Genomic DNA, 55604 nt, shown 5'->3' with positions numbered 1-55604 from the left:
TTGAGGAAGGACGAAGGAATGTCGTGGTTTTCATTCACGCATTTTTCGGGCAGTGATGCGGGGAGGCCCTCCGACGGCTCGTAGGGGTTGAAGCGGCGCAGGTGGCCCTGCTCGCTCACTTCGTAGGCATGCCAGACCTGCTGGTCGAGCAGCACGTACAGGTAGCCCATGCGCAAGGTGCGCACGCCTAGCTTCGCCGAGACATGCAGGCTGCCGGCCACGGTGCTGAGGCCCTGTGGGCGTGTGTCCGGCACCAGGGCGCGGCGCAGGGGCAGGATCGGCAGGCCTTGGCGTTCACAGGCCATGCACTGGTCGGAAGGGAGCCCGGCTTCGGCTGTCGCAATGGCGATACGTTGACTAAGGGTCATGAGCGCCTCCCGATTTTTCGAAGAGAATCGATCAGGCAGCCCCAGTTCGCCTCGAAATAGAGAGCAAGCAACGGAGAGGTATTGGTTGGGCCGGGCATGAAGTGGTCCTTGTCTTCCAGCAGGCTGAAGACACGAACACTATCGGGGAATCAATTCTTCAAGGAGTCTGGGGCTTCCTAAACAGCTGTAGGATCTGTCTCTTCGAAAAATTACCAGACATTTCCTGGGCAATTGATAAATACTGGCCTCGTGCAGTGGCCGTCAGCAAGTTACACCCCCTTTGGGAGCAACTGTCTTGCACAAAACCTGTAAGCTGGCGCGATCGCTGTGGGAGGGTCGTACCCGCTTCCCAAGCGATCGCGCCAGCTTCCTTCAGCCGACCAGACCGCGTATGCAGAAGTACAGGATCGAAGGCCCCATCAGGCACCCCAACCCCGTATGGAAGGTGGCCGTCAACGCCCCATACGGCACCAACCGCCGATCCGTCGCCGCCAGCCCCGCCGTCACCCCCGACACGGTCCCCGCCAAACCACCAAACACCATCGCCGAACGCGGGTTGTCCAGCGCCAACAGGCGCGCCGACACCGGTGTGAACACCATCACCAGGATCGCCTTGATCAGCCCGGTAGCGATCGAAAGCGCCATCACATCCGAGCTCGCACCGAGCGCCGCCCCGGTCACCGGCCCGACGATGTAAGTCACCGCGCCCGCACCGATGGTGGTCATGCTCACGGCATCGCGGTAGCCGAAGGCATAGGCCACCGCCGCGCCGACAATGAATGGCAGCACTGTGCCCAACAGCAGCGCGACTGCGCCAATCATGCCGGCTTTGCGCGCTTCGGTGGCCTGCACCTCGAAGGCCGTGGCAACGATGGCGAAGTCGCGCAGCATGGCCCCGCCCATCAGGCCGATACCGGAGAACAGCGCCATGTCGGCCAGGCCCTTCTGCCCTCCGGTGACAGTGCCACCTACCCAGGCCAGCACCAGGCCGATGACGATGGCGATGGCCGAGCCATGCACCCGGCCGAAGGTGAGGTATTTAGACAGCAACACCGACAACCACATGATGGCGCCCACCACGGCAAAAGCGGTGATCAGGCCGTTGTGTTCGAGGGCATTTTCAATGATCGGCCACATGTTCAACGACCTCCTGCAGGGGCAACCTGCGCCTGGGTTTCGGGGCTGGGCTCAAGCGCGGGCAGTGGCTCACCCCGGTGGCTGCGGCTGATCAGGGCGATGGTCAAGCCGCACACCAATACCGCACCTACCGCGGCCAGCAGCGCAACCGGCCCACCGTGCAGGGCGGTGACCACGTTCTGCTGGGCAGCCATGGCCACCACGACCGGGATGTACATCGCACCCCAGAAGCCCACCCCGAATTCACATTCCTTGCTCATGCCGCCGTTGCGGTGCATGTACAGCCGTGCGCAGATCAGCAGGATCATGGCAATGCCGACCCCGCCCACATTGGATTTGACGCCCAGCAGCACGCCCAGGAAGTCGCCGACGATAACGCCGGCCAGCGTGCAGACCGCCAGCAGTGCCACACCATAGATGATCATTGTTGTTGTCCTCAGGTAGTGTCGAAGTTGCTTGTTGTTGTTCTTCGCCATCCGCAAACCCGCCATCATCGGTCGCCGGCCACCTCCTGGCGCAACAGCGCATCCAGGGTGTCCCAACGGGTACCCTCCACCGCCACCACCCTGCCCTGTTCGAACACGGGCCGGGCCAGCCCCCCGAGCACGCTGCCGGGTGGCATTTCAAGGTGCAGGCGCACGCCGCGTTCATAGGCGTTGCGCAACGTAGCACGCCAGTCGACCACCCTTGCCATGTTGCCGGCCAGGTCGTCGCGCAGGTGCTGCGGGTCGAACACCGGTCGTGCGCTGCTGCCGCTGAGGTAGGTAATGCGTGGCCGCTGAAGCTCGACCGACGCGAATGCACTGGCCAATTGCGCAGCCGGGCCGTCGAGCAACCGGCAATGCGACGGCACGCTGACCGCCAAGCGCCTTGCCACACCTTGGCCCAGGCGACGAGCCTTGGCCGCCACCTCAGCCATCGCCGTATCGCTACCGGCAATCACAATCTGCTTATCACTGTTGAGGTTGGCGACGTATACCTCACCGCCCACCTCAATCAGCAGGCGCTCGACACTGGCCAGGTCCAGGCCACTGAGCGCGGTCATGCCGTAACCTTGCGGATAAGCACCTTGCATCAGCTCGCCACGCAAGGCGACCAGGCGCACGGCATCGGCAAAGCCCAAGGCGCCCGCCACGACCGCTGCCGGATAAGCACCAATCGACAAGCCCGCCACATAATCCGGTGCCGGGCTGCGTTGCATCAGCCAGCGCGCCCAGGCCACGCCGCTCAGCAGCAGGCACAGCTGCACGGCGCGGGTGTTTTGCAGGGCTTGCTGGCTGTCCATCTCACGCACCTGCTGGCCGAGGACATCGCTGGCCTCTTCCAGCAGTTGCCCGCAACCTTCAGGCAGGCGTTGCAGCATGCCCACCTGCTGGGCACCTTGGCCGGGGAAGGCGAACAGGCTGCTCATGCGGCACGCTCCATCACGGCCCAAGGGTCGCTGACCAGACGCGGGCCGTGGGGCGACTTGAGCAGCACGCGCAGGGCAAAGCTCGCCCACTCGCGCAGGGCAACCGCACCCGACGGGGTTTCCAGTTGCACATCGATACGGCACGGCGCGCAGTCGAGAATATCCAGCAGCTCCCGCGCCTGGGCGCGGGCCAGCGGTCGTGGCGTGCGCAGCAGCAGGTCCAGGTCACTGCCGGCGTGCACCACTTCCATGCCGGTCGCAAGCTGGTACCCCACCCCACCCGTCGGCCCCCAGGCCAAGCCACGGGCCTGCAATACCGGGGTGACCGAAGCCAGTGCCTGCAATGCAGGCCATGGGCTTTGCCCATGCACGCGCAGGGCTTCAGGGCCTTGCTGACGCTGGATATCGGTCAGGCGCATCAAGGCACCCAACCGCTGCGCCCGGCCGTGACCGCGAAGCCCCACCGCCACCCAGCCCGCTTCACAGGTGGCACGGCGCACCACCACCGGCTGACCGCTTGCCAACACCTCCAGCGCCCACTGAGGCGCGTCCGTGGGCAAACCCGACACGGGCATCCCCCACAGCAGGTCGTGCGGCCTTGGCGCGTTCATCTCAAGCGCCCTGCCACTGGCGGCGCAGCTGTTCACGTACCTGACGCGAGGCACTGCGGTTTTCACCCGCCAGCCGCGACGACAGGTCGGTCGAACTGCCAATGTCGCGCACGGCTTCGGTCAGGCAGGCACGTACTTGGGCAATGTCGGCGCTGCTCGGGGCTTCGGCGTTGTCCACGGTCAAGCGGCGCCACAGCAGGCCCAGCGAGGCATAATTATCCAGGTCGTAGGCCATGGGCGGCACTTCGGCGGCCAGGGCCTCCAGTTGCTCGACGCTGCGCAGGGTAATCCGCGCCGCCGCCGCCTTGCCCATGGCGTGCACCATCACCCCGGCATCGTCCAGAGCGATCAAACGCTGGGCCTGATAGCCATGAGCCAGGAAGGCACCGGACATGGCCTTGCCAACCAGCAAGCCGATCACCGGGTGCCCGGCCAGCCGCGCCTGGGCATAGGCCTGCACGGCACCGGCCAAGGCCTGGTGGATACCCAAGGCCTCCTCACGGCGGCCATAGGCCTGGCTGGGTACATCGATCACCGCGACAATGGCCCGCTTCTGTCCGTTGCGGTCAGCCGCCACCGCCTCGCTCACGGCCTTGGCCAGGCCCCAGCCTTCCAGCAGACCGACCTCGCCCGAGCGTGCGCGGGGGAACGGGTTTTCAGCATCAGGCACCACGGCGATGAAGCGCACCAGGCGGTTGTCCAGTTCGCCGTCGATCACCAGCAACGATGCGGGATAGCCCGGCAAGGCTTGCCCGCCGGCCAGGCCCGACAGCCAGTTCAAGGCACGGTTCATTGGGCTTCTCCTTGATAAAGGGCGCGTACGGCAGCGGCATCCAGTTGCGGGCAGTCATCCCCCAGCCGGGCCAGCCTGTCCAGGAACCAGGCATGCTGGCTGGCGCGATCTCTGGAAGGTGCGTCCAGCAATTGCAGCAAGCGTTCGCGCAGCGCGTCGATGTCGTCGGCCACATAGCCGTCCACCAATCCGCTGGCATGGCGCTGCTCACCACCGCTCAGGCTCCAGATGAAGGGGCGATCCTTGGCGTCGTACTCGCCAATGCCGGCTTCCTGCTCGATCACTTGCGGGCCGTTGAGGCCCAGGCGGGCTTCGCGGGTGACCAGCAAGTGGCTGCACAGGCCGGCGGCGATGGACATGCCGCCAAAGCAGCCGACCGAACCTGCGATCACGCCGATCACAGGTTGCCAAGCCCGCAGTTCGACAATAGCGGCCTGAATCTCGGCAATGGCTGCCAGGCCCAGGTTGGCCTCTTGCAGGCGCACCCCGCCCGTTTCCAGTAGCAACACGGCGCACGTGGGGATGCCGTTGCGGTTGTCTTCGATGGCCAGCTCCAGCGCACCGGCGATCTTTGCACCGCCCACCTCACCCATGCTGCCGCCCTGGAAGCCACCTTCGATGGCAGCAACCACAGCATTGCGCCCGTTCAGCCGACCTTTGGCGATCACCACGCCATCATCAGCCTGGGGCACGATGCCTTGGCGCGGCAGCCAGGGTGACATCAGCCGGTCGAACGGCCCCAGCAGTTCACGGAAGCTGCCCGGATCGAGCATGGCGCGCGCACGTTGGCGGGCGCCCAGTTCGACAAAGCTGCGGCTCTGCAGCAAGCGTTCGGTGTCAGTCATGGGCAATCTCCTCGAAGCCTTGCTCAAGGCGTAGGCGCACCACACCAGGGGTGGCGCCAAAGTCATGGATGTCGATGTTCACAGCCGGCCAGGCGCGACCCTCGAACAGGCGCTGGAACAGTTGCGCCCAGCGGGCAGCGCTGCCGTTGACCGAGGTGACCACCTGGATCTGCAGGCTGCCGGCAGTGCCAGGTTCGATCAGCACCTCCAGATCGCCGGAGCTGACGCAGCCCACCAGCGTGCGGCCACGGCCCGGTTCAGCGGCGGGGAATTGAAAATTCAGGGTCTCCATGTCACAGGCTCCCGGCTTTATCGAGGAACAGGCAGGCGGCCAGCAAATCGGCGGCGCCGCCCGGTGAGGCGTTCAGGTGCAGCAGGTGCTGGTCCAGCTCGCGCAGTTGCCGGCGCCCGGCCAAGGTGGCGCTGCCGCCTTCGGCCAGTACGGCCAGCGCGCCTTGCTGCACGGTGGCCAGACCGGATGGACCGCTGCGCCAGAGCACGCAGGTGTCGCTGAGTACGGCCATGATCGCCAGCAGCGCGTCGAGCCGGGCGTGCTGCTCACTGGCACCGGCGGCGCGGCTACGTTGCAGTTGTGGCAGGCCGTGGCCGATGACGGCGGGGAAGCCTTGTTGCGCCTGCTCGCGGGCGCCGCCGGTGCCGTAGCGGCGGCGGACCTGCTGGCCGTGGCTGTCTTGCGGGACCATGGCCGGGTCGTCCAGCAAGGCGAGGCGCCCGGCGCGGACGGCAAGGGTGTTGGCGTTCGCAAGGGGATCGAGGGCCGTGACCGCTACCAGCAGGCCGAGGGCCCAGATTGCGCCGCGATGGGTGTTTACCCCCCCGGTGGTGGCGAGCATGGCGGCCTCGCCTTCACGACCGAGCTGACCGAGCGAGGCACGCAGGGGTTGGCAGATTTCACCGAAGGATTGCGCGGCTTCGGCCATTTGGCGCAGGCAGGGCCACAGTGACAGCGCCGAAGCGTGCATCAGAGGCAGCGACATGTCGGGGTGGGCGCCGTTGCTGCGGCGGTCCACCAGGCCGGGTTTGGGGGACAGGTCGGCTTCGTCGATCAGGGCTTCTACGGCTAGGTCGGCCAGGTGGTCGGCCAGGGAGATTTTGGTTGGCTGGGCGGGCCTCATCGCGAGCAAGCTCGCTCCTACAGGGACCGCGCCAGCTTCGGGGCTCAGGTTGTGTGCGTTCATCACCAGCTCCTGAACCGTGCAGGCGGGTTGTAGAGGCCGCCGGACCACTCGACCAGGTCGGCGATGCTGCGCGCGGCCAGCAGTTCGCGGCTGGCGTCGGTGCGCCGGATGCCGAGGTCTTCGGGCAAGGCGATCAGGCCCTGTTGGCGCATGCGCAAGGTATCTTTCGGGTCATGCCGCAGGCCGATGGCGGTGACCCCGGCCACGGCGGCGATCATCTGCTGGCGTTCTTGCAGGCTGCGGGCCTTGTACAGGTAGGCAATGCCCTCCTCGGTCAGCAAGTGGGTGACGTCGTCGCCATAGATCATTACCGGTGCCAACGGCATCCCCGCCTTCTTGGCCACTTCCACGGCATCGAGGGTTTCCACGAAGGTAGGCTTGCCGCCTTCCTGATAGGTCTCGACCATTTGCACCACCAGCTTGCGGCCGCGTTCGAGCATGGTGTCTGGCACCGTCATGTCGAGCCAGGCCGGAGTAGCGTGGCGTCGGCCGCGCGGGTCGTGGCCCATGTTCGGTGCACCGCCAAAACCGGCCAGGCGGCCGCGGGTGACGGTGGAGGAATGGCCATCGCCATCCACCTGCAAGGTGGCGCCGATGAACAGGTCGACAGCGTACTGCCCCGCCAGCTGGCACATCATGCGGTTGGAGCGCATCGAGCCATCGCGGCCTGTGAAGAACACGTCCGGGCGTTGGGCGATGTAATCCTCCATGCCCAGCTCGGTGCCGAAGCAATGCACGCTTTGGACCCAGCCGGTCTCGATAGCCGGAATCAAGGTTGGGTGCGGGTTGAGCGTCCAGTTACGGCAAATCTTGCCCTTCAGGCCCAGCGACGCGCCGTAGGTGGGCAGGATCAGTTCGATGGCGGCGGTGTTGAAGCCAATGCCATGGTTCAGCGACTGCACCTGGTGTTTTTCGTAAATGCCACGAATGGCCATCATCGCCATCAGCACATGCACCGGCTTGATATGGCGCGGGTCGCGGGTGAACAGCGGTTCTATGTAGAAGGGCTGGTCGGCGACCACCACGAAATCGACCCAGGAGGCCGGGATGTCCACCCGTGGCAGGTCGTCCACGCGGTCCACCAACTGGTTGACCTGGGCAATGACGATGCCGTCGCTGAAGGCGGCCGGCTCTACCAGTGCCGGCGTGTCTTCGGTGCTGGGGCCGGTGTACAGGTTACCGTCACGGTCGGCCATGAAGCCGGCCATCAGGGTGACGTTGGGAATCAGGTCGACCAGCAGCCGCGAGTAAAGCTCGATGTAGGTGTGGATGGCGCCGACCTCGAGCAGGCCATCTTCCAGCAATTGGCCGATGCGCAGGCTCTGCGGGCCGGCAAAGGAAAAGTCGAGCTTGCGGGCGATACCGCGTTCGAACAGGTCCAGGTGCTCGGCGCGGCTAACGCTGGGCATGATCATGTGCAGGTCGTGCAGGCGCGCGGGGTCGACCTTGGCCAGCGAGCGTGAGAGGAAGTCTGCCTGCTTCTGATTGTTGCCTTCCAGCACCACCCGGTCACCGGGCGCCAGCAACAGTTCCAAGGCTTCGACCATACGTTCGGTGGGCAGCACCACGCCGTCGGCGAGGTGGCGTACCCGATCGAGGCGGCGCTGCTTTTCGGCACGCCGCCGCGACCATTGCGGCGGTGGATTCTGCGTTATTGTCATGGTGACTCCACGGGTTCGCTGTCGTGGGGTCACCATAGGGCTGTGCTGCCTGACGGATCAATCAAGCTACCGGCGGGTTTGTTACGCTCAGATTAATGATTTGCCTGGCTGGGGGACTGGCTAGCAGCAAAAATGCACGATGCCCCTGCATAATTGTCGATTGTGCAAGGCAAATTCGCATGACAGGATCCTGCGATCCTCCAGCGAACTCCAGACTTCACTTGGAAAATCAATAACAAAGCAGGGAGAACGCAATGACTGCGCACGCTCAAGCCTCGGTAACCGAGCATGTACTGGCCGAGGTCCGTAACCAGATCGGCCACCTGACTCTGAACCGCCCCGCCGGCCTCAATGCCCTAACCCTGGATATGGTCCGTAGCCTGCGCCAGCACCTGGACCAGTGGGCCGAAGACCCGCACGTGCGCGCGGTGGTGCTGCGCGGCGAAGGCCCAAAGGGCTTCTGTGCCGGTGGTGACATCCGCTCGCTGCACGACAGCTTCAAAGCTGGCGACACGCTGCATGAAACCTTCTTCGTCGAAGAATACGCCCTCGACCTGGTCATCCACCGCTACCGCAAGCCGGTGCTGGTGCTGATGGACGGGTTTACCCTGGGTGGCGGCATGGGCCTGGCCCAGGGCTGCGACCTGCGCGTGGTTACCGAGCGCAGCCGTCTGGGCATGCCCGAAGTCGGCATCGGTTATTTCCCGGATGTGGGTGGCAGCTACTTCCTGTCGCGTATCCCTGGCGAGCTGGGCACCTACCTGGGCGTCAGCGGCGCACAAATCCAGGCGGCCGACGCGTTGTACTGCGGCCTGGCCGACTGGTACCTGGCCAGCGACCAACTCGCCGCCCTTGACCAAGGCCTGGACCAGCTGAGCTTTGGCGACAACCCGCTCAAGGACCTGCAAAACCTGCTGGCCAGGCTGGGCACGCAGGTGCTGGACGATGCGCCACTGGAAAAACTGCGCCCGGCCATCGACCACTTCTTCGCCCAGCCTACCGTGCAGGCCATCGTCGAGCAGCTGCGTGCCGTCAGCATCGCCGACAGCCATGCCTGGGCCGTCGCCACTGCCGACCAGCTGGAAAGCCGCTCGCCGCTGGCCATGGCGGTTACGCTGGAGATGCTGCGCCGTGGCCGCCACCTGGGCCTGGACGACTGCTTCGCCATGGAACTGCACCTGGACCGTCAGTGGTTCCGGCACGGCGACATCATTGAAGGCGTGCGCGCGCTGATCATCGACAAAGACAAGCAGCCCCGCTGGAACCCGCCGACCCTGGCCGCGCTGCAGCAACAGCGGGTCGACCAATTCTTCGAAGGCCTGTGAGCCCGGGAGTACACAGATGCAAGACCTGGAACTGAGCGAAGAACAAATCATGATCCGCGACATGGCCCGGGACTTTGCCCGTGGCGAGATCGCCCCGCATGCCCAGGCCTGGGAAAAGGCCGGCTGGATCGATGATGGCGTGGTGCGCAAAATGGGCGAACTGGGCCTGCTGGGCATGGTGGTGCCAGAGGACTTCGGTGGCAGTTACACCGACTACGTGGCCTACGCCCTGGCCGTGGAAGAAATTGCCGCAGGCTGCGGCGCCACCGGGGCGATGATGAGCATTCATAACTCGGTAGGCTGCGGCCCGCTGCTGGCTTACGGTACTGCCGACCAGCAACAGCAATGGCTGCCCCGCCTGGCCAGTGGCGAAGTGATCGGCTGCTTCTGCCTGACCGAACCGCAAGCAGGTTCCGAGGCACACAACCTGCGCACTCGCGCCGAGCTGGTCGATGGCGAGTGGGTCATCAATGGCGCCAAGCAGTTCGTCAGCAATGCCCGCCGCGCCGGCCTGGCCATCGTCTTCGCAGTCACCGACCCGGAGCTGGGCAAGAAAGGTTTGTCGGCGTTCCTGGTGCCCACCGACAACCCGGGGTTCAAGGTTGACCGCAGCGAGCACAAGATGGGCATCCGTGCCTCGGATACCTGCGCAGTTACCTTCGACAACTGTCGCATTCCTGCCGCCAATATCCTGGGCGAGCGTGGCAAGGGCCTGGCCATCGCCCTGTCCAACCTGGAAGGCGGCCGTATCGGTATCGCAGCCCAGGCCTTGGGCATCGCCCGCGCCGCGTTCGAAGCGGCACTGGTGTACTCACGTGACCGCGTGCAGTTCGGCAAGCCGATCAACGAACACCAGAGCATCGCCAACCTGCTGGCCGACATGCAGGTGCAGGTGAACGCCGCACGCTTGCTGATCCTGCATGCCGCCCGCCTGCGCAGCGCCGGCAAGCCGTGCCTGTCGGAGGCATCACAGGCCAAGCTGTTCGCGTCCGAAATGGCCGAGCGGGTGTGCTCGATGGCGATCCAGGTGCATGGTGGGTATGGCTACCTGGAGGACTACCCGGTGGAGCGCTACTACCGGGATGCGCGGATTACGCAGATTTATGAAGGGTCGAGCGAGATTCAGCGCATGCTGATTACGCGGGAGTTGAAGCACTATCCCCTGTAATTCAACTGCAACAGGCCCTTTGTGGGAGCGGGCGTGCCCGCGAAGCAGGCGATGCGGTGGATGGCACCGGCTTCGCCGGTGTTCGCGGGCACGCCCGCTCCCACAGGATTGGCGAGTGGCTCAAGAAAGCGTCAGTCGCCTACCGCCAATACCGCGCATCATCCACCACCTTCGCATGCCCTTCGAACAGCGCCGGCAGTTGCTCCTTGAGGTAGTCGATCCAGGTCCGCACCTTGGCATCCAGGTAATGCCGTGACGGGTACATCGCATACAGCGCACTTTCGCGCAGGCGGTACGGCGCCAGCAGCCGGCACAAGCGCCCCTGCTCGATGGCCTGGCTGGCGGTATAGAACGGCAGCAGGCCGATCCCCATGCCCAGCTCACTGGCCACCAGCATGGCATCGGCCACATTGGTGGAAAAATTGTCACGCGGTGCGATCACGCACTGATCCACACCCTGGGGGAATACCCAGTCGCCTTCATACATGGGATAAGCCATGCGCAGGCAGCGATGCGCATGCAGGTCCTCGGGGCGTTCAGGCACGCCATGTCGCTCCAGATAGCTGGGTGCTGCGCAGGGGATACTGAAGATATCGCCAAGCGGTACAGCGATCAGCTGTGAGTCCGGCAGCGCACCGTCCACGGTGATCACCACGTCATGGCCTTCGGCCAACGGGTCAGGGTTGCGCTGGGACAGCGTCAGCTCGATCACCACTTCCGGGCACAACGCGTTGTAGCCGGCCACCAGCGGCATCAGCAACAGCCCAAGGCCGTGCGGGCAATGCAAACGCAGGTGGCCGCGAGGCGTGAGGTGCGCGCCACGCGCCTCACCCACCGCTTCTTCGGTCAGCAGCATGATCTGCCGCGCCCGCTCCAGAAACCGCTCGCCGGCCTCGCTCATGCGCAGGCGCCGGGTGGTGCGGTGCAGCAGGCGGGTCTGCAGCTGGTTTTCCAGCTCGGCAACAATGCGCGAAACCTGCGCCGCAGAGATGTCCAGGGCATTGGCGGCTGCAGCGAAGCTGCCGCATTCCACCACACGGGCGAAGGTACGCATGGCATGCAGCATGTCCATGACAGTGTGCTCCTTGTTCAGTCTTATTCTTGCGTTACAGGCAGGAATCTATCACGACTTAGCCCATTTATTGTGGATCACCAATGAATACATCATTAGCCATACATTGAACACAAGGAGCCTGTCATGAAACGTTCGATCGCTGTAATTGCCGTTGCCGCTGCCCTCAGCACGTTCGGTGCCTTCGCCGATAGCGCCAAAAACCAGCCTGTGAGCAGCAATTACGAGTACGGCATGCCGCTGGATGTGGCCAAAGTGATCTCCATCACCCCGGCCAGCAATGCCGCCGACTGCCAGGTTGGCACGGCGCACATGGTGTACGTCGACCATCAAGGCCAGAAACACGAAGTGGACTACCGCGAAATGGGCAACTGCTCGCAGCAGTGAGTCAGGCCAGCACCTGGGTGATCCAGCCCACCTGCCGATTGAAGTCGTCGATCTTTACCTGAGGCACCGCATCGCGGGCACGTTCGAAGTTGGCCAGGGTTTGCTGCTTCTGTTTCAGCATACGCCGCCACTTCACCCGAAATGCCTCGCTTTTCTCCTGCAACAGCACCGGGCCGAAGTACAGCTGTTCAGCGGTGTACGCAGCCTCGCCGGGCTCGGCAACGATGATTTCGTAGTCGAAGCGGTTTTCGCGCAGCAGTTCTTCGTTGACGATACGGTAACCGTTACCCGCCAGCCACTCGCGCAGCTCGCGCTCAGCGCCATTGGGCTGCAACACCAGGCGCATGACGCCAGCAAGGCGCTGCTTGCCGGCCTGCAGAATGTCGCACATGGTGTCGCCCCCCATGCCGCAGATGCTGATCACCGAAATACGGTCGTTTGCCTCCACTGCGGCCAGGCCATCGGCCAGGCGCACGGTGATGCAGTCTTCCAGGCCGTTCCTGCGCACGTTGCGCTGGGCCGAGGCGAACGGCGTTTGCGCCACCTCCCCCGCTACCCCGGCCTCGATCACACCCCGCAGCATCAAGGCCACCGGCAGGTAGCCGTGGTCCGAGCCAATGTCGGCCAGGCGCGCGCCCTGTGGTACATGGGCAGCCACGCGCTCCAGGCGCCTGGACAAAGTCTGTTCGTTCACCGTAAACCCCCGGTTTTGCAATGGGCGCGATTCTGACGGTGAACGCCGCGCATTTCAAACACCGGGGTACCCTCGACCCGCCCGCCCTGCTCGCGTAGGCTTGCCGCTTTCCTTCCGTTGCAAGGCAAGACACCATGGCTAACGCAGAAATCATCTACACCCCGGACCCGGACGCCGAGTCGATTTCGTCCGACGTCGCCGAATACAACGGCGTACTGGTCACCACCCAGATCCCGACCCACGCCGATGGCAGCCTGGAACTGGGCGGCATCGTCGAACAAAGCGAATGCACCCTGCAGGCGCTGAAAGTGGCGCTGGAGAAAGCCGGCAGCGGCATGGACCGCGTGCTGCACCTGACCATCTACCTGACCGACATGGCCGACCGTGCCGCGTTCAACGAGGTGTATCAGCGTTTCTTCAGCAAGCCCTGGCCGGTGCGTGCCGCCGTGGGTGTCGCATCCCTGGCGTTCGAAGGTATGCGCGTTGAAGTGACCGCAATGGCCGCCAAGCGCTGATATACCTGTAAGGGCCCTATCGCCGGCTTGCCGGCGATAGGGCCGGTACAAGCAATACACCTCCCGGCACCCCGATGATGCCGCCAGCCCGTTTCGCCGCTACAATGCCCGCCTAAACCGTGACAGCCCGAAAATATAACGACATGTCCCTTCCAAAGAATCACCTGGAACTGCTCAGCCCTGCCCGTGACGTGGCCATCGCCCGTGAAGCGATCCTGCACGGCGCTGATGCCATCTACATCGGCGGCCCGAGCTTTGGCGCGCGCCATAACGCCTGCAACGAAGTCAGCGATATCGCCGAACTGGTCGAGTTCGCCCATCGCTACCACGCACGCGTGTTCACCACCATCAACACCATCCTCCACGACAACGAGCTGGAGCCGGCGCGCAAGCTGATCCACCAGCTGTACGACGCCGGTGTCGACGCACTGATCGTGCAGGACCTGGGGGTGATGGAGCTGGACATTCCGCCGATCGAGCTGCACGCCAGTACGCAGACCGACATCCGTACCCTGGAGCGGGCCAAGTTTCTCGACCAGGCCGGTTTCTCGCAACTGGTACTGGCCCGTGAGCTGAACCTGCAGCAAATCCGCGCCATTGCCGCCGAAACCGACGCCGCCATCGAGTTCTTCATCCACGGCGCGCTGTGCGTGGCCTTCTCCGGCCAGTGCAACATTTCCCACGCGCAAACCGGCCGCAGCGCCAACCGGGGCGATTGCTCACAGGCCTGCCGCCTGCCGTACACCCTGAAAGATGACCAAGGCCGCGTGGTGGCGTTCGAAAAACACCTGCTGTCGATGAAGGACAACAACCAGACTGCCAACCTGGCCGACCTGGTCGATGCTGGCGTGCGCTCGTTCAAGATCGAGGGCCGCTACAAGGACATGGGTTATGTGAAGAACATCACGGCCCACTACCGCAAAGAGCTCGACGCCATCCTCGAAGGCCGCCCGGCTTATGCCCGTGCATCCAGCGGCCGCACCGAGCACTTCTTCCTGCCCGACCCGGACAAGACCTTCCACCGTGGCAGTACCGACTACTTCGTCACCGACCGCAAAGTCGACATCGGCGCCTTCGACTCGCCAACCTTCACCGGCCTGCCGGTGGGCGTGGTGGAAAAGGTGGGCAAGCGTGACATGCAAGTGGTTACCGACGTACCGCTGACCAACGGCGACGGCCTCAACGTGTTGGTCAAGCGCGAAGTGGTGGGCTTCCGTGCCAACATCGCCGAGCCTCGCGGCGAATTCGTGGAAGACGGCCACACGCGCTACCGCTACCGTGTCGAGCCCAACGAAATGCCTGAGGGCCTCTACAAGCTGCGGCCCAACCACCCGCTGTCGCGCAACCTCGACCACAACTGGCAGCAGGCCCTGCAACGCACCTCGTCCGAGCGCCGGGTTGGCGTGGAGTGGCACGCGGTACTGCGCGAGCAGCGCCTGATGCTGACCCTGAGCAGCGAAGAAGGCGTGAGCGTGCAGGTGGCCCTGGATGGCCCGTTCGGCGTGGCCAACAAACCGCAGCAGGCACTGGACCAGTTGCATGACCTGCTCGGCCAGCTGGGTACCACGATGTACCACGCCGACAGCATCCAGCTGGACGCCCCGCAGGCGTACTTCATCCCAAACTCGCAGCTCAAGGCCCTGCGCCGCGAAGCCATCGAGGCACTGACCGAAGCGCGTATCAAGGCGCACCCGCGTGGCGCGCGCAAGGCCGAGACGACGCCGCCACCGGTGTACCCCGAGTCGCACCTGTCGTTCCTGGCCAACGTGTACAACCAGAAGGCCCGAGACTTCTACCACCGCCACGGCGTGCAACTGATCGACGCGGCCTACGAGGCCCATGAAGAGCACGGCGAAGTGCCGGTGATGATCACCAAGCATTGCCTGCGCTTCTCCTTCAACCTGTGCCCCAAGCAGGCCAAGGGCGTGACCGGCGTGCGCACCAAGGTGGCCCCCATGCAGCTGATCCAGGGTGACGAAGTGCTGACCCTGAAGTTCGACTGCAAACCGTGCGAAATGCATGTGATCGGCAAGATGAAGAGCCACATCATCGACCTGCCGACCCCAGGCAGCGCGGTGGCCCAGGTGGTGGGGCACATCAGCCCGGAAGACCTGCTGAAAACCATCCCGCGCGGGCCGCATTGATCAATCTGTACGGGCCTCCTCGCGGCTTAAGCCGCGCCCACAGGGAAATCACAGCATTCGAAGCGGTGAAAATCCCTGTAGGAGCGGCTTAAACCGCGAACACCGGCGTAGCCGGTGCCAGCCAACAAAATCCTCGGTTCCAATCAGCGAATCTGATGCTTGTGCAGCAGCCGGTAAAACGTCGGCCGTGAAATCCCCAGCACCTTGGCCGCCACACTCAGGTTGTCACTGTGCCGGTTCAGCACGTCGCACAGTGCCTGGTGCTCGGCCCGGTGCTTGTACTCTTCCAGCGTACCCAGCGGCTGTTGCTCCTGGTCGAGCAGCTGCAGCCCCAGGTCCTGCGCCTCGATCTGCCGCCCTTCGGCCAGCACCAGGCCACGGCGCACGCGGTTGGCCAGCTCGCGCACATTGCCCGGCCAGTCATGCCGACCCATCGCCGCCAAGGCATGGTCGCTGAACGAGCGCGGCCGGCGCCCGGTTTCCAGGCTGTAGAAATGAGCAAAGTGGCTGGCCAGCATCGAGAGGTCGCCATGCCGGTCGCGCAACGGCGCGGTCACTACCTGCAACACATTCAGGCGGTAATACAGGTCTTCGCGAAATCGCCCTTGCTCGATGGCCCGTTCCAGGTCCACGTGGGTGGCGGCTAGCACACGCACATCCACCGGGATTGGCTGGCTACCGCCCACCCGCTCAATGTGCTTTTCCTGCAGAAAGCGCAGCAGGTTGGCCTGCAACTCCAACGGCAAGTCACCGATTTCATCAAGAAACAACGTGCCCCCATGGGCCGCTTCGATGCGCCCGGCCTTGCGCTGGTGCGCACCGGTGAAGGCGCCCTTCTCATGGCCGAACAGTTCGGACTGGATCAGGTGCTCGGGAATAGCCCCGCAGTTGATGGCAACGAAGGGCTGCTCGCTGCGTTGCGACTGGCGGTGCAGGGTGCGCGCCACCAGCTCCTTGCCGGTACCGCTTTCGCCTCGGATCAGCACCGGCGACTCGGTGGGCGCCAGTTTGCCCAGCAACTTGCGCAACTCACGGATGGGCCGGCTTTCACCGAGCAGTTCGTGGGTGGCTTCATCCACCTTCACCGCCCCTTTGCCACGCAAGCGCGCCATGCCGAACGCCCGGCCAAGGGTGACCTGTACGCGGGAGACGTCGAATGGCAGGGTGTGGAAGTCGAAGAACCATTCACAGACAAAATCGCCGACGGCAGGCATGCGCAGTTGTTCGGCACTGAGCACGGCAATCCATTCGGTATTGCTGCGTTTGATCATGTCCTTGACTGCATCAGGGTGCCTGAGGTGCGAAGCCTGCAAGCGCAGCAGGCCTACATCACAAGGGTGGTCCAGCGCCCCGCCGAGCACGCAGGTGTCTACATCCCAGCCTGCGCTGCGCAGGCCCGGTAACAATCGGTGGCAGTCGTCGCAGGGGTCGACGATAAGCAAACGGCGTTGGGCGGCAAGCTGTTGCATAACCGATCCTTGGCGCCAGTTTTTGGTTTTATGAAGTAAAACAGCAAGTTGTGGCGCCCGTTTAACAGTAGCAACGAAGTTGACGGTTCCCAGTACCGTCTGTCTGCCGACGCATTTTTTTACAAAGCATCACGGGAATTTTCGCGTTTTATCGACATCACATGGCGGCGCAGGCAAGAACGGATTCGGCCCTGACAAAAAATTTTACATCCATTGTGTGACTTGCCCCCGGACAACGAGCATCAGTACACATAACCCCGCGCTGCACTTCGCGATGATTGAGGCGACTTTGAAGCAACGCGGACTTAACTTCGCTGTTTGGGACCATAGAGAGACCGAACCATGAATGCCCCGCTCCGTGTCAACGAAGCACTGCTGATTGCCGACCACGCCTTCGAACCTTTCCAGTGCGTAGCCTGGGATGCACCCAACGGTACTGGTGAACTGAGCCTGGCAGTGATCGACCGGACCAGCACCCGCATCGGCAGCAAACAAGTGTCTTCGCGCATCTATTCCGACCCGGCCCAATGGGCCAGCCTGATCGAGGAAGTGCGCGCCGAACTGTGCGAAAAAGGGTACGACCTGCAACCGTGGTCGATGCCGAAGTAATAACGCCAGGCAATTCAAGTGCGTGCAACGTCACGCACTTGATTGCATGCAAAGTTGCTGTTCTGGCAACTTTTTCTATGGCGACATAGTGTCGCGCCAATCAGTCCAAGATTTTGAAGTGCTGCAAGTGCTGGTAATCGGCCTGCAATTGCTCAGCCAGACGCTGTGCGCGCCCAAGACGAACGGGGGCAAGTTCCATATCCACCAATAACGTTGCACAAGGCATGGGCTGCACGGCGTTGCAGTGCTGCAGGCGACCGTCGGTAAAGACCAGGCAGCGCATGGCTTCAGTCGGATGGGCGCGCTGGCGCGCCAGAAGCCAGTGCCGAGCCTGTTCCAACGCGGCGATCAGCGGCGTACCGCCACCGGCACCCAAGGCTTGCAGCCAGGGCTGCAAGGCCGCCGAGGCCTTCAGGCCGTGGCGTTGCCATTGTGGCGTTTGCCCGCTGGCGGTGAGCAGGGCCAACCGGGCGCGCTGGCGGTAAGCCTGGTCGAACAGGGCTGCCAGCAGCCCTTTGGTTTGCGCCAGCGCCTGATGACGACGGGTGGAGGCCGAGGCATCGACAATCACCAGCCATAGCTCTGCGGGCCTGGCTTGGCGCTGCTGCCAGCACAGGTCCTGGAGCAACCGTGGCCGCCCCTTGAGCAAAGTCGGCAGCCAGGCCACCCGACCGGTCGCCGCACTGCGTGCCCGGCCACGGCTGGCCCCGCCCTGCTTGCCCGCGCCAGGTCTGGCATCCGCCCCTTTGGCAGGTGGCTGGCGAATGCTCAGGGCTTTTTTGCCCAGTTCGGCACCTCGCGGCGGGCACCGCTGGCCACCGGCTGCGCCGGCAACGCCCCCCAGTCACCCTGCCCGCCCTGTTCGCCAGGGTGACTGGCACCCGGCTGATCGGGCTGCGGCGGTGCCGACGGCGCAGGGGCCTGGGGCGCCACTTGGCGACGATGGCGCAAGGCAAACTCGGCCACCGCGTCGACATCTGCTTCTTCAATAGCCGCCCCCCCGCGCCAGGCGCAGTGGGCGCGTGCAGCGCGCAGCCACACCAGGTCGGCGCGCAGGCCGTCGACGCCAGCGGCATAGCAGCGCTCGGTGATCCACGACAGCGCCTGGTCGTCCAGCGCTATGCCGGTCAAGGCCCGGCGCGCCGCCTGGCAGCGTTCGCGCAACTGCGCCTGGGCCGCAGCCCAGTGGGCACAGAAGGCGTACGGGTCGCTGTCGAAGGCCAGACGACGCCGAATGATCTGCTGACGCGCCTCAGGCTCGGGCGAACCTTCCAGGGCCACGTTGAGGCCAAAACGGTCGAGCAGTTGCGGGCGCAGCTCGCCTTCCTCCGGGTTCATGGTGCCGATCAGTACGAAACGGGCACTGTGCCGGTGCGAGATGCCGTCACGCTCGATACGGTTGGTGCCACTGGCCGCCACGTCGAGCAACAGGTCGACCAGGGTGTCGGGCAGCAGGTTGACCTCATCGACATACAGCACGCCACCGTCAGCCTGGGCCAGCACGCCCGGGGAGAACTGCGCCTTGCCCTGCCCCAGCGCCGCGCTCAGGTCCAGGGTGCCGACCAGCCGTTCCTCGCTGGCACCCAGCGGCAGGGTGACGAATGGCCCCTCGCCCAGCAGGTCGGCCAGGCCACGGGCCAGCGTACTCTTGGCCATGCCGCGCGGCCCTTCGATCAGCACACCGCCGATTTTCGGGTCGATGGCCGTCAGGCACAGCGCCAGCTTCAGGTCGTCGGCACCGACCACCGCGGCCAGCGGAAATTGTACGGGTTCACTCATTTCAAGCCTGTTCCTCGCCGTCGAGCAATTGCGCCTCAAGGGCCTCTCGGTAGTCGCCTGGTGCCTGCCACAGCCCGCGCTGCTGGGCCTCCAGCAGGCGCTCGGTCAGGTCGCGCAGGGCCTCGGGGTTGTGCTCGCGCATGAAGTCGCGGGTCGCCGGGTCGAGCACGTAGGCATCGGCGAGCCCCTGGTAATGATGGTCGTCGATCAGGTGCGTGGTGGCGTCGAAGGCGAACAGGTTGTCGACCGTCGCCGCCATCTCGAAGGCGCCTTTGTAACCGTGGCGCTTCACCCCGTCGATCCACTTGGCGTTCAGCGCACGGGCGCGGATAACCCGGTTCAACTCTTCCTTGAGGGTACGGATGCGCGGCCGGTCGGCCTGGCTGTGGTCGCCGTGGTAGCTGGCCACGGTAGCACCGGACAGGGTTTCCGATGCGGCCAGCATGCCGCCCTGAAACTGGTAGTAATCGTTGGAGTCGAGCAAATCGTGCTCGTGGTTGTCCTGGTTCTGCAGCACCGCCTGCACCTTGGCCAGACGCTGGGCGAACTGGGCGCGGGCCGGGGTGCCTTCGTCACGGGCGCCGTAAGCGTAACCGCCGTGGTTGAGGTACACCTCGGCCAGGTCGTCGCGGCTGTGCCACAGGCGCCCGTCGATGGCGTTCTGCACTCCGGCGCCGTAGGCGCCAGGCTTTGCCCCGAACACCCGCCAGCCCGCCTGGCGCGAAGCCTGCTCGGCGTCCACGCCTTGCGCTTGCAGCGTGGCACGCTCGCTGCGTACACGGGCGGCCAAAGGGTTGAGGTCGTCGGGTTCATCCAGCGCAGCGACGGCCTGCACCGCCGCATCGAACAGGCGGATAAGGTTACCGAAGGCATCGCGGAAAAAGCCCGAAACGCGCAACGTCACATCCACCCGAGGGCGGTCGAGCAGGCTCAACGGCAGGATTTCGAAGTCGTCGACACGCTGGCTGCCAGTGGCCCACACCGGCCGCACGCCCATCAATGCCATGGCCTGGGCGATGTCGTCGCCGCCCGTGCGCATGGTCGCCGTGCCCCACACCGACAGGCCGAGCTGGCGCAGGTGGTCGCCGTGGTCCTGCAGGTGCCGCTCAAGGATCAGGTTGGCCGAGGCGAAGCCCAGGCGCCAGGCCGTGGTAGTGGGCAGGTTGCGCACGTCCACGGTGTAGAAGTTGCGGCCGGTGGGCAGCACGTCGAGGCGCCCACGGCTCGGCGCACCGCTGGGGCCTGCGGGCACGAAGCGCCCGGCCAGCGCTGCCAGCAGGCCATTCATTTCGGCTGCACCGCACGCGTCCAGGCTAGGCGCTACCGCTTCGCGCAAGGCCTGCACCACATCGTGCACAGGCTGCCATTCGTTCTGCTCGGGTAGCGGCACCGTGCCGGCCAAGGCCTGACCGATCACCTGAAGTGCCAACAGCTCAAGGCGCTCGCGGGTATCTCCACAGGTGCGCCACGGTTCGCTGCTCATGGCCTGCAATTGCGCTGGGCGTGCGCCCTGCCAAGGCTGCCCAAGCTCACAATCGAGCGGATCGAAGCCCGGCACCAAGGCCTTGGCCAGGGCACGCAACAAGCTGGCATTGCCGCCGCGCCCGTCGCCCCGTTCAACCCGCAACAGCGCCAACAGGGTATCCAGCCGCAAGCGGCCTTCGGGCGACTGGCCGAACACGTGCAGGCCATCGCGAATCTGCGATTCCTTCAGATCGCACAGGTAGGTGTCCAGGCGCGGCAGCCATATGGCGGCATCGTCCAGCTGCCCTTCCAGCTGCAGCTCGCGGTCGATGTGGTTGGCCTTGACCAACTCCAGGATGTCGCGCTGCAACTCGCGGGCACGCCGTGGGTCGAGCATCTGCGCTTCATAGAACTCGTCGGCCAGCTGTTCCAGGTGGCGCAACGGGCCATAGGTCTCGGCGCGGGTCAGCGGCGGCATCAGGTGGTCGATGATCACCGCCTGGGTACGGCGTTTGGCCTGGGCGCCCTCGCCAGGGTCATTGACGATGAACGGGTAGATGTTCGGCAGCGGGCCGAGCAAGGCGTCTGGCCAGCACTGCGCCGACAAGCCGACGCCCTTGCCGGGCAGCCATTCGAGGTTGCCGTGCTTGCCGACGTGGATCACTGCATCGGCCGCAAAGGCATGGCGTAGCCAGAAGTGAAACGCCAGGTAGCCATGCGGCGGCACCAGGTCGGGGTCGTGGTAGACCGCGCTCGGGTCTACCTGGTAGCCCCGGGCCGGCTGAATGCCGACAAAGGTCAGGCCATAACGCAGGCCGGCCACCATCAGCCGTCCGCTGCGGTACATCGGGTCCTGCTCGGGCGGCCCCCAGCGGTCCAGCACGGCCTGGCGGTTGGCGTCGGGCAGGCGCTCGAAGGCGGCCTGGTAGTCGGCCAGGCTCAGACTTTGGGCGCAGGGGCGCAGGTCCAGGTGGTCGAGGTCGTTGGTTACGCCGCCAAGCAGTTGGTGGATCAGTTGTGTGCCGCTGCCCGGCAATTCGGCCAGCGGATAGCCCTCGGCCTGCAGTGCCTTGAGAATGTTCAAGGCAGCGGCAGGAGTGTCCAGGCCGACGCCATTGCCAATGCGACCATCGCGGGTTGGGTAGTTGGCCAGCACCAGGGCCACGCGCTTCTGCGCATTGGGCAGGCGCGCCAGTTCAACCCAGCGGCGGGCCAGCTCGGCAACGAAGTCCATGCGTTCGGGGTGGGCGCGGTAGCACACCACATCGGACTGGCTGCGCTCGCTGCGCCAGGCCATGTCCTTGAAACTGACCGGCCGGGTGATAATGCGCCCGTCCAGCTCAGGCAAGGCAATGTGCATGGCCAGATCGCGCGCGCCCAGCCCCTGTTCGCTGGCTTCCCAGCCAGGCTGGTTGTCCTGTGCGCAGATGGCCTGCAATACCGGGATGTCGCGGCTGAACGGGCGCAGGTTGGGGCGTTCGGGGCTGGACAGGGCAAAGCCTGTGGTATTGACCAGCACTTCGGCGCCGACCTCGTCCAGCCAGGCTTCGACCTGCTCCAGGCAGGCGCTTTCCTTGAGGCTGGCCACCGCGATCGGTAACGGGTTCAGCCCGGCAGCCTGCAGGCGCTGGCAGAACACGTCGATGAATGCGGTGTTGGCCGCCTGCAAGTGCGAGCGATAAAACAGCAGCGGCGCTACCGGGTGCTCGGGGTGCCAATGCGGGTACCAGTCTTCCAGCGTGGTGCTGCCCTTGGCCGGGTGATACACCGCCGTGCGCGGCAAGGGCTGCGGCTCCTCCCAGGCATAGTCACGGCCCAGCCACTGGCTGGCCAGGCAGTTGAACAGGTTGATGGCGTTGGCCTTGCCGCCTTGGCGCAAGTAGTGCCAGAGGCGCTCGGCCTGCTCGCCACCGACAGTACCCAGGGAGGTCAGCTCCGGGTCCGGTCGGTCATCGCCCGGCACCATAATCAGCTGCACGCCACGGGCGGCCAGCTCGACCAGTTGCTCGACGCCATAGCGCCAGTAACCGACACCGCCGTGCAGCGACACCAGGATGACTTTGGCATGGCGCAGCACCTGGTCGATATACAGGTCGACCGACGCGTGGTTTTGCACCTGCATCGGGTTGGCCAGACGCAGGCTGGGGAAGTCGTCTGGCAATTGCTCGGCGGTATCGGCGAGCAGTGCCAGGTGCGAATCGCCGCTGCAGAGAATCACCAGCTCGGCGGGGGTCTGGCCGAGGTCGGCAATGCTGTCATCCGGCACGAAGCCGCCGGGCTGGGTCCGCAGCAGGTGCATGGGTCAGGCGCCCAGGGCCTGGCGCAGGCGCGCTTCCAGCTGGGCAGCGTCAAGGTCCTGGCCAATCAGCACCAAGCGGGTAATGCGCGGCTCGTCAGCACGCCAGGCGCGGTCGAAGTGTTTGTCGAAACGGGTACCCACGCCTTGCACCAGCAGGCGCATCGGCTTGCCCGGGATGGCGGCGAAGCCTTTGGCGCGCAGGATGCCGAACTCCACCACCAGCTGGGTCAGGGCATCGAGCAACAGGCTTTCGTCGGCTTCTGGCAGGTCGATGGAGATGGAGTCGAAGGCATCGTGGTCATGATCATCATGGTCGTCACCGTCGTGGTGCGAGTCATGGTGGGTACGGCGGCCATCGATGTGCGCCTCGGACTCGGCGCCCACGCCCAGCAGCACCTCCAGCGGCAGCTTGCCGCTGCTGGCTTCGATCACCTTGACGGCTGGCGGAAGCTCTTCGGCCACTTCGGCACGGACCTTGGCCAGGCCTTCGGCATCGATCAGGTCAGCCTTGTTCAGTACCACCAGGTCGGCGCTGGCCAGTTGGTCGGCGAACAGTTCGTGCAGGGGCGATTCGTGGTCCAGGTTAGGGTCGAGCTTGCGCTGGGCATCGACCTGGTCCGGGTAGGCAGCGAAAGTACCGGCCGCCACGGCCGGGCTGTCGACTACGGTGATGACCGCATCGACGGTGCAGGCATTGCGGATTTCCGGCCACTGGAAGGCTTGCACCAGCGGTTTGGGCAGGGCCAGGCCGCTGGTTTCGATCAGGATGTGGTCCAGGTCGCCACGGCGTGCCACCAGCTCGCGCATCACCGGGAAGAATTCTTCCTGCACGGTGCAGCACAGGCAGCCGTTGGCCAACTCGTAGACACGGCCACTGGCTTCTTCTTCGGTGCAGCCGATGCTGCACTGCTTGAGGATTTCGCCGTCGATCCCCAGTTCGCCGAATTCGTTGACGATGACCGCAATGCGACGGCCCTGGGCGTTGTCGAGCATGTGGCGCAGCAAGGTGGTCTTGCCCGAGCCGAGGAAGCCGGTGACGATGGTGACGGGGAGCTTGGCCAGTGTTTTCATGTCGCAGTGCCCTTGGCAGTGTGGCGCGGGCATGCAGGACGACAGCCACGGGCCAGGCCGGCCGGGCTTGTTCGCCACCGGATCACCCCGCCCGGTTTAAAGTCGAAAACGTGACGAGGCAGGTCTCCTGGCTCGCACCGTTCCATAGGCCTGACAAACAGCAGGCGGTGGCGGGATGACGCCTTCCCGCGCGCGGGCGCAGTGGCTGTGTCGATCCGTTATCGGTGCTTACAGTTGCGGGGGCAGCCGCGGCTTGTACCGCGTTCCCGTCTTAGCTTCGGCGTGGCCGAAGAACCTCGAAGTGGCAAGGCTACGCAGTGGTTGGCGGGTGGTCAACCGTTGCGCAGCGCTGGCTGACCACAAGGCACCCAAGTGCGTTACAGTGGCGCCTTCATCCACGGTCAAGGACGCCCCATGCAGCTCGCCCCCGCCATACCGGTACTGCGCATCTTCTCGGTCGACAAGGCCAAGGCGTTCTACCTCGATTTCCTCGGTTTCAGCGTGGACCGGGGCCTGCAGATGCAGGTGTATGACCCGTTTGGCAACCGCCTGCGCTTTTGCCAGCAGATCGATGACGAGGCCAACCCTTGAAAGCGTTGGGCAAGCGCGATATGGCCCGGCTGGAGCGGGAACTGGTGGCGTGCCTGACCGAAGCCTGCGAAACCGCCAAGGCGGAAATCGTCGGTTTCAGCTGGCTTACCCACCGGCTCGACCCCGAGGATTTTCCGGGCAGCCTGCGCATTACATGGGTGTTCGAGCAAGAGGCCGACAAAACCGCTGCCGTGGCAGGCCAGGCGAAGGCGCGCATGCTGGCACTGACCAGCCAGGCGTTGGAGCAGGCCGGCATCCCGCTAGACCACCCGGCTTGGCATGTGCGTTTCGACAGTGAAGAGGCCTGCGCACACGGCCAAGGTGGCGACTGGGCCACGCGCTTGCAGAAGCAGCGCTGAAGCCAGCTGGCGGGCGGTGCTTTACCCGCCCCTGCCAGTCCGTTAGGCTTCACGTTCCCCTGCTACGAGGTGTTCGTTCAATGCGCCACTGATGCCGCCGTCCCCTTCGACGGCCAGTCTTCAGCCTCCGGTTCGCTCCGGAGATGTCGCGGCATTTGTGGAGTTGTGCATGACGAACACGTCAATCCTGACGCTGGACAGCGTCTCCCTGACCTTGCCTGATGGCAGGCAGCTGTTTACCGACCTCAACGAAACCTTTGATCGCCGCCGCACTGGCCTGGTCGGGCGCAATGGTGTGGGCAAGAGTTTGCTCGGTCAGATTCTGGCCGGCCAGCGCGAACCGAGCAGCGGCCATTGTCGACGCCTTGGCCGTATTCACCTGCTGAACCAGCAGGTGATCGAACAGAGCGCCACGGTTGCCGACCTGGCCCAGGCCGGCACGCTTTTCGCAGCGCTGGAGCGTATCGAGCAAGGCGGCATCGCCCCCCAGGATTTCGACACCGTTGGCGAGCGCTGGGATATCCGCGAGCAATTGCAGGCGCACCTGCAGCGCCACGGTCTGGGCCAACTCGGCTGGCACCAGCCCGCCAACAGCCTGAGCGGTGGCCAGGCCATGCGCGTGGCGCTGATTGGCGCGTGGCTGAGCAATGCCGACTACCTGATTCTCGACGAACCCAGCAATCACCTGGACAGCGAAGCCCGCGCCCAGCTGCTGGGCATGATCGAAGCCTGGGACCGGGGCCTGCTGGTGATCAGCCACGACCGCAGCCTGCTGGCGCACATGGTGCGTATCGTCGAGCTGTCCGGCCTGGGGTTGCAGGCCTATGGCGGCAATTACAGCTTCTATACAGAGCAAAAGGCCAGCCAGACGACCCAGGCCCAGCAGCAACTCGCCCGATTGAAGCAGGCGCAGCAACGCCAGGCCCGTGAACTGCAACGCCAGCGCGAAGACCTGGAGCGCCATCAGGCCCGGGCCGGGCGCCAGGCCAGGCACGCCAATCAGGCCAAAATTCTGGTCGATCGCCAGCACGAGCGCAGCCAGGCCACGGCGGGCAAGCAGCGCCGCGACCACGGCGAAGCCCGGCAGGCCCTGCATGATCAAGTCCGCGATGCCGCGCGCAAGGTCGAGCAGGACACCGCCATTACCTTGCATGCCCCCACACCTCAGCGCCATGCAGGCCGCGAAGTGCTGGCCCTCCAGGCGCTTCGCCTGCCCCGTGGCACCCGCAAACCGCTCGACCTGCGCGTATGCCTGGGCCAGCGGGTGGGTTTGGTCGGGGCCAATGGCAGCGGCAAGTCCACCCTGCTCAGGCTGCTGAACGGGGAATTACCGGCATCGCCTGACAACGTGCGCCTCACGGGCGAGACGGCCCTGCTCGACCAGCATTGCAGCACGCTATGCGGCCACAGCAGTGTGCTCGACCACCTGGGCAGGGCCAACCCGGCAATGGCCCAGGGTGAATTACGCAGCCGCCTGGCGCAGCTTGGGCTGGATGCGGCCCGTATCGAACTGCCCAGCAGCCTGCTCAGCGGCGGAGAACGGATGAAGGCGGCACTGGCCGCCGTGTTGTACCGCGAACGGCCGCTCGACCTGTTACTGCTGGACGAACCCGGTAACCACCTGGACCTGCCGTCACTGGCCGCACTGGAGCGCATGCTCGGGCAGTTCGGCGGGGCGCTCATGGTGGCATCCCATGATGCAGTACTGCTGCAAAACCTGGCGCTGGATGAGTACCTGCAGTTGTAGATACCGAAAAAATGCATCGCAGGCTATCAATTCGTGACTGGCCGTTCCCGATCTGCCACGGATGTATTATGGTGGCGTGGTGCGCATATAACAGCAGCCCGAGCGATCGGGCACTTGCAAGACAATGAGGGTGTCATGAGCAACGAAAGCATTAATTGGGACAAGCTGGGTTTCGACTACATCAAGACCGACAAACGCTACCTGTCCGTATGGCGCAATGGCGAGTGGGACAAAGGCACCCTGACCGAAGACAACGTACTGCACATCAGTGAGGGCTCTACTGCCCTGCACTATGGCCAGCAGTGCTTCGAGGGCCTGAAGGCCTACCGTTGCAAGGACGGCTCGATCAACCTGTTCCGCCCGGACCAGAACGCCGCCCGCATGCAGCGCAGCTGCGCCCGCCTGCTGATGCCGCACGTGCCCACCGATGTGTTCATCGAAGCGTGCAAGCAAGTGGTCAAGGCCAACGAAAAGTTCGTGCCACCGCACGGCAAAGGCGCCCTCTACCTGCGCCCGTTCGTGATCGGCACCGGTGACAACATTGGCGTGCGCACCGCCCCCGAGTTCATCTTCTCGGTATTCGCCATCCCGGTTGGCTCGTACTTCAAGGGCGGCATGAAGCCGCACAACTTCCAGATCTCCAGCTTCGACCGCGCCGCCCCACAAGGCACCGGTGCGGCCAAGGTCGGTGGCAACTACGCCGCCAGCCTGCAGCCAGGCGCTGAAGCCAAGAAGGCCAACTTCGCCGACGCCATCTACCTCGACCCGCTGACCCACACCAAGATCGAAGAAGTCGGTTCGGCCAACTTCTTCGGCATCACCGCCAACAACGAGTTCGTGACCCCGAAATCGGCCTCGGTGCTGCCAGGCATCACCCGCCTGTCGCTGATGGAGCTGGCACAATCGCGTCTGGGCCTGACCGTGATCGAAGGTGATGTCGAAATCAACAAGCTGGACCGCTTCATTGAAGCCGGCGCTTGCGGTACTGCGGCGGTGATCACCCCGATCGGCGGTATCGAGTACAACGGCAAGCTGCACGTGTTCCACGACCTGGAAAAGGTCGGCCCGGTTACCCAGAAGCTCTACAACGAGCTGACCGGTATCCAGAGCGGTGACGTTGAAGCACCGGCAGGCTGGATCGTCAAAGTCGCCTGAGGCGCTTGAGCGGTATGAAAAACGGGGCATGCCAGCAATGGCATGCCCCGTTTTTTGTAACTTATGATCGGCGACAATTTGCTGCGGGGAGCCGTCCTCAGGAAGCATGAACCCTGCCATCCACGCCGCCTGTCTACTGGACCGATTCGGGCTCCAGGTTCGCAGGCTTGAAGCCCAAGCTGCGCATCAGATCACGTGCCGCCTCAAAAAACATCTGCCTGAGGCTTTCGGCATATTGTTCCGTCAAACGACTCGCAGGCCCTGAAATGACAAGGGCGCCCATCAACTCGTGCTGCGCACCGTAGATGGGCAGAGCCATCGAAGCAGCATGCGGGTCGGTTGCGCCTTTGGAGTAGTAGGGTTTGTGCAAGGCAATGCCGATCTGATAGGGCGCGCGCAAAGCCTGCGCCCCCGCTGCTTCGTCCATCGGGCGCATGTCACCAGGTTGCAGGTTCAGGCGCAGTGAGTGCGAGGAATTGACCCGGTACTGACACATCCGATACGCACCGTGACGCACATAGAAGGACGCCGTTTCACCCGACTGTTCAGCCAGGTGATGCAAACGTGGCATCACGTGCCGTTCGAGGTCGAGTGTCTCCTGATACACAGCGTTCAAACGCATCACTTCACTGGCCAGCTGATAGCGTCCATCGGCCATACGCGTAATGAACCCATGGTTTTCCAGAGACACCATCAAACGCATGATGGTGCTCTTGATGAGCCCGGTACGCTCAACCAGCTCGACCAGGCTCAGCGCAGAATCGCCTATCCGAAAAGCGGTCAATACGGTCAAAACACGGTCTGCCGATGCCACACCATTCACCGCTGGACGCGGCCGCGCTTTCACCATTTGCAAAACCTCACACGATTGAGGCCCTCCATTCAGCACGAGGGCAGAAAAATCCCATTATCCGACAACGGTCGGCCTCCGCCAACGTCGCATTTACTGTGGCCAGGTAAAAATGCCCCGGCCACTGGCGTTCTGGCGCTGTACGTTCGCTCCTGAGGGTCGCCACCGAATCAGGCAGTACACCTGACCCGCAGTGATGGGCATGGTGCAACATGCTGGGCAACTCCGGTCACTGGACCAGCTCAGAACAGCGGCAGGGTGTAGTTGATGATCAGACGGTTCTGGTCGCCATTGCGCGCTGCCTCGCTGTGCGACTCGCCGTTGCGCCAGGCCACGCCAAGCCCCTTGAAAGTGCCGCCCTGGATCACGTAGTCCAGCGAGAAATCGCGCTCCCATTCCGACTGTTCGGCGCCGCCAACGGTCTGGATATGGTCGCCTTTCAAATACATCACCGAAGCCTTCAGCCCCGGTATGCCCATGGCAGTGAAGTCGTAGCCGTACTGGGCAAACCCGGTACGCTCACCGGCCCGCGTGAAGCTGAGCAGCATCTTGTCGGTCCACAGATACAGGCTGCTGCCGCCAGCACCCTTGTCGATCGAACCCTGGTTGATCTGCACGAAGTTGCTATCGTCGGAAACGCTCTGATAACCCAGGGTCAGCGAATGGCCTCGCAGGCGATAGGTTAACGCCGCACTCCATAGGTCATTATTGATTTCGCCATCGCTGCCACTGGTGTAACCACCGACGGTGTATCCCTGGCTACGCCCCGAAGCACTGCCGTTGGCGCCATCCGAACGGGTGCGGAAATAGCGCAGGTCAGTCGTCAACGAGCTGTCATCAGTCAACACCAGTGTGTGATTGAGACCGGCGAACTGTTGCAGGTAATAGTCTTCGAGCTGACCGGCGTAATACTGCATCAGCAGCGAATCGGTGGCGCGATAGTCAGCACCGACAAAGTTGAAACGGTCACTCTCCTGCGTGCCGCCGCTTACGGCCATGCCCGTGAGGTCGGTCGAAGCCCGGCCCCTGGCGCGATTGAGCGCGCCGCCGATCAGCGTGAAGTGATCGATGTCCTTCGATTGCAGCTGCACACCTTGAAAGCTCTGCGGTAGCAACCTGCCATCAGAGGCCACCAGCACCGGCAGCTTGGGCATCAGTTGCCCCACTCGCAGCTCGGTCTGACTCATTTTCATCTTGGCGGTGACACCGGCGCTGCTCCAGTGGTCAGCGGCACCATCGCCATCGGACGGAATCATGCTGCCGCCCTGATGCCGCCCCCTGCCGCTGTCCAGCGTCAGGCCCAGCGTGGCCGTGGCGTCCACGCCAAAGCCAACTGCACCCTCGGAATAGCCGGAGCGCACGTCCAGCAGAAAGCCTTGCGCCCACTCCTCGGTTTTGGAGGGCTGGGCCGTGCCGTCACGGTTATCGCTGTGGAAGTAGAAATTGCGCATCGAAAGATTCGCGTGGCTGTCACTGATCAGGTCGGCTTGGGCAGACAGGCCTATGACACTGCCGCCAGTTGCCAGTGCAATGCGGCAGATTGAAGGGAAGGATTTCAAGAAACAGACTCCAAGGGATCGCTATTATTATTTTGAAACATCATTTCTTTTTATGGAGTCATATTACCTCCGCATCGTCAATAGGTGCCGCCATTCAGCGCATAAATTAAGGAATGCGCGTAAAATTCGCTTCACGCCCTCGTCCGATTGTGGTTTATTTCGCAACGACGTTGCATTAAAACAATAGAAACAATCGGACGCCCTGGCGTCCCCTGGCCCTACAGGAGCACCCATGAGCTTCTTTGCTGCCCCGCCTATCGTCGAAACCACGGTTTTCACCCGCCTGCCCGAGCATTTTCGCGACCCGCGCCCGACGGCCTGGGCCAATGCCAATCGCCAAGGCCGCGCCATCGATTCGTTCCTCGAGGGCCCTTCGCTTGATCGCCAAGGCCGCCTGTACGTAACGGACATCCCCTACGGGCGCATCTTCCGCATCTCGCCTCAGGGCGAATGGGAACTGGTGTGCCAGTACGATGGCTGGCCGAACGGCCTGAAGATTCACCAGGACGGGCGCATCTTCATCACCGACTACAAGCGCGGGATCATGCTGCTCGACCCACAGACCGGCGCCATCGAAGCGTTACTCGACTCGGCCGGCTCGGAAGGTTTCAAAGGCGTCAACGACCTGGTTTTCGCGCCCAATGGCGACTTGTATTTCACCGACCAGGGCCAGACCGGCCTGCAGGATGCCAGCGGCCGTGTCTACAAGCTCGACGCCGCCGGTAACCTGACCTGCCTGCTGGGTACCATCCCCAGCCCCAATGGCATCGTTTACGACCCGCACCTCAATCACCTACTGGTGGCAGTGACCCGCGCCCAGCAGATCTGGCGCATCCCGCTGGGCAATGGCTCGATCGTCGGCAAGGTCGGCGTTTTCGCCCAGCTGCATGGCGGGCTGGGCGGGCCCGACGGCCTGGCCCTCGATGCGCAGAGCAACTTGTACATCGCCCATACCGGTTTCGGCTCGGTATGGAAGCTGTCGAAAGTCGCTGAGCCACTGCAGCGCATCGTCTCCTGCGCCGGCATCAGCAACACCAACCTGGCCTTCGGCGGCGCCGATGGGCAGACCTTGTACATCACCGAATCCGAAACCGGCAGCATTCTGCAGGTTCGCACCACTGCGCCAGGGCTGCCGATGTATTCCCATAGCTGATCCGGCCCCTGTCAGGGCACACAACAACTACAAAAGAGTGACGACATGAACCACGAAAACCTCTCCGCCCAGGCGCCGCTGAGCGACGCCGAGGGTGAACGCCTCATGCGCCGCATCCTGTGGCGCCTGCTGCCGTTCATTTTCTGCTGCTACGTGATCAGCTATCTGGACCGCACCAACGTCGGCTTCGCCGCCCTGAGCATGAACCAGGACCTGGGCCTGACCGCGACGATGTTCGGCTGGGCGGCCGGCCTGTTCTTCTTTGGCTACTTTATTTTCGAGCTGCCCAGCAACCTTTTGCTGCAACGCTTCGGCGCACGGGTGTGGATCGCCCGGATCATGATCACCTGGGGCCTGCTGTCGATGGCCACGGCGTTTGCCACCGGGCCGGTCAGCTTCAGCATCCTGCGTTTCCTGCTGGGCATCGCCGAAGCCGGCTTCACCCCGGGCATCTACCTGTTCTTCACCTACTGGTTCCCGGGCAAATGGCGCGCCAAGGCAACCGCCGCTTTCCTGCTGGGTATCCCTACCGCCAACATCATTGGCTCTCCGCTGTCGGGCTGGCTGATGCAGCAGCACGGTGTGCTGGGCTTGAAGAACTGGCAGCTGCTGCTGGTGACCGAAGCCCTGCCCGCCGTGCTGCTGGGCATCGCCTGCCTGTGGGTGCTGGTTGATACCCCGGCCAAGGCCAAATGGCTGACCAACCGGGAAAAAACCTGGCTGACCGACAAAATCACCAAAGAGCAGTCGGCAATCGGCGCCTCCCACGGCAACACCCTACGGGCCGCCCTGACCAACCCCAAGGTATTCACACTCGCTGCGGTCAACTTCTGCTGCATCGTCGGCTCAATCGGTATCGGCATGTGGCTGCCGCAGATCATCAAAGGCCTGGGCATTCCCGGTGGCACACTGGGCTTCGTAGTTGCCCTGCCCTATGTACTGGGCGCGGTTTCCATGACGCTGTGGGCCCGCCTGGCCAACCGCAGTGAACATCGCCTGCCCTATGTGGTGAGTGCGCTTGGCATGGCCGCGGTGGCGCTGGTGGCCTCTGCACTGATCGCTGACCCCATCATGAAAATCGGCGCATTGTGCATCGCGGTGGCGAGCATCCTGTCATTCCAGGCGACCTTCTGGGCCATCCCGTCGAGCTTCCTAACCGGCCGCGCAGCAGCAGGCGGCCTGGCAATGATCGTGTCGATCGGAAACCTTGGCGGCTTCACCGGCCCGTTCATGATCGGCCTGATCAAAGACGCCTCAAACAGCTTCACTCTGCCGTTCTTTGCGGTGGCGTCAATCTTGATGATAGGCACCTGCCTGATGCTCTGGCTGGGCGACCCGGCCAAGCAGCAGACACCTCAAGGTCAACGTCAAACCGTCTGACCTATCAGCTGCGGCGCCGCATGCCGTACTGACCCAACAACCCCACCACCAATACCCCGCCGGCGATCCCCAAGGTCGCCGGCGCACCCCACCGGGCCGCGATCAGGCCCGCCGCCATGCCGCCCAAGGCCTCGAAGCCAAAACGCATGGCTATATAGAAAGCAATCACACGGCCACGCAAATGGTTTGGCGCGCCGCTTTGCAGCTGCATATTGGTACTGACGTTGCTCAGGGTGATGCCAAAACCCAACACGCCCAGTGCCAATAGGGCCAAGGGCAGCGCCCCTGCCATCCACAGCCCCACCAAGGCGACTGCGCACAGCACCGCGCCGCTATCAGTGAACTGTCGCAGGCGAGGCAATGCACCGCCAACTGCCAGCACCAAGGTTGCCAGAAACGCACCTGCACCCGCCGCACCCCACAACCAGCCAAGCACCCTGGCATCGCCAGCAAACACCGCTCTGGCCAGGATCGGCAGCAGTGCCGCATAGCAGGACGCCAGCAGGTTGACCATGATTACATTGACCAGCAATTGGCGCACATTGCGCGTCTGCCACATGTACGCCAGCCCTTCGCGAAACACTTGCGCAGTGGAACCGCTGGCCTTGGGGCCGGCCGTGCCGCGCACTTTGATCAGCCCCCCAAGCAAGGCCAGGAAAGCAGCTGCTGTAAGGGTGAAACAGGCTGCCTCACCCGCCAGGGCAATGAGCGCGCCAGCCAGCGGAGGCCCAACGAAGCGCGCGGCATTGATCAACATGGCATTGAGCACCAGCGCATTTGGCAGGTCGGCCGGATCGTCGACGAAACTGCCGATCAGCGCCTGGCGAAGGGGGGTTTCCAGGGCATTGAGCAGGCCCAGCAACAATGCCATGCCAGCGATGATCGGACCATCGACCCAGTCGCGCCAGGTCGCAACCGCGAGCACGAGCGACTGCACGATCAGGATCAGTTGCACAACGATCAGCAACCGACGCTTGTCATGCCGGTCGATCCAGGCACCCGCCAATGGGCCGATGAGCAGTTGCGGCGCCAGCGAAAGAAAGGTGATCAGCCCCAGCAGCACGGCGGAGCCGGTCAGGTGATAGGCCAGCCAGGCCAATGCAACCTGCTGCACCCACTTACCCAGAGTGGAAACACCCTGGCCGGCGAAATAGATCTGAAAGTTGCGATGAGCAAGCGCCCGCACTGCGGCGGGCCAGCGTTTGCGATGCGGTGACGACGAATCGGACAAGTCTGCGAATCCTCAATAGACCCGCGACCGACACCGACCCGGCAGCCGCTGCGCACCCCATCGCAAGGTGCGCAGCGCATGCTGGATCAGCCCGGCAGCAGGCAGCCTTTCTTTTTCAATGACTCCAGGACCCAGGAACGGTCGTTGGTGCCTTGGGCAATTTTTTCCATCTGTGCAGTTTCGGCAGTGTGCTTGGCGGTGGCGCCTGCATATACCTCAGCGACGTGGTCGTAAGGCACGCACAGCAGGCCATCGTCATCCCCGATCACCAGGTCACCCGGCTCGATCACCATACCATCAATGGCAATTGGCACATTGATCTCGCCTGGGCCGTCCTTGTAAGGGCCACGGTGCGATACGCCTGCAGCGAACAACGGGAAGTCGCCCGCGCCAATGTTGGCCGCATCGCGGATGGCGCCGTTGATGACGATACCCGCCAGGCCACGCCTGACAGCGTAGGCCACCATCATTTCACCGATCAGTGCGTTGGTCAGGTCGCCGCCGGCATCTACCACGATCACGTCGCCCGGCTGAGCTATGTCGATCGCGTAGTGCAGCATGAGGTTGTCACCTGGACGGGCTTTGACGGTCAAGGCCGGGCCGCACAGCACGCCTTCGCGGTGCATGGGGCGCAGGCGGGCGCCACCGGCAGTCATGCGGTTCATCGAGTCGCTGACGTTAGCGACTGGAACCTCACGGTAACGTGCAACCCATTCATCGCCGACTTTACGTGCGCGCTCAAGCACTTGGAAGCCAATGCTCATGTGACATACCTCTCTTGGTGTTATTCGATGTCATCGGTCACTGCCGAATCTGTTTTTTAGAATGTCATTTCATTAGAACCATGGCAATGAATTTTTTCGCCTTGATAATCAGGTTTTAGAGATGCATTGTTTTATTTTCTTGCAACGGCATTTCATTATGATAGGGTTTAGACCATTGCCGCAGTGGCGCGGCAGAGTCCCCCCCCGAACTGCCCCTGACAAGAACAAGGTATCTACATGTCACGTACCATTCTGCTGACCGGCCCCGCGCTTGCCGCCGAGGCTATGAACCTGGCCGCCGAACAGGGCGTCAAAATCGTCCCGACTACGCCCTACCTGCCGGCCGAAGAGCTGGAGGCCATCATTCGTGCCGAGCAACCCGATGCCATCGTGGTCCGCCAGGGCAAACTGACCCGCGCCATGATCGAGGCTTCCGACAACCTGAAAGTGATCGCAAAGCACGGCGTGGGCTACAACACCATCGATATCCAGGCCGCCGCGGACCGCAGCATCCCGGTCTCGATCGCCGTAGGCGCCAATGCCCAGTCGGTAGCCGAGCTTGCCTTCGCCCTGATGTTCAGCGTGGCCCGCCAAACCGCACTGCTCGATGCACGCATGCGTGACGGGCATTGGGACAAGACCTCGGCCAACGGCATTGAGCTGTCGGGCAAAACCCTGGGCCTGATTGGCCTGGGCTCGATCGGCGGCATCCTCATGGACCTGGTCTCGCCACTGCGCATGAAGGTCAAGGTGTTCGACCCCTACCTCAAGCACCTGCCAGATCGCCCGCACGTTGAACGTGAGGAGGATTTCGATCGCCTGCTGGCTGAAAGCGATATCATTAGCCTGCATTGCCCGCTGACCGAGACGAATCACAACCTGATCGGCGCTGACCAGCTCGAGCGCATGCGCCCAGGCGCCATCCTGATCAACACCGCCCGTGGCGAGTTGATCGACACCAACGCCTTGGTGAAAGCGCTCAGCGAACGCCGCATCGCCGGTGCCGGCCTGGACACCTTCAACCCCGAGCCGCCCCCTGCCGACAGCCCGCTGTGGGGCCTGCCGACGTTGGTCGCCACGCCGCATGTCGGTGCCAACACCACCGAGGCCCGCGACCGTGTAGCCCTGGTAGCGCTGAAACAGATTCTCGATGTCTGGGCTGGCAATGCTCTGGACCCGCGTTGCGTGGTCAACCGCCACCTGTTCGCCAACTGATCACCCCACGCTTCGCGCGCCGGCCTGGTAAAAAGCGGCGCGCTCAGGACGCATCACTCCAGAAAAAAAACAATTGGAGAGCACCATGACTTCAGCAACATCCCTGCCGGATGAACTCGAACGCAGCACCATGCGCCGTGTCGCCTGGCGCCTGCTGCCATTCCTGATCGTCTGCTACCTGATCGCGATCATCGATCGCGGCAACATCGGCATGGCCTCCCTGCAGATGAACGAGGACCTGCAGCTCACGGCCAAGATTTTCGGCTTTGCCAGCAGCCTTTTCTTCTTTGCCTACTTTCTGGTCGAAGTGCCCAGCAACCTCGCCATGCAACGCTACGGCGCACGTATCTGGATCGCCCGCATCATGATCACCTGGGGGCTGATCTCGGCAGGCACTGCATTCGTCCAAGGCGCCAACTCCCTGTACGTGATGCGTTTTCTGCTCGGTGCTGCCGAGGCAGGGTTTTTCCCGGGTGTACTGTTGTACCTCACCTACTGGTTGCCCTCGGCCTACCGTGCACGGATGGTGGCGCTGTTCATGGTGGCGATTCCTGCCGCCAACTTCATCGGTTCACCGCTGTCGGGCCTGCTGCTGAGTCTGGATGGCTGGATGGGCATGCGCGGCTGGCACTGGCTGTTCATTCTCGAAGGCATCCCTGCCGTCCTGCTGGGCATCGCCTGCCTGTTCGTCCTCACCGATCGCCCCGAACAGGCCAAGTGGCTGTCCGACGAGCAGCGCGGCTGGCTCATCCAGCGCCTGGCTGATGAAGCCGCGAAAAAGACCGCCATCGGCCATATCTCCCTGTGGAAGCTACTGCGCCACAAAGACATCTGGGTGCTGGCACTGATCTACTCGGGCGCTTCCGCCGCCGGCAGCACCATGAGCGTATGGGCTCCGCAGCTGCTCAAAACCTTCGGCCTGAGTGCCATGGAAATTGGCCTGGTCAACGCCATCCCTTACGGCATCGCCTCGGTACTGATGATCATCTGGGGCCGCAGCTCCGACCGTACCGGGGAGCGTCGCTGGCACACCGCGATGACCATGCTGCTGATCGCAGCAGGCTTGCTGATGACCTTGTTCACGTCGTCCCTGCCGGCAACGGTCTTGATGCTGACCATGGTCCTGGTGGGCGCCTACTCGATGAAAGGACCGTTCTGGGCACTGGTGTCGGGCTGGCTATCTTCCTCTACCGCTGCAGCGGGGCTGGCAGCCGTGGGCGCCATGGCCAACCTGATCGGCGGAGGCCTGATGGTCAATGCCTACGGCGCTATTCACGATGCCACCGGCAGCTACTCCCTGGCACTGATGCCGTTGGCCGCGCTGTGCACCGTGGCCGGTGTCGCAGTGCTGTTGATTGGCCGCAAGCGCCAGCGCCAGCAAGCTGAAGCAAGCGGCGCCGTCAGCGCAAAATAAGCTGCACAAGCCGCACTTCGATGCCCACTTTCCTGCCACAGGAATGTGGGCATCGTCATTTGGCAGCAAAAAAAGAGGACATCTAACGTCGCGTGCCACGTTTCTTTGCTCATGAAAGCTTGCGCAGTCCCTTGCTGGGGCGGGCTTGTGTCGCAAAAAGGCCGCGTCGGGGAATATTCACACAATGCTGCGTTGCATCAGCAGGTGCCGGGCTTTGTCGAAGGCCCAGTTGTACAGCACGGTGTAGGGCAGGATGATCACGAAGAAGCCCAGTTCCACCATGAACGCCTGCAGCAGCGAGATATCCAGCATCCATGCCGCCACCGGCAAGCACCACACCACCAGCCCGGCCTCGAAGCCCAGACCGTGTACAAAACGCGCACTGGCCTTCCAGTGGATACGCTCGGTGTGTACCCAGCGATCGACCAGCGCGTTGTAGACCATGTTCCACAGCATGGCGATCACCGACAGGGTGACTGCCAATGCTCCCGCCGTCGCCAGCGATTTGCCCATTACCCAGGACAACAACGGCGCGCACAACAACACGGCGAACACTTCGTAACCCACGGCGTGAACCAGGCGTTCGGTGAAAGACACGTTTTTCATTGCAAAATCCATCCATTGCGTAAGTCGTGCTTTCCATTTTCTTTGGTAAAACTGATACTCGCGACATAGCAACCATCGGTTTTATCAATACCATGCGCTATTCACCCGAAGCTCTGGTTGCCTTTGTCGAAGCCGCGTCGCTGGGTTCGTTTTCCGCAGCGGCGCGCAAATTGCGCAAAAGCCAGTCCACCGTCAGCATTGCCATTGCCAATTTCGAGGCGGATATCGGCTGCCCGCTGTTCGACCGGGGTGGCCGCCACCCCACGCTGAATGAGGCGGGTCGACAGGTGCTGAGCCATGTGGAGGCCATTCTCGATGCCAGCGCCCAGCTCGATGCCTTGGCGGTGCGGCTGGCGGAGAACGTGGAGCCGCTGGTGTCGGTAGTGATGTCGGACAGCTACAGCGTCACCTTCCAGGGCGCGGTAATGGCCCGCTTCGCCCAGCAGTACCCGCATACCGAGCTGCGTTGCGGCCCGGCGGAGGACGCTGATGTGATCGACATGGTCCAGCAGGGCCTGGCGCATGTCGGCATCCTTGCCACTCAACCCGGCTACCCCGCCGACGTTGCCGTTGCCCGCTTGCCCGAACAGGCGGAGTTTGGTGTGTACGTGGCCAGCGGGCACCCGCTGGCGGGCCTTGGGAAGGTGCAAACGCAACACCTCGAAAACGCCCGGCAGCTGTACATCAAGACCTATGCCCCCAGCCTGCATCACGGCCGTGGTCAGGCTTGGTCGGCACCGGATTACCTCACGTTGCTGGAGTTCGCCGTGCGCGGGTTTGGCTGGGCCGAGCTGCCGAGGGCGCTGGTGGCACGGTTTGGCACTGAGTTGGTGGAGTTGCAGCTAGCGGGTTACCCGCGCCGGGTGGATATGGATGTGGCCTGGTCGAGCCGACGGGCGTTGGGACCGGCGGGGCAATGGCTGGTACGGCAGATGCTGGGGCGGTAGACCTCCTTTACGCCCCTTGTGCACCAAAACGCAAGATCCAGTACACCCAGCGACAAGCCTTCCCCCCACCCTCCCCCGTAGCCTGTCACCACGCGCCGCCCCGCTGCGGCACGCACCCAAAGTACAAGAACAAACGTTGGTGACCTATGCAGACAGTAGATCCGATCACCCTTGCGGTTGTCCGGGGTGCGCTGGAAACAGCGCAACGCGAAATGACCCTGACCCTGGAAAAGACCGGCCGGTCCAGTGTGTTCAACCTGGCCCACGACTATTCCAACTCGCTGTTCGACCACCTGCCGGAAATGATCCTGCAGGGCCAGGACATCCCCATTCACCTGGGCTCGCTGATCCCGGCCATGAAGTGCGTGGCCGAATTCTTTGGCGACGACATCGCCGAGGGCGATGTGATCTACCACAACGACCCGGCCTACAAGGGCAGCCATATTCTCGACTGCTGCATGTACAAACCGGTGTACTACCAGGGCGAGCTGGTGTTCTGGACCGTGTGCAAGGGCCACCTGACCGACATCGGCGGCCCGGTGCCCGCCGGCTACAACCCCGATGCCAAGGAGATCTACGCCGAGGGCCTGCGCATTCCACCCGTCAAGCTGTGGGAAAAAGGCAAACGCCGCGAAGACGTGATCAACTTCATGCTCACCAACATGCGCGCACGCCCCTATCAGGAAGGCGACCTCAATGCCCAGTACGGCGCCTGCAAAGTGGGCGAGCGGCACTTGCTGGAGCTGCTCGACAAGTACGGCGTGGCCCAGGTGCGTGCCTGCATCGCCGAGCTGAAGAACATGGCCGACCGGCACATGCGCGCGCTGTTGCGCGACGTGCCGGACGGTGATTACAGCGGCACCGCCGTGCTCGAAGATGCCGGCCACGGCCTGGGCGAGCTGGCCATCACCGCCCATGTGCAGATTCGCGGTGACCAGGCCCATGTGCGCATCGACAGCCCGCCACAAGTGCCCTACTTCATCAACTCCTACGAGGGCAACTCGGTGTCAGGCGTGTACTTGGGGCTGATGATGTTCGCTCAGGTAGCGCCGCCCTACAACGAAGGCCTGTACCGCTGCGTCACGGTCGATGTCGGGCCCAAGGGTACCCTGTGCAACGCCGAAGAACCGGCGCCCCACGTCAACTGCACCACCACGCCGATGGAAACCCTGGCCGATGCCGTGCGTACTGCGCTGGAGCAAGCCTCGCCACAACGGGTTACGGCCTCCTGGGGGCATACCAGCGGTATCAACATCGCCGGCCATGACCCGCGCAATGGCAACAGCGAGTATGTGACCATGGTGCTGGCCTCGATCATTGCCGGTGCCGGAGCCAACAAGGTGATGGATGGCTGGCACGCGTGCGGCCCGCTGTGCTGTTTCGGCGCGCTGATGAGTGGCGACATCGAGCTGCTGGAACATGCCTACCCGGTGCTCATCCACCGCTACAGCCTGATGGCCGACAGTGGCGGCGCTGGTGAATTCCGCGGTGGTTCGGGCACCCGGCTGGAGATCGAACCACTGGACCACGCCATGACCGTGGTCGGCTTCGGTGAAGGCCGGCAACTGCCCACCGCCGGTGCCGCCGGGGCACGCAATGCGCTGCTGGAGCCCAAGCTGGGCCGGCTGATCCACCGCCACGCCGATGGCAGCGAAGACCACTACACGCAAAACCCGATGCTCACCCTGCAGCCCGGTGAGCGGATCATCAACATCAACCCCGGTGGCGGTGGCTACGGCGACCCGCTGCGCCGGCCGATTGCCGCAGTCCTGCAAGACTTGCGCAACGGCCTGGTCTCGCCCCAGGGCGCAGCCCTGGAATACGGCGTGGTCGTCGATGCCGATGGCCAGCTCGATGAACCCGCAACCCGCCTTGCCCGCGCCCCGCACTGACCGGAGACCCATCATGCGTAACCAATATCGCCTGGGCATCGACGCCGGCGGCACCTTCACCGATTTCATCCTGGCCGACCGCAACGGCGGCGTGCAGCTGTTCAAGGCCCCGTCCACACCGCAGGACGGCACCCTGGCCATTCGTGCCGGTCTGGCGCAGATCGCCGACGCCACCGGCCGCAGCCCGGCCGAGCTGATCGCCAACTGTGACCTGTGCATCAACGGCACCACCGTAGCGCTCAATGCACTGATCGAGCGTACCGGGGTCAAGGTGGGCCTGCTGTGCACCGAGGGCCATGAAGACAGCCTGGAAATCCGCCTGGGGCACAAGGAAGAAGGCCATCGCTACGACGCCCACTACCCGCCGGCGCACATGCTCGCCCCCCGCCACCTGCGCCGCCCGATTGGTGGCCGCATCCTCGGCGATGGCCGTGAACACAGCCCGCTGGACGAACGCGCCATCCACGCCGCCATCGATTACTTCCGCGCCGAAGGCGTAGAGGCCGTGGCCATTTCCTTCCTGTGGTCGGTGCGCAACCCCAGCCACGAGCAGCGTGCCGCCGAGTTGGTGCGGGCAGCCCTGCCCGGGGTATTCGTCTGCACGGGCTGCGAGGTGTTTCCGCAAATTCGCGAGTACACCCGCACCTCCACCACGGTGGTCAACGCCTACCTCAGCCCGGTGATGGCGCGCTATGTGGCGCGCATCGACAGCCTGTTCCACGAGCTTGGCGTGCAACAACCGGTGCGTTACTTCCAGTCCAACGGTGGCCTGGCGCCCGGGCACCTGATGCGTGAGCGCGCGGTCAATGCCATCAACTCCGGCCCCGCCTCGGCGCCCCAGGCCGGGCTGGCGGTGGCACGGCCGTTCGGTATCGACAACGTCATTACCGTGGACATGGGGGGCACCTCGTTCGACATCACCCTGACCAACGCCGGGCGCACCAACTTCAGCAAGGATGTGGACTTCCTGCGCCAGCGCATAGGCGTGCCGATGATCCAGGTGGAGACGCTGGGTGCTGGCGGCGGCTCCATCGCCCACCTGGACGAGTTCGGCATGCTGCAGGTCGGCCCGCGCAGCGCCGGTGCCATGCCGGGGCCCGTGTGCTACGGCAAAGGCGGCAGTGAGCCCACGGTAACCGACGCCAACCTGGCGCTGGGTTACCTCCCGGATGGTGCATTGTTGGGCGGTAGCATCCGCCTGAACCGCCAGGCGGCGCTGGATGCCATACGCAGCAAGATCGCCGAGCCACTGGGCATCAGCGTGGAGCGGGCGGCGTTCGGCATCACCACATTGGTGAACCTGAACATGGTCAACGGTATTCGCCGCGTGTCCATCGAACGCGGCCATGACCCGCGCGACTTCGCCCTGATTGGCGCAGGCGGTGCGGCGGGCATGCACGTGGTGCGCCTGGCCGAGGAAATCGGCATGCAGACCGTGCTGATCCCCAAGGTGGCCTCGGGCCTGTGTGCTTTCGGCCAGATCCTGTCCGATGTACGTTACGACCAGCTCACCAGCCTGTCGATGCGCCTGGACACCGGGCACGTGAACCTGGAGCAACTCAACCAGGCCCTGGCCGAACTGCGCCAGCAAGGCCTGGCCAACTTGCGCGAAGACGGCTTTGGCGACCAGGCCAGCAGTTGCCACTACACCCTGGAAATGCGCTACCAGGGGCAGATCCATGAATGCAGCGTGGAGCTGGCGCAGCATGCCCTGGATGAAGCAGGCCTGGCGGCGCTGATCAGCCGCTTCCACAGCCGCCACCAGACCCTGTACTCGTACAGCGAACCCGACAGCCCGGTGGAACTGGTGAACCTGGAGTGCTCGGTGATCGGCCACCTGCCGCGCCCACCGCAACCTGAGTTGCAGGGCCCGGCCGAACCGCCGGCAGCCACCCCGCAAAGCGTCCGGCCGATGCTGTTCAGCGCCGACGGCGCGTGGCAACCCACGCCCGTGTTCAACGGCAATCGCCTGTTGCCGGGGCAGACCGTGCAGGGCCCCTGCGTGATCGAGGAAGACACCACCAACATCGTCTTGCCGCCAGGCTGGCAGGCGCGCCTGGAGCCCTCGGCCACCTACCGGGTGACACGCGGGGCTTGATCAAACGGTCGGCGTGCGCCGATCATGGGCCTGAAAGCCGCCTGGCAACCTTGCGTTGCCGGGCGTTTTGCACAATAACAAGAGCTGCTTGAGTAGCTTGCCTGCAGTTCCTTTTTTCAATGCTGCCCTCTTTGAAAAAGGACCCACCATGCCCACAGAACTCTCGACCCACGGCTGGGCACAGCCGGAGCGCCAGACGCGCTGGGCCGAAGCCATCAGTGACACCTATTTCCCATTGAGCCTGCAGTTTGCCGCCGAGCAGCCGTTCAATGGCCACCTGCAGCGCTGGAGCACGCCCAGCACGCCGCTCAGCCTGTCGCGCCTGCGCTCCAGCCCGCTGGGCTACTCGCGCAGCAAGGCGCACATCGGCCAGGACCATGAAGCGTTCTACCTGGTGACCGTGCCGCACAGCAGCGAGGTGTACTTCGAACAGGACGGCCACCCGATCAGTTGTCGCCCGGGTGGTTTCATCGTCGAGCGCGGCGACGCCCCCTACCGCTTCCATTACGGTACACAGAACGACCTGTGGGTGCTCAAACTGCCTGAGCAGGCTCTGAAGGCCAACTTGCTGGGGCACAAACGCTATACCCGGCATTGCTTCGATGCCAGCCAGGGCCTGGGGCGCATCTTCGTCGAACAGCTGGACCTGTGCGCCCGCCATTTCGATGCCAGCCCCGTGGCTGCCCGGCATTTGCTGCTGGAGCAGGCCTCGGCCACCCTGTTGCTGGCCCTGCAACAGGACGAACGCGTACTGGGCAGTGAAGGCAGCAACCTCAGCACCCTGCACCTCACCCGGGTGGAGCAGTACGTGCTGCACCATCTGGGCGACCCCGAACTCACGCCACAAAACATCGCCAGCGCTTGCGGGCTGTCGTTGCGTTACCTGCACAAGCTGTTCGCGATCACGCCCTATACCCTTGGCGAGTGGGTGCGCCTGCAACGCCTGGAGGCTGTGCACCGGCAACTGCGCGACCCGTATTGCCACCTGACCATTGGCGAACTGGCGTTTCGCTGGGGCTTTGCCGATCAGGCACAGTTCACCCGCGCGTTTCGCCAGCAATATGGGTGCACGGCACGGGAGGTCAGGGCTGCGCGTACGCACTGAACGGTGCAAGCGGCGGTCACTGCGCGACCGGGATCAGTCTTCGGCCGCCACGTCCACCACCTGCCAACTGTCATCCGGATCGAAGCGTTTCATCGCCTTGGCCAGCCTGTCGCCCTGTGGCCCGAGGTCTTTTTCGAACACCTGGCCGTCATGGCTGATCATGAAGCTCATCACACCGGTATCATCGTACCTGGCCGGCCAGGCGACCATGGCGAAACCACGGCTCATCTGGTTGCCTATCAGGTAGCTGTAGGCGCCGCCAGGGGCGGAGGGGCCTTGTGCATCGAGAATGCGGAAGTGGTAGCCGTACCAGTCATCACCGACCACATGTTGGCCGAACAGCGGGCCCAACGGGCTTACCTCGCCGTCGCCATCCTCGTCCCAGTACAGCCCGTCATGTTTGCCGGGCTCGCTGAAGATTTTCCGCGCGTACTCCAGCGCACCGTTGCCGTTGTGGTCCTCGGTGGCGTAGTCCATTTGCGCATCGTGATAAGCCAGCAGCGACTGCAACACACCCAGTTCGTTGCGGCCGATGCGCCGGGCGCGAATTTCGGCGCTGCCGGCCTTGAGGTCGAACCGCCACCCCTGGCTGCTTTTGGTCAAAGGAATGGGCAAGGTCCAGTGATCGCTGCCCACCGCCAGAATGGCCTTGCCCTCGCCCGTCATGTCGATGGTGTGCTGCGCACGGTACTGCGCCAGGAAGGTGTCCACGTCGCTGCGTTGCACACCGCCGCGCGGTATGTAAGTGCGCCAGTCATCGCCCAGCAAATGGGCCAGGCGGGCTTCATCCGGTTTTTCCGCGCCCAGTGCCGTAACGAAGGACTCCACAGCCTTCTCCGGCGTTGGAAAGGTTTCTTGAGCAGCCGCCAGGCAGGACCAGACCAGGCTTACAATGAACAGCAACCCTGCAAATGCTGGACGGTTCATCGACGGCCACCTCCGCCGCGACGCATGGGCGCACTGGGTCGGGAGATCGGGTGTCCGGCGGCACGTGAGGTGTTCGGGCGCTGAGCGAAGGACTGGCTGGTGCGACCACGGTTAGCCTGCAGGTTGGTACGCGAAGGCGAGCGTACGCCGTCAAACGCATTGTTACGTGCCCGGCCGGCGGTATTGGCGGGTCGGTTCTGGGCCACTTGCCGGCCTTGGGCTGTGCGGGGTTCCTGCCGACGCTCGGCGCCCCTCGGGTTGTCGACACGCGATTGCATACGGTTACCCGCTGCGTTGCCCGTCTGCGCCTCGCGCATTTGCTGACGCGCCTGGCGATTGCTGGTGGCGGGCCGTTCGATACCGGCCCGGTCCATCGAAGCCCTGGCCTTGTCGCGCGCCTGGGCACGCTGTGCGTCGTCGCCACGGAAGGCCGTGCGCTGGGTGGCACCGTCCAGCTGGCGGCCATACTGCTGGCGGCTGCGGGCGTCACGGTAAGGCACGCCATCGCGGTTGGCCGTGTTGTGCTGCCATTTGTTCTGGTTGTTGGTGATGCGGTTGTTGGCGTTGATGTTGTTGTAACGGTTGACGTCGATATCGATGTCATTGTTGCCCCAGTCACAGTCACCCCAGAGCGAAGCCACAATTGCCACGCCGGTTCCGAAGGCCAGGCCGGCCACCAATGCGGAGCCGGGGTAGTACATCGGCGGTGGCGGATAGTACACCGGCGGCGAGGCCGGATAGGCCCAGGTGCCATACACCGTGGTCGGGTTGTAGCTGGGCACGTACACCACCTGCGGGTCGGCCGGCTGGATGACGATGGTGGACGGCGCGCTGCTGGCCGCCTGTGTCGACGGGGCGGCCTGCACGGTCACGTTCTGGTACTGGTTGCTTTGCAGGTTGCCGGCAGCCTGTGCCTGGTGGCGCAAGCGCTGCACGGCGCCCATGACATCGTCGGGCTGCGCCAGGAAGGCGTCACCCAGGCGCTGCACCCACACCGGGTCCTGGCCGAGGGTCGCCAGCAGCTGCGGGAAAGCCACCAGCGCTTGCACACTCGGGTCCCAGGGCTGCTTCGCCACTTGTTTGACAGCGTCGTCACCCGAGGCTTTGGGGTTGGCCTTGGACCAGGTCACGGCTTCACTCACCTGCCCCGGGTAAGTGGCCGCCATCAAGACCTGGGCCAGCAGCGCATCGGGGTACAAGGCAACCGGCGCCAGCATCTGGTCCAGTTGCTCCTGGGTGAACACCGGGTCCTTGGCCGTGACCGTGTCAGCTTGCGGGGCTGGGTCGGGCGCGGGTACGTCTTGCGCCAGCGCCGGGCCGGGTGCCGCGTGCAGGCACAGAAGCGCCGACAGCAAAGCAAACAATGGCATACGCATCGCTTTTCCCCATGAGGTCAGACCGCGTGGATTAAGGGTAGCAATGACGATGCTTTTAACCAGAAGTGGCGCGCAAACTTTTCGCGCTCCAAGGAGGATGAGCTGCTACTTCTGGTTCTATAGCCCAACGTGGGCGGTGAGGGGCTGCTCACCCTCCTAAAGCAATGATCGCCAGGATCAACAACGCCCCGACGCCCGCCAGTACCACACCGGTCAATTGGGTGCGGCCACCGGAGTAGCGTGCCAGCAGCCAGCCCGCCAGGTAAAGCATGGCCAGGGCGACAAGGTGCGACACACGGATCGCTGTGGCGGTGGTGTCGATCAGCAGGAACGGGATGACCATCGGGAACGTCGCCAGCACCACCAGCAGGAACGTGGCCATGGCGGCTTTGAAATCATCCAGGCCCAGTCGTGGCGGCATCGGCCGGGCGACATCGCGCAGCATGCGCGCACGCAGCATTTCCAGCCCGTCTTCATCCAGTGCCAGGCTGACGCGTTCGGGCAGCGCATCGCTAATCAATTTGCGCCCTTGGCTGCTTGGCGCAGCCTGCAGGCGGGTCAACAAGGTACGGCTGCGGGTGCGCTCGGTCCAGGTGCGTAACAAGTAGATGACCGCATCGGCCAGGCCCCAGGCCAGGTTGCAGCCGAACGCGGCAACCAACATCAGCCGGGCATCTTCGCGCCCTGACGTAGCAACACTCAGCGAGCCAATGAAAGTCATGGCCATCAGCAAGCCGAAGATGACTTCAGTAATGCGGTCGATCGGCTCCAGAACGCCCCATTTACGCGGTTGTTCATCTCGGCCCATCACGCCTCCCCTCCGTCGATAGTCACTATCGAGAATGGCAATTTCTACCAGGCACCGTGGCCGAATAACCTTGCTCCATCGACTCGCCGCCCACGACCCTGGCCCCTGGAGCTACCCCAATGAACACCTTGGCTCGCCTGCTGACCGCCACGTTTGCCGTTTTATCCATCGCTGTCATCAGCGGCTGTGCCAGCCACCCTGAATTGCGCCCGTATACAGCCGAAGAAACTCGCCAACTGCAGTTGGAATCGTTGCAGCGCCGCGGCCTTTCCCTGGACGACTACGAGCAGCAACGGCGGGTGATTCAGCGTGCTGGCAACCTGCCAGTGGTCACCGAAGCCGCCGATGCAGACCGTTCGACCAAAGGCTGAGTAGTGCAGGCTGCGGTTCCCTGCGCCCACACGCGCAGGTATGCTCTACCGCTCAACCGCAAGCCTTCCAGGACGGAGACCATGACCAGGCCCCTTCTGTTGCTGAGCGCTGTACTGCTGTTTAGCCCTGTTCTACTGGCCCAGCAGATCAAACGCGAACTGGGCAGCTTCGACTTCACACTCGGCACCACGCCCTCGCGCACCATGGCCCAAGGCCTTATCTCACCCAGTGCCGTCGGCGCCTTCCATGGTGGGCTGGACTTAAGCCACCCCAATGGCTGGTACCTGGGCCAGTACGCGCCCAGCATGGGCGTTGCCCCCAACTCGACCCTGCGCCTGGACAGCTACCTGGGCTACAAGCACCATTTCGACAGCACCTTGGGCTACGAGATGGGGTTGATTCATTATAGTCAGCCGAATATCGCAGGGCCCGACAGTTATGCCCTGTACGGTGGCATCTCGGTGTTCGGCAGCCGCTTCGGCGGCGCGTTGCGCGATAACCCCGACAACCGCACCGGCACGCTGTTCGCCGATTTTGGCCAATTGCCGCTGTTCGATGTCGACCTGACCGTAAAGCTTGCCCACCACCAACTGGGTACGCCGTTCACCATTGGCGACGGCAGCCAGGTGAATGCCTTTTCCGATTGGTCGCTGGAGCTGTCGCGGCCCTGGCTTGGCATCGACCTGAACCTGGTCTACAGCAACTCCAACCTCAGTGGCGGCGGTTGCGATGCGTATTCGGGCATGAACACCTATTGCGACAGCGTGGTCACGCTCAAGGCACAGCGCAGTTTCTTCTAGCGCTGTGGCGCCAGCACCAAGGCTATGCCGCCCAGCACCACCACCACGCACGCAATCAGCAAGCGCAGCGTCAACGTCTCACCAATCAGAGCAACACCGCCCAGAGCGGCAATCACGGGCACACCGAGTCGCAAGGTTGCAGCCCAACGTTCGCTGGCGCGTCATTGCAGTGCTGCCACAGCCTCGATTTCCACCAGCATGCCGTCCAGTGCCAGTCGTGGCACCGGGATCAGGGTGCAGGTCGGTTTCATATGCGGCCCCCATGCCCTGTCAGCCTCCGCTACCCATTGGCGCAGGCGCGCTTCGGAATGTTCGACAATCAGCAAGGTCAGCTTGAACACCTGGGCCAGGCCAGCGCCTTTCGATGCCAACGCCAGCTCCAGGTTGGCCAGCGCCTGGCGGGCCTGTTCGGCGAACAGGGGCGACAGCTGGCCATCGCTGCCCTCCCCGCCTTGGCCGGCGATGAACAACAGCCGGCTGTCGGCGCGTACCTCGGCGACGTGGGAATAGGCATTGCCACTGGGATCGTACAGGCCCTCAGGGTTGCTCGACTGGAACACGGCTGGATGGGTCACGACATGCCCTCGCTCGGATGGAAGAGTGGCGGAGTATCGGACCTCAAGTAAACTCTAGGTCAAGCGCAGCGTAGGACGTTTCGCACAGAAGGCGAACTTATGTGAACCACGCGTCTGTTTGCGCGGCGCTCGTCACGCGCTAGATTCCCAGACCCGGCACGGAGGCCTGTATCCAACAAGGAAAAGCGCATGAGTAATTTTGATTTCCAGCTGGCCTATACCATCAAGCCGCACACCGCACGCGATGATGGCGACGCCGCCTTGGCACGCGTACATATAAGGGAAAATCTCGGCCTGGGCACCGTTGAGCACATTGAAACCACCTTGCTGGGAACGGTCGAACTCAAGGGTTCCACCCTCGCAGAGCGCAAGCTCGAGGCTGAGAAACTGATTCACGAATACATTCATAAAGCGCTCAAGCAGCTGCGTGTGCTGTCGACCGTGAAGTTCTACGGCTGCCTGATGGTGAACGGGCTAGGCCCCGCCATACGCTTCGACATCCTGCCCAAGTGAGCCTCGCCGGCATCAGGCGCCCCTGCGCCTGATGCCGGCCACCGTCACTTTTCCTGCAATACCGCCCTGCCCTTCACCACCCGGGGCCCGCGCCATGCCCAGAACAGCAACCCGGGGAATGGCGCGTACACCACGAACACGACCCACAGCATCTTGCGTTCGGCGCGCCGATCACTGCCGATGATGTGCCAGATCGCCCAGACCTCCAGCAGGATGACGAAGGCCGCGACGATGATCCAGATCGTTCCGATTTCCATGAGCGCTCTCCCATTTGGCATGTAATGGGTTGGGTTTCAGCAAGCGCCGAGGGTTCAGATTGTTTTGTCTGGCGCCAGGGCAGCCCATTCAGCGCGCTGCTTTTTCCAGCGCCGACTTCAGCGCCGCCGCATCGGTAAACGCCCGCTGGCCCACCAGCACTCCCTGCTCCAGTTGCAACCACTGTACCAGGCCATCCTGCCCGGAATAGCGGCTGGCCACGCGCCCTTCACGGTCAAGCAGCACGCGGTAGTTGTATGCGCGCATGGCGGGGATGGCGAACAGCTGGCTGATGATCGCCGGCATGCGCTGGATGTCGGCAACGAACACGGCATGACGCGCCTCGAGGTAGCCCTTGGGCTGCTCGGCCAGCGCAGCCTTTACCATCTTTGCGCCGTCCATGTCGCGCGCTACCAGCAGGATCTGCGTGCCAGTATCAAGGCTGTAGGCGTGGTCATACTGGTCAAGCAGCGTGAACGGTGCCAGCTTGTCGCCCGGCTCCAGGGCATTGGCCAGCAACGGTAACAGGCTGCACAACAGGGCAATGGCGTACTTCATCAAGGATGTCCTCGGTAACAGGGGGCGGCATGGCGGCGAAGGGCCAAGCCAGGCAGGTTGCCTGAACACGACCTGAAATACGACACACCCACCCGGGAGATTGTCTTTCCCCCAGCCAGCCGCCACACTCTGCGGGCCAGCCAGGAAGCGGAGACCAGAGTGCCCACGCCACGACAGTTCAGCAAGAAGACCAGTACCAGCAACATGCTGCGGCTGAAATCCACCAGCGCCAATGCCCAGGCCCCGTACAGGGTCGACTTCGTCCTGCTTGAACATTTCTCGATGGCCAGCTTTACCGTTGCCATGGATGTGCTGGTCACCGCCAACCTGCTGCGCGCAGACAGTTTCCGGTTCACCCCGCTGTCGATGGATGGCGACCGGGTGCTCAGCGACCTGGGACTGGAGCTGGTGGCCACCGAGCTGTCCGCCGAGGCGCTGAAGGAGCTGGACTTGCTGGTGATCTGCGGCGGCCTGCGCACGCCCCTGAAGTACCCGGAACTCGACCGCCTGCTGGACGACTGCGCGGCCCACGGCATGGCCCTGGGTGGCCTGTGGAACGGCGCCTGGTTCCTTGGCCGCGCCGGGGTGCTGGACGACTACGGTTGCAGCATCCACCCCGAACAGCGCGCCAGCCTGTCCGAACGCAGCCCGCAAACGCGCATCACCCCGGCCAGTTTTACCCTCGACCGCGACCGCCTCAGCGCCGCCAGCCCCAATGGCGCCATGGAGCTGATGCTGGGCCTGGTGCGCCGGCTGTATGGAGATGGCCTGGCCGAAGGCGTGGAGGAAATCCTGTCATTCTCCGGAGCGCGTTACCGTCAGGTTGGGCCGGGGGCGAAGAAGTCCATGAGCCTGCACCTGCGCACCATCGTCGAACTGATGGAAAACAACCTGGAGGAAACCCTCAGCCTCGACCAGCTGGCCGCCTACAGCGGGCGCTCGCGACGGCAGATCGACCGGCTGTTCCAGGCCCAGCTGGGCACATCACCGCGGCGTTACTACATGGAGCTGCGCATCACCAAAAGCCGCCGCCTGCTGCAGTACTCCGACCTGTCGGTGATGGAAGTGGCAGTGGCCTGCGGGTTTGTTTCGGTGTCGCATTTCAGCAAGTGCTATGCAGCCTACTTCGGCTACCCACCTTCGCGGGAACAGCGGCTGGGCGAGTGAGCGCCGTTCAGGCGCGTATGTAACGCAGCACGGCGTCACAGATCATGGCTTTGTGGCGCAGCTTAATCTCGTCATCTAACAGGTCGATCTGGAAGATCTCGCCAAAGGTGTGGCGGTTCGACACCCGGTAGAAGCAGAACGAGCTCATCAGCATGTGCAGGTCGATCACTTCGATGCCGCCACGGAAAACCCCTTCCTGCACACCACGGCGCAGGGTGTTGCCCAACGCTTCGAGCACCAGGCTGCTCATTTCACGAATGGCCGGCGACTGCTTGACGTACTCGCCATAGTGGATGTTTTCAGTGCAGATGATGCGCACGAAATCGACGTTGCGATCGTGGTGATCGAAGGTGAACTCCACCAGACGACGAATCGCCTGCTCAGCCGGCAGCGACTCCAGGTCCAGGCTTTGCTCGGTCTTGCGGATGTCGCCATACAGCTTGATCAGGCACTCGCAGTACAACTGCTCCTTGCTGCCAAAGTAGTAGTAGATCATGCGCTTGGAGGTGGCAGTGCGTTCGGCGATGGCGTCGACGCGGGCGCCGGCCAGCCCTTGCTGGACGAACTCGTTGATGGCCGCCTGGAGGATATCCTCGCGCGTTTTCTCGGGGTTGTTCTTGCGCGTTCTGCGCCCCCCTTCGGTTTCAGGCTGGCCGAGGCCAACTACGGAATCACTCATACCTACTCACAGGCTATTTATTGGAATGAGGGGATTATCCGTGAGCGCGGCCATGCAGGGAAGCGCGCTGTTGGTCGGGTAGCCATAAAGCCTCACGGGTGGCTGGCCGTGAAGTCATTCACGGCAAGCCGCTGGCATCACTCGCGCTGGGCAGTATCGCGCTCCAGCGGCGGGGTCAGGTGCAGCACGCGATTGCGCCCGCCTTCGGCCAGCAAGTAACCGCCTTTGCCATCCGCCACGATCGACTGTGGCGCCTTGAGGAAGGTCAGCACGGTGTGCTGAACGCCATCGGCGTCAACACGCAGTAGCCGGGCACGGTGGGTGTTGTCTTCGCTGATCCACAGGCCGCGCTGGTCACAGTACAGGAACGTCGGGTTGCGCAGGCCTTCGACCACCACCGGGTCGCTGCCATCGTCGGACAAGGCGCGGACCTTGCCATTGGCCTTTTCGGTGTACAGCAAACGGCCTGCGCAGCGGGTGAGCCCTTCGGTTTCGATCAGGCCGGAACGCAGCACATCGAGCTGGCCGCTGTTCCAGTCGTAACGCATCAAGCGACCATTGCCTTTGCGGTCTTCGATGGCATACAGGTGGTCGCCGTCATTCCACAAGCCTTGCACGCTGTCGCCGTCGAAAAGGGGGGTCACCTGGCCATCGCGGGCCAGGCTGACAGGTGCCCGGCCGCCCTCCTGACTGAACACCCACCCCCCGTGAGCCGCCACCATGCCGTCGGGCTTGGACAGGTTGTCGACCACCACGACGCGGTCGCCGGTCGCGGTGATCTTGAGGATGCTGCCACGGCCATCATCCAGCTCGCGGCTGACCAGCAGGCTGCCATCGGCTTGCGGCAGCAGCGAGGCGGCTTTGGTCACATCGCGGTGCAGTACCTCGACATCCCAGCCTGAGGCTGCCTGAACCGGGTAAAAGCTCTGCCAGGCGAAAAAGCCCAAGGTGGCGCTAATCAGGCCGGTGGTGGCAGTCAGGGCGATGCGGGTGCTGCGCTTGCGCAGGATGTGCGGCATGTAGGGGCTCCTCGGGATTGCCGCGATGCTAACAAGCGAATGTGAAAAAAATGTCGAAGGTTGCAGAGCATTACAAAGAAACAAAAGGATATAAAAATAACTAAACATTCTAACAAACAGGAATATAAAAATTGAAAGCCAAACGCCACCTCCTTAGGCTGGGCACATCGTTTCCCACTCGGTTTCAAGGAGCAAACCCATGCCAACCCGTGCTTTCTCTCCCCTGCGCCGGCTGCTGATCGGCGGCCTGCTGGCCAGTGTCGCCAGCGCCCTGCTGCCTTGGTCCGAAGCTCTGGCCGACGATGCCAAGACCCTGCGCATCGGCTACCAGAAGTTCAACAGCATCAACATCCTCAAAGGCAGCGGCGCCCTGGAAAAAGCGCTGGCACCCCAAGGTGTAACCGTAAGCTGGCACGAATTTGCCGCCGGCCCGCAGTTGCTCGAAGCGTTGAGCACGGGCGCCATCGATCTGGGTCATGCCGCCGATGCGCCGTCCGTGTTCGCCCAGGCCGCCGGTAAACCGGTGGTGTACCTGGCCGCCGAACAACCCTACCCGCGCGGCATCGGCCTGGTGGTGCGCGAGCAGGACCACCTGGCCAGCGTGCAAGACCTGAAAGGCAAGCGCGTGGCCACCGGCCGCGGCTGGAACGCCCAGTACCTGCTGGCCGTAGCGCTGGAGCAAGCTGGCCTTACCTACAAGGACATCACCCCCGCCTACGTCAACAACGCCGCCGACGCCGTGGCTGCCCTGCAGTCCGGGAGTGTCCAGGCCGTCACCCTGTGGGACCCGTTCCTCGCCGCAGCAGAAAGCCAGCCTGGCCTGAAGAACCTGCGTGACGGCAGCGGCCTGTCCAACAACCGGACGTTCTACCTGTCCACCGCCAGCTATGCCGATCAGCACCGTGCACTGCTGAAAACCTTCTTCAGCGAACTGCGCAAGGTCAGCCAGTGGGCCAACGCCAAGCCTGCCGAGGTTGCCGCGCTACTGGCGCCGCAACTGGGCATCAGCGCCAACGTGCTGGAAGTGGCCAGCGAACGGCGTAACTACAATGCCGTGGCCATCACCCCGCAGATCATTGCCGAACAACAGAAACTGGCCGATACCTTCCAGGGCCTGGGCCTGATTCCACGCAAGCTGCAGGTGGCCGACGCGGTCTACCCGGCTTCCGTGTTGCCTTGAGCGGAGCGCAGCCACCATGCCCCGCCCGATCCGCTTCAACGCCTTCAGCATGAACGCCGCCAGCCACCAGTCCCCCGGCCTGTGGCGTCACCCGCGCAACACCAGCGTGGCATTCAACCGCCTGAGCTACTGGACCGACCTGGCTCGCCTGCTCGAGCGCGGCCTGTTCGACGCCGTGTTCATCGCCGATGTCCTGGGCATCTACGATGTCTACCAAGGCGGGCCCGACGCCGCCTTGCGCGGCGGTGTGCAGGTGCCGGTCAACGACCCACTGCTGCTGGTACCGGCCATGGCCGGGGTCACCGAGCACCTCGGTTTCGGCGTTACCTTTTCGCTGACCTACGAACACCCCTACCCCTTCGCCCGGCGCATGTCCACGCTCGACCACCTGAGCAATGGCCGGGTTGGCTGGAACATCGTCACCGGCTACCTCGACAGCGCCGCACGCAACCTCGGCCTGGCGCGCCAACTGGGCCACGACCAGCGCTACGACCTTGCCGAAGAGTACCTGCAGGTGCTGTACAAACTATGGGAAAAAAGCTGGGACGACGACGCCGTGCTGCTGGAACGTGACAGTGGGCGCTATATCGAACCTTCGCGGGTGCACCCTATCAACCATGTGGGCGAGCACTTCCAGGTGCCCGGCATGCACCTGTGCCAGCCCTCGCCCCAACGCACGCCGGTGCTGTTCCAGGCCGGCGCTTCGGCACGTGGCCAGCAGTTCGCCGCGCAGCATGCCGAATGCGTGTTCATCAGCGGCCCGACGCCCACGGTATTGCGCCGCTACGCCGACGGCATCCGCCAGGCCAGCGAGGCCGCCGGGCGGGGGCGTGATGAGGTGCTGATCTACGCCCAGGCGCTGTTGATCGTCGCCCCCACCCGGGAAGAAGCCGAGGCCCGCTTCGCCGAATACCGTCGCTACGTCGACCTGGACGCTGCCCTGGCACTGCTGTCGGGCTGGACCGGCATCGACTTTGCCGGCCTCGACCCCGACGCGCCGATCGAGTATGTCGAAAACGATGCCGGTCGCGCCGCCCTGGCCGCGTTCACCGCCGCCGACCCCAAGCGCCGCTGGACCGTGCGCGAGGCCGCCGAATTCGTTGGCCTGGGTGGTCGCGGGCCGGTGCTGGTCGGCTCAGCCAGCGAGGTCGCCGACCAGTTGGAAAACTGGCTGGACCAGACCGGCATCGACGGCTTCAACCTGACCTATGCCGTGCAACCGGACGACCTTACCCATGTCGTCGATTTGCTGGTGCCAGAACTGCAACGCCGTGGCCGCTACCCTTCG

At 63.7% G+C, this 55604-nt stretch carries 54 protein-coding genes, 1 pseudogene and 1 riboswitch (1 of these 56 only partly in view); of the genes and pseudogenes, 24 read left to right on the top strand and 31 right to left on the bottom strand.

Annotation, left to right across the window (positions count from 1 at the left end):
- The 10 genes from D906_RS23840 to mdcA all read right to left on the bottom strand — a co-directional run.
- Positions 1-368: toxin VasX (locus D906_RS23840; RefSeq protein ID WP_027608934.1), on the bottom strand; the 368-nt coding region annotated here is incomplete at its 3' end.
- A 372-nt stretch (positions 369-740) separates the two neighbouring features.
- Positions 741-1505: a malonate transporter subunit MadM gene (gene madM / locus D906_RS23835; protein WP_016713951.1), complete on the bottom strand. Its 765-nt coding sequence runs from the start codon at positions 1503-1505 to the stop codon at positions 741-743.
- A gap of 2 nt (positions 1506-1507) precedes the next feature.
- A complete protein-coding gene (gene madL, locus D906_RS23830; protein ID WP_016713950.1) occupies positions 1508-1930 on the bottom strand; it encodes a malonate transporter subunit MadL in 423 nt (140 codons plus the stop codon).
- Between the two features lie 65 nt (positions 1931-1995).
- Positions 1996-2916 (bottom strand): malonate decarboxylase subunit epsilon, encoded by a 921-nt coding sequence (mdcH, locus tag D906_RS23825; RefSeq protein WP_027614931.1) that lies wholly within the window; start codon positions 2914-2916, stop codon positions 1996-1998.
- Entirely contained in the window at positions 2913-3527 is a 615-nt protein-coding gene (locus D906_RS23820) for a malonate decarboxylase holo-ACP synthase (protein ID WP_019098518.1), read from the bottom strand. The genes mdcH and D906_RS23820 overlap by 4 nt, the downstream gene beginning before the upstream one ends.
- 1 nt (position 3528) lies before the next feature.
- Entirely contained in the window at positions 3529-4320 is a 792-nt protein-coding gene (gene mdcE / locus D906_RS23815) for a biotin-independent malonate decarboxylase subunit gamma (RefSeq protein ID WP_019098519.1), read from the bottom strand.
- Positions 4317-5165: a biotin-independent malonate decarboxylase subunit beta gene (locus D906_RS23810; protein WP_019098520.1), complete on the bottom strand. Its 849-nt coding sequence runs from the start codon at positions 5163-5165 to the stop codon at positions 4317-4319. The genes mdcE and D906_RS23810 overlap by 4 nt, the downstream gene beginning before the upstream one ends.
- Positions 5158-5457: a malonate decarboxylase subunit delta gene (locus D906_RS23805; RefSeq protein WP_016713945.1), complete on the bottom strand. Its 300-nt coding sequence runs from the start codon at positions 5455-5457 to the stop codon at positions 5158-5160. The genes D906_RS23810 and D906_RS23805 overlap by 8 nt, the downstream gene beginning before the upstream one ends.
- 1 nt (position 5458) lies before the next feature.
- Positions 5459-6364, bottom strand: a complete 906-nt coding sequence (locus D906_RS23800) for a triphosphoribosyl-dephospho-CoA synthase (RefSeq protein ID WP_025752495.1) — start codon at positions 6362-6364, stop codon at positions 5459-5461.
- Complete coding sequence (gene mdcA, locus D906_RS23795; protein WP_027614932.1) at positions 6364-8025, bottom strand: malonate decarboxylase subunit alpha; 1662 nt, start codon at positions 8023-8025, stop codon at positions 6364-6366. The genes D906_RS23800 and mdcA overlap by 1 nt, the downstream gene beginning before the upstream one ends.
- A 254-nt stretch (positions 8026-8279) precedes the next feature.
- Between mdcA and D906_RS23790 the strand changes: the two genes are divergently transcribed.
- Together D906_RS23790 and D906_RS23785 are read left to right on the top strand one after the other, a co-directional pair.
- Complete coding sequence (locus D906_RS23790; RefSeq protein WP_019098523.1) at positions 8280-9350, top strand: enoyl-CoA hydratase/isomerase family protein; 1071 nt, start codon at positions 8280-8282, stop codon at positions 9348-9350.
- A 16-nt stretch (positions 9351-9366) separates the two neighbouring features.
- Entirely contained in the window at positions 9367-10518 is a 1152-nt protein-coding gene (locus D906_RS23785) for an acyl-CoA dehydrogenase family protein (protein WP_027614933.1), read from the top strand.
- A 139-nt stretch (positions 10519-10657) separates the two neighbouring features.
- Here D906_RS23785 and D906_RS23775 read toward each other — a convergent pair whose 3' ends face one another.
- Complete coding sequence (locus tag D906_RS23775) at positions 10658-11590, bottom strand: LysR family transcriptional regulator (RefSeq protein WP_016713940.1); 933 nt, start codon at positions 11588-11590, stop codon at positions 10658-10660.
- A gap of 126 nt (positions 11591-11716) precedes the next feature.
- Here D906_RS23775 and D906_RS23770 point away from each other — a divergent pair, with 126 nt between their 5' ends.
- Positions 11717-11977, top strand: a complete 261-nt coding sequence (locus tag D906_RS23770; protein ID WP_016713939.1) for a DUF2790 domain-containing protein — start codon at positions 11717-11719, stop codon at positions 11975-11977.
- Between the two features lies 1 nt (position 11978).
- Here the strand turns inward: D906_RS23770 and D906_RS23765 are convergent, their stop codons facing one another.
- Positions 11979-12671: a tRNA (adenine(22)-N(1))-methyltransferase TrmK gene (locus D906_RS23765; protein ID WP_025752497.1), complete on the bottom strand. Its 693-nt coding sequence runs from the start codon at positions 12669-12671 to the stop codon at positions 11979-11981.
- 134 nt (positions 12672-12805) lie between these two features.
- On the opposite strand from D906_RS23765, the gene D906_RS23760 reads away from it, so the two are divergent.
- Both D906_RS23760 and D906_RS23755 read left to right on the top strand, forming a co-directional pair.
- Positions 12806-13186: a RidA family protein gene (locus tag D906_RS23760; protein ID WP_019098525.1), complete on the top strand. Its 381-nt coding sequence runs from the start codon at positions 12806-12808 to the stop codon at positions 13184-13186.
- 143 nt (positions 13187-13329) lie between these two features.
- Positions 13330-15330 carry a U32 family peptidase gene (locus tag D906_RS23755; RefSeq protein WP_019098526.1) on the top strand — a complete coding sequence of 667 codons (2001 nt, stop codon included), beginning with the start codon at positions 13330-13332 and terminating at the stop codon, positions 15328-15330.
- Positions 15331-15473: 143 nt separating this feature from the next.
- On the opposite strand, the gene D906_RS23750 is transcribed toward D906_RS23755, so the two are convergent.
- Positions 15474-16799: a sigma-54 dependent transcriptional regulator gene (locus D906_RS23750; RefSeq protein WP_019098527.1), complete on the bottom strand. Its 1326-nt coding sequence runs from the start codon at positions 16797-16799 to the stop codon at positions 15474-15476.
- Between the two features lie 342 nt (positions 16800-17141).
- On the opposite strand from D906_RS23750, the gene D906_RS23745 reads away from it, so the two are divergent.
- A complete protein-coding gene (locus tag D906_RS23745) occupies positions 17142-17408 on the top strand; it encodes a hypothetical protein (protein ID WP_013972506.1) in 267 nt (88 codons plus the stop codon).
- A gap of 100 nt (positions 17409-17508) precedes the next feature.
- Here the strand turns inward: D906_RS23745 and D906_RS23740 are convergent, their stop codons facing one another.
- The 4 genes from D906_RS23740 to cobW all read right to left on the bottom strand — a co-directional run bounded on the left by D906_RS23740 (position 17509) and on the right by cobW (position 24021).
- Entirely contained in the window at positions 17509-18075 is a 567-nt protein-coding gene (locus D906_RS23740; protein ID WP_026020434.1) for a VWA domain-containing protein, read from the bottom strand.
- A 101-nt stretch (positions 18076-18176) separates the two neighbouring features.
- Positions 18177-19187, bottom strand: coding sequence for an ATP-binding protein (locus D906_RS23735; RefSeq protein WP_025752504.1), 1011 nt, complete (start codon positions 19185-19187; stop codon positions 18177-18179).
- A gap of 1 nt (position 19188) precedes the next feature.
- Positions 19189-22950 (bottom strand): cobaltochelatase subunit CobN, encoded by a 3762-nt coding sequence (gene cobN / locus D906_RS23730; RefSeq protein ID WP_027614934.1) that lies wholly within the window; start codon positions 22948-22950, stop codon positions 19189-19191.
- A 3-nt stretch (positions 22951-22953) separates the two neighbouring features.
- Positions 22954-24021: a cobalamin biosynthesis protein CobW gene (cobW, locus tag D906_RS23725; protein WP_003247913.1), complete on the bottom strand. Its 1068-nt coding sequence runs from the start codon at positions 24019-24021 to the stop codon at positions 22954-22956.
- Between the two features lie 99 nt (positions 24022-24120).
- Positions 24121-24335: riboswitch (cobalamin riboswitch) on the bottom strand.
- A gap of 100 nt (positions 24336-24435) precedes the next feature.
- Here cobW and D906_RS26670 point away from each other — a divergent pair.
- From D906_RS26670 to D906_RS23710, 4 genes are all read left to right on the top strand, one after another.
- A complete protein-coding gene (locus tag D906_RS26670; RefSeq protein ID WP_019096281.1) occupies positions 24436-24612 on the top strand; it encodes a glyoxalase superfamily protein in 177 nt (58 codons plus the stop codon).
- Positions 24609-24971, top strand: coding sequence for a hypothetical protein (locus tag D906_RS23720; protein ID WP_025752512.1), 363 nt, complete (start codon positions 24609-24611; stop codon positions 24969-24971). Before D906_RS26670 ends, D906_RS23720 begins: the two co-directional genes overlap by 4 nt.
- A 169-nt stretch (positions 24972-25140) precedes the next feature.
- Positions 25141-26718: an ATP-binding cassette domain-containing protein gene (locus tag D906_RS23715; RefSeq protein ID WP_019096283.1), complete on the top strand. Its 1578-nt coding sequence runs from the start codon at positions 25141-25143 to the stop codon at positions 26716-26718.
- A gap of 135 nt (positions 26719-26853) precedes the next feature.
- Positions 26854-27873: a branched-chain amino acid aminotransferase gene (locus D906_RS23710; protein WP_012272061.1), complete on the top strand. Its 1020-nt coding sequence runs from the start codon at positions 26854-26856 to the stop codon at positions 27871-27873.
- Between the two features lie 133 nt (positions 27874-28006).
- Here the strand turns inward: D906_RS23710 and D906_RS23705 are convergent, their stop codons facing one another.
- Both D906_RS23705 and D906_RS23700 read right to left on the bottom strand, forming a co-directional pair.
- Positions 28007-28723, bottom strand: coding sequence for an IclR family transcriptional regulator (locus tag D906_RS23705; RefSeq protein ID WP_019096284.1), 717 nt, complete (start codon positions 28721-28723; stop codon positions 28007-28009).
- Between the two features lie 242 nt (positions 28724-28965).
- A complete protein-coding gene (locus D906_RS23700; protein WP_027614935.1) occupies positions 28966-30282 on the bottom strand; it encodes an OprD family porin in 1317 nt (438 codons plus the stop codon).
- A gap of 232 nt (positions 30283-30514) precedes the next feature.
- On the opposite strand from D906_RS23700, the gene D906_RS23695 reads away from it, so the two are divergent.
- Together D906_RS23695 and D906_RS23690 are read left to right on the top strand one after the other, a co-directional pair.
- Positions 30515-31435, top strand: a complete 921-nt coding sequence (locus D906_RS23695; RefSeq protein WP_019096286.1) for an SMP-30/gluconolactonase/LRE family protein — start codon at positions 30515-30517, stop codon at positions 31433-31435.
- Positions 31436-31480: 45 nt separating this feature from the next.
- Positions 31481-32815, top strand: a complete 1335-nt coding sequence (locus tag D906_RS23690; RefSeq protein ID WP_019096287.1) for an MFS transporter — start codon at positions 31481-31483, stop codon at positions 32813-32815.
- Positions 32816-32819: 4 nt separating this feature from the next.
- Here the strand turns inward: D906_RS23690 and D906_RS23685 are convergent, their stop codons facing one another.
- Together D906_RS23685 and D906_RS23680 are read right to left on the bottom strand one after the other, a co-directional pair.
- Entirely contained in the window at positions 32820-34046 is a 1227-nt protein-coding gene (locus tag D906_RS23685) for an MFS transporter (protein ID WP_019096288.1), read from the bottom strand.
- A gap of 86 nt (positions 34047-34132) precedes the next feature.
- Entirely contained in the window at positions 34133-34810 is a 678-nt protein-coding gene (locus D906_RS23680; RefSeq protein WP_019096289.1) for an RraA family protein, read from the bottom strand.
- A 237-nt stretch (positions 34811-35047) separates the two neighbouring features.
- On the opposite strand from D906_RS23680, the gene D906_RS23675 reads away from it, so the two are divergent.
- Together D906_RS23675 and D906_RS23670 are read left to right on the top strand one after the other, a co-directional pair.
- The gene (locus D906_RS23675) at positions 35048-36025 is read left to right on the top strand and encodes a hydroxyacid dehydrogenase (RefSeq protein ID WP_027614936.1); all 978 of its coding nucleotides are present in this window, start codon (positions 35048-35050) and stop codon (positions 36023-36025) included.
- 85 nt (positions 36026-36110) lie between these two features.
- Positions 36111-37439: an MFS transporter gene (locus D906_RS23670; protein ID WP_019096291.1), complete on the top strand. Its 1329-nt coding sequence runs from the start codon at positions 36111-36113 to the stop codon at positions 37437-37439.
- Positions 37440-37616: 177 nt separating this feature from the next.
- On the opposite strand, the gene D906_RS23665 is transcribed toward D906_RS23670, so the two are convergent.
- On the bottom strand, positions 37617-38045 hold the full coding sequence (locus D906_RS23665; protein ID WP_019096292.1) for a multidrug/biocide efflux PACE transporter: 429 nt from the start codon (positions 38043-38045) through the stop codon (positions 37617-37619).
- A gap of 92 nt (positions 38046-38137) precedes the next feature.
- Between D906_RS23665 and D906_RS23660 the strand changes: the two genes are divergently transcribed.
- The 4 genes from D906_RS23660 to D906_RS23645 all read left to right on the top strand — a co-directional run bounded on the left by D906_RS23660 (position 38138) and on the right by D906_RS23645 (position 44087).
- Positions 38138-38992 (top strand): LysR family transcriptional regulator, encoded by an 855-nt coding sequence (locus D906_RS23660; protein ID WP_025752524.1) that lies wholly within the window; start codon positions 38138-38140, stop codon positions 38990-38992.
- A gap of 146 nt (positions 38993-39138) precedes the next feature.
- Positions 39139-40884 (top strand): hydantoinase B/oxoprolinase family protein, encoded by a 1746-nt coding sequence (locus tag D906_RS23655; protein WP_027614937.1) that lies wholly within the window; start codon positions 39139-39141, stop codon positions 40882-40884.
- Positions 40885-40897: 13 nt separating this feature from the next.
- Positions 40898-42982 carry a hydantoinase/oxoprolinase family protein gene (locus D906_RS23650; RefSeq protein ID WP_027608925.1) on the top strand — a complete coding sequence of 695 codons (2085 nt, stop codon included), beginning with the start codon at positions 40898-40900 and terminating at the stop codon, positions 42980-42982.
- Between the two features lie 148 nt (positions 42983-43130).
- Complete coding sequence (locus tag D906_RS23645) at positions 43131-44087, top strand: helix-turn-helix domain-containing protein (RefSeq protein ID WP_025752528.1); 957 nt, start codon at positions 43131-43133, stop codon at positions 44085-44087.
- 33 nt (positions 44088-44120) lie between these two features.
- Here D906_RS23645 and D906_RS23640 read toward each other — a convergent pair whose 3' ends face one another.
- The 3 genes from D906_RS23640 to D906_RS23630 form a co-directional block, all read right to left on the bottom strand.
- Positions 44121-45014: a DUF2950 domain-containing protein gene (locus D906_RS23640; protein ID WP_025752530.1), complete on the bottom strand. Its 894-nt coding sequence runs from the start codon at positions 45012-45014 to the stop codon at positions 44121-44123.
- On the bottom strand, positions 45011-46390 hold the full coding sequence (locus D906_RS23635) for a DUF3300 domain-containing protein (protein ID WP_026020295.1): 1380 nt from the start codon (positions 46388-46390) through the stop codon (positions 45011-45013). The genes D906_RS23640 and D906_RS23635 overlap by 4 nt, the downstream gene beginning before the upstream one ends.
- A 148-nt stretch (positions 46391-46538) precedes the next feature.
- Positions 46539-47198: a hypothetical protein gene (locus D906_RS23630; RefSeq protein WP_027614938.1), complete on the bottom strand. Its 660-nt coding sequence runs from the start codon at positions 47196-47198 to the stop codon at positions 46539-46541.
- Positions 47199-47317: 119 nt separating this feature from the next.
- On the opposite strand from D906_RS23630, the gene D906_RS23625 reads away from it, so the two are divergent.
- Positions 47318-47569 (top strand): hypothetical protein, encoded by a 252-nt coding sequence (locus tag D906_RS23625; protein WP_025752536.1) that lies wholly within the window; start codon positions 47318-47320, stop codon positions 47567-47569.
- A gap of 81 nt (positions 47570-47650) precedes the next feature.
- On the top strand, positions 47651-48370 hold the full coding sequence (locus tag D906_RS23620) for a TorF family putative porin (protein WP_019096300.1): 720 nt from the start codon (positions 47651-47653) through the stop codon (positions 48368-48370).
- Here D906_RS23620 and D906_RS27150 read toward each other — a convergent pair.
- Positions 48367-48525 (bottom strand): annotated as a pseudogene (locus D906_RS27150) (EamA family transporter); the annotation flags it as partial. The gene D906_RS23620 and the pseudogene D906_RS27150 overlap by 4 nt on opposite strands.
- A gap of 6 nt (positions 48526-48531) precedes the next feature.
- On the bottom strand, positions 48532-48945 hold the full coding sequence (locus D906_RS23615) for a RidA family protein (protein WP_025752538.1): 414 nt from the start codon (positions 48943-48945) through the stop codon (positions 48532-48534).
- 189 nt (positions 48946-49134) lie between these two features.
- Here D906_RS23615 and D906_RS23610 point away from each other — a divergent pair, with 189 nt between their 5' ends.
- Positions 49135-49458, top strand: a complete 324-nt coding sequence (locus tag D906_RS23610) for a hypothetical protein (RefSeq protein WP_019096303.1) — start codon at positions 49135-49137, stop codon at positions 49456-49458.
- 44 nt (positions 49459-49502) lie between these two features.
- On the opposite strand, the gene D906_RS23605 is transcribed toward D906_RS23610, so the two are convergent.
- Complete coding sequence (locus tag D906_RS23605) at positions 49503-49715, bottom strand: PLDc N-terminal domain-containing protein (RefSeq protein ID WP_019096304.1); 213 nt, start codon at positions 49713-49715, stop codon at positions 49503-49505.
- Between the two features lie 88 nt (positions 49716-49803).
- On the bottom strand, positions 49804-50271 hold the full coding sequence (locus D906_RS23600; protein ID WP_025752539.1) for a hypothetical protein: 468 nt from the start codon (positions 50269-50271) through the stop codon (positions 49804-49806).
- A gap of 159 nt (positions 50272-50430) precedes the next feature.
- Between D906_RS23600 and D906_RS23595 the strand changes: the two genes are divergently transcribed.
- Positions 50431-51438, top strand: coding sequence for a GlxA family transcriptional regulator (locus tag D906_RS23595; protein WP_016713912.1), 1008 nt, complete (start codon positions 50431-50433; stop codon positions 51436-51438).
- Positions 51439-51445: 7 nt separating this feature from the next.
- Here D906_RS23595 and D906_RS23590 read toward each other — a convergent pair whose 3' ends face one another.
- Complete coding sequence (locus D906_RS23590; protein ID WP_019096306.1) at positions 51446-52117, bottom strand: TetR/AcrR family transcriptional regulator; 672 nt, start codon at positions 52115-52117, stop codon at positions 51446-51448.
- Between the two features lie 137 nt (positions 52118-52254).
- On the bottom strand, positions 52255-53136 hold the full coding sequence (locus tag D906_RS23585) for a hypothetical protein (protein ID WP_019096307.1): 882 nt from the start codon (positions 53134-53136) through the stop codon (positions 52255-52257).
- A 199-nt stretch (positions 53137-53335) separates the two neighbouring features.
- On the opposite strand from D906_RS23585, the gene D906_RS23580 reads away from it, so the two are divergent.
- Positions 53336-54316, top strand: a complete 981-nt coding sequence (locus D906_RS23580; protein WP_019096308.1) for an aliphatic sulfonate ABC transporter substrate-binding protein — start codon at positions 53336-53338, stop codon at positions 54314-54316.
- Between the two features lie 16 nt (positions 54317-54332).
- On the top strand, positions 54333-55604 hold the 5' portion of the coding sequence (locus D906_RS23575) for an LLM class flavin-dependent oxidoreductase (protein WP_025752544.1). 120 nt of this gene lie beyond the right edge of the window; 1272 of the gene's 1392 nt are visible here — the first part of the coding sequence; the start codon lies at positions 54333-54335; the stop codon falls past the right edge of the window.

Source organism: Pseudomonas sp. LAIL14HWK12:I1, from assembly GCF_003202095.1.
GTDB lineage: Bacteria > Pseudomonadota > Gammaproteobacteria > Pseudomonadales > Pseudomonadaceae > Aquipseudomonas > Aquipseudomonas monteilii.
This window is presented reverse-complemented; position numbering and strand designations above follow the sequence as displayed.

Coding starts and splice junctions, on each gene's coding strand:
- D906_RS23610 (WP_019096303.1), top strand. CDS start 49,135: ATGAGTAATTTTGATTTCCAGCTGGCCTATACCATCAAGCCGCACACC.
- D906_RS23625 (WP_025752536.1), top strand. CDS start 47,318: ATGAACACCTTGGCTCGCCTGCTGACCGCCACGTTTGCCGTTTTATCC.
- mdcH (WP_027614931.1), bottom strand. CDS start 2,916: ATGAGCAGCCTGTTCGCCTTCCCCGGCCAAGGTGCCCAGCAGGTGGGC.
- mdcE (WP_019098519.1), bottom strand. CDS start 4,320: ATGAACCGTGCCTTGAACTGGCTGTCGGGCCTGGCCGGCGGGCAAGCC.
- D906_RS23605 (WP_019096304.1), bottom strand. CDS start 49,715: ATGGAAATCGGAACGATCTGGATCATCGTCGCGGCCTTCGTCATCCTG.
- D906_RS23635 (WP_026020295.1), bottom strand. CDS start 46,390: ATGCGTATGCCATTGTTTGCTTTGCTGTCGGCGCTTCTGTGCCTGCAC.
- D906_RS23645 (WP_025752528.1), top strand. CDS start 43,131: ATGCCCACAGAACTCTCGACCCACGGCTGGGCACAGCCGGAGCGCCAG.
- D906_RS23760 (WP_019098525.1), top strand. CDS start 12,806: ATGGCTAACGCAGAAATCATCTACACCCCGGACCCGGACGCCGAGTCG.
- D906_RS23640 (WP_025752530.1), bottom strand. CDS start 45,014: ATGAACCGTCCAGCATTTGCAGGGTTGCTGTTCATTGTAAGCCTGGTC.
- cobN (WP_027614934.1), bottom strand. CDS start 22,950: ATGCACCTGCTGCGGACCCAGCCCGGCGGCTTCGTGCCGGATGACAGC.
- D906_RS23775 (WP_016713940.1), bottom strand. CDS start 11,590: ATGGACATGCTGCATGCCATGCGTACCTTCGCCCGTGTGGTGGAATGC.
- D906_RS23800 (WP_025752495.1), bottom strand. CDS start 6,364: ATGAACGCACACAACCTGAGCCCCGAAGCTGGCGCGGTCCCTGTAGGA.
- D906_RS23735 (WP_025752504.1), bottom strand. CDS start 19,187: ATGAGTGAACCCGTACAATTTCCGCTGGCCGCGGTGGTCGGTGCCGAC.
- D906_RS23600 (WP_025752539.1), bottom strand. CDS start 50,271: ATGAAGTACGCCATTGCCCTGTTGTGCAGCCTGTTACCGTTGCTGGCC.
- D906_RS23690 (WP_019096287.1), top strand. CDS start 31,481: ATGAACCACGAAAACCTCTCCGCCCAGGCGCCGCTGAGCGACGCCGAG.
- D906_RS23745 (WP_013972506.1), top strand. CDS start 17,142: ATGAATGCCCCGCTCCGTGTCAACGAAGCACTGCTGATTGCCGACCAC.
- D906_RS26670 (WP_019096281.1), top strand. CDS start 24,436: ATGCAGCTCGCCCCCGCCATACCGGTACTGCGCATCTTCTCGGTCGAC.
- D906_RS23580 (WP_019096308.1), top strand. CDS start 53,336: ATGCCAACCCGTGCTTTCTCTCCCCTGCGCCGGCTGCTGATCGGCGGC.
- D906_RS23750 (WP_019098527.1), bottom strand. CDS start 16,799: ATGCAACAGCTTGCCGCCCAACGCCGTTTGCTTATCGTCGACCCCTGC.
- D906_RS23630 (WP_027614938.1), bottom strand. CDS start 47,198: ATGGGCCGAGATGAACAACCGCGTAAATGGGGCGTTCTGGAGCCGATC.
- D906_RS23670 (WP_019096291.1), top strand. CDS start 36,111: ATGACTTCAGCAACATCCCTGCCGGATGAACTCGAACGCAGCACCATG.
- D906_RS23785 (WP_027614933.1), top strand. CDS start 9,367: ATGCAAGACCTGGAACTGAGCGAAGAACAAATCATGATCCGCGACATG.
- D906_RS23695 (WP_019096286.1), top strand. CDS start 30,515: ATGAGCTTCTTTGCTGCCCCGCCTATCGTCGAAACCACGGTTTTCACC.
- D906_RS23820 (WP_019098518.1), bottom strand. CDS start 3,527: ATGAACGCGCCAAGGCCGCACGACCTGCTGTGGGGGATGCCCGTGTCG.
- D906_RS23620 (WP_019096300.1), top strand. CDS start 47,651: ATGACCAGGCCCCTTCTGTTGCTGAGCGCTGTACTGCTGTTTAGCCCT.
- D906_RS23715 (WP_019096283.1), top strand. CDS start 25,141: ATGACGAACACGTCAATCCTGACGCTGGACAGCGTCTCCCTGACCTTG.
- cobW (WP_003247913.1), bottom strand. CDS start 24,021: ATGAAAACACTGGCCAAGCTCCCCGTCACCATCGTCACCGGCTTCCTC.
- madL (WP_016713950.1), bottom strand. CDS start 1,930: ATGATCATCTATGGTGTGGCACTGCTGGCGGTCTGCACGCTGGCCGGC.
- D906_RS23705 (WP_019096284.1), bottom strand. CDS start 28,723: ATGGTGAAAGCGCGGCCGCGTCCAGCGGTGAATGGTGTGGCATCGGCA.
- madM (WP_016713951.1), bottom strand. CDS start 1,505: ATGTGGCCGATCATTGAAAATGCCCTCGAACACAACGGCCTGATCACC.
- D906_RS23590 (WP_019096306.1), bottom strand. CDS start 52,117: ATGAGTGATTCCGTAGTTGGCCTCGGCCAGCCTGAAACCGAAGGGGGG.
- D906_RS23675 (WP_027614936.1), top strand. CDS start 35,048: ATGTCACGTACCATTCTGCTGACCGGCCCCGCGCTTGCCGCCGAGGCT.
- mdcA (WP_027614932.1), bottom strand. CDS start 8,025: ATGACAATAACGCAGAATCCACCGCCGCAATGGTCGCGGCGGCGTGCC.
- D906_RS23585 (WP_019096307.1), bottom strand. CDS start 53,136: ATGCCGCACATCCTGCGCAAGCGCAGCACCCGCATCGCCCTGACTGCC.
- D906_RS23680 (WP_019096289.1), bottom strand. CDS start 34,810: ATGAGCATTGGCTTCCAAGTGCTTGAGCGCGCACGTAAAGTCGGCGAT.
- D906_RS23805 (WP_016713945.1), bottom strand. CDS start 5,457: ATGGAGACCCTGAATTTTCAATTCCCCGCCGCTGAACCGGGCCGTGGC.
- D906_RS23810 (WP_019098520.1), bottom strand. CDS start 5,165: ATGACTGACACCGAACGCTTGCTGCAGAGCCGCAGCTTTGTCGAACTG.
- D906_RS23710 (WP_012272061.1), top strand. CDS start 26,854: ATGAGCAACGAAAGCATTAATTGGGACAAGCTGGGTTTCGACTACATC.
- D906_RS23655 (WP_027614937.1), top strand. CDS start 39,139: ATGCAGACAGTAGATCCGATCACCCTTGCGGTTGTCCGGGGTGCGCTG.
- D906_RS23790 (WP_019098523.1), top strand. CDS start 8,280: ATGACTGCGCACGCTCAAGCCTCGGTAACCGAGCATGTACTGGCCGAG.
- D906_RS23755 (WP_019098526.1), top strand. CDS start 13,330: ATGTCCCTTCCAAAGAATCACCTGGAACTGCTCAGCCCTGCCCGTGAC.
- D906_RS23660 (WP_025752524.1), top strand. CDS start 38,138: ATGCGCTATTCACCCGAAGCTCTGGTTGCCTTTGTCGAAGCCGCGTCG.
- D906_RS23650 (WP_027608925.1), top strand. CDS start 40,898: ATGCGTAACCAATATCGCCTGGGCATCGACGCCGGCGGCACCTTCACC.
- D906_RS23770 (WP_016713939.1), top strand. CDS start 11,717: ATGAAACGTTCGATCGCTGTAATTGCCGTTGCCGCTGCCCTCAGCACG.
- D906_RS23665 (WP_019096292.1), bottom strand. CDS start 38,045: ATGAAAAACGTGTCTTTCACCGAACGCCTGGTTCACGCCGTGGGTTAC.